45 protein-coding genes and 5 tRNA genes (1 of these 50 running past the window's edge) are annotated in these 57,671 nt (G+C 44.2%); 41 read left to right on the top strand and 9 right to left on the bottom strand.

All coding sequences use genetic code 11. The annotated features are described in order from the left end of the window. From gcvP to H8K33_RS04575, 3 genes are all read left to right on the top strand, one after another. Positions 1 to 1,689 carry the 3' portion of an aminomethyl-transferring glycine dehydrogenase gene (gene gcvP, locus H8K33_RS04585; protein ID WP_186889834.1) on the top strand. The gene continues 1,191 nt to the left of window position 1, outside the view, so 1,689 of the gene's 2,880 nt are visible here — the last part of the coding sequence; its start codon lies off the left edge, out of view; its stop codon occupies positions 1,687 to 1,689. Positions 1,690 to 2,340: 651 nt separating this feature from the next. Then, on the top strand, positions 2,341 to 4,611 hold the full coding sequence (locus H8K33_RS04580) for a M9 family metallopeptidase (RefSeq protein ID WP_186889833.1): 2,271 nt from the start codon (positions 2,341 to 2,343) through the stop codon (positions 4,609 to 4,611). Between the two features lie 271 nt (positions 4,612 to 4,882). After that, entirely contained in the window at positions 4,883 to 5,215 is a 333-nt protein-coding gene (locus H8K33_RS04575) for an energy transducer TonB (RefSeq protein WP_186889832.1), read from the top strand. Positions 5,216 to 5,331: 116 nt separating this feature from the next. Here H8K33_RS04575 and H8K33_RS04570 read toward each other — a convergent pair whose 3' ends face one another. The 4 genes from H8K33_RS04570 to H8K33_RS04555 form a co-directional block, all read right to left on the bottom strand. Further along, entirely contained in the window at positions 5,332 to 5,796 is a 465-nt protein-coding gene (locus H8K33_RS04570; protein WP_186889831.1) for an Mpo1 family 2-hydroxy fatty acid dioxygenase, read from the bottom strand. A 99-nt stretch (positions 5,797 to 5,895) separates the two neighbouring features. Next, positions 5,896 to 7,230: a cyanophycinase gene (locus H8K33_RS04565; protein WP_246443337.1), complete on the bottom strand. Its 1,335-nt coding sequence runs from the start codon at positions 7,228 to 7,230 to the stop codon at positions 5,896 to 5,898. Positions 7,231 to 7,400: 170 nt separating this feature from the next. Beyond that, on the bottom strand, positions 7,401 to 10,094 hold the full coding sequence (locus tag H8K33_RS04560; RefSeq protein ID WP_186889829.1) for a TonB-dependent receptor plug domain-containing protein: 2,694 nt from the start codon (positions 10,092 to 10,094) through the stop codon (positions 7,401 to 7,403). Between the two features lie 114 nt (positions 10,095 to 10,208). Beyond that, positions 10,209 to 11,162, bottom strand: a complete 954-nt coding sequence (locus H8K33_RS04555) for a MurR/RpiR family transcriptional regulator (protein ID WP_186889828.1) — start codon at positions 11,160 to 11,162, stop codon at positions 10,209 to 10,211. Between the two features lie 353 nt (positions 11,163 to 11,515). On the opposite strand from H8K33_RS04555, the gene H8K33_RS04550 reads away from it, so the two are divergent. Together H8K33_RS04550 and H8K33_RS04545 are read left to right on the top strand one after the other, a co-directional pair. Then, entirely contained in the window at positions 11,516 to 12,643 is a 1,128-nt protein-coding gene (locus tag H8K33_RS04550) for a succinylglutamate desuccinylase/aspartoacylase family protein (protein WP_186889827.1), read from the top strand. Positions 12,644 to 12,686: 43 nt separating this feature from the next. Continuing rightward, positions 12,687 to 14,078 carry a YfcC family protein gene (locus tag H8K33_RS04545; protein ID WP_186889826.1) on the top strand — a complete coding sequence of 464 codons (1,392 nt, stop codon included), beginning with the start codon at positions 12,687 to 12,689 and terminating at the stop codon, positions 14,076 to 14,078. A 250-nt stretch (positions 14,079 to 14,328) separates the two neighbouring features. Here H8K33_RS04545 and lexA read toward each other — a convergent pair whose 3' ends face one another. After that, positions 14,329 to 14,982, bottom strand: a complete 654-nt coding sequence (gene lexA, locus H8K33_RS04540) for a transcriptional repressor LexA (RefSeq protein WP_186889825.1) — start codon at positions 14,980 to 14,982, stop codon at positions 14,329 to 14,331. A gap of 291 nt (positions 14,983 to 15,273) precedes the next feature. Here lexA and rpsF point away from each other — a divergent pair, with 291 nt between their 5' ends. From rpsF to H8K33_RS04505, 7 genes are all read left to right on the top strand, one after another. Beyond that, positions 15,274 to 15,642: a 30S ribosomal protein S6 gene (rpsF, locus tag H8K33_RS04535; protein WP_186889824.1), complete on the top strand. Its 369-nt coding sequence runs from the start codon at positions 15,274 to 15,276 to the stop codon at positions 15,640 to 15,642. A gap of 44 nt (positions 15,643 to 15,686) precedes the next feature. Continuing rightward, entirely contained in the window at positions 15,687 to 16,013 is a 327-nt protein-coding gene (priB, locus tag H8K33_RS04530) for a primosomal replication protein N (protein WP_186889823.1), read from the top strand. 9 nt (positions 16,014 to 16,022) lie between these two features. After that, positions 16,023 to 16,307, top strand: a complete 285-nt coding sequence (gene rpsR / locus H8K33_RS04525) for a 30S ribosomal protein S18 (RefSeq protein WP_186889822.1) — start codon at positions 16,023 to 16,025, stop codon at positions 16,305 to 16,307. Between the two features lie 37 nt (positions 16,308 to 16,344). Beyond that, positions 16,345 to 16,797 (top strand): 50S ribosomal protein L9, encoded by a 453-nt coding sequence (gene rplI / locus H8K33_RS04520; RefSeq protein WP_186889821.1) that lies wholly within the window; start codon positions 16,345 to 16,347, stop codon positions 16,795 to 16,797. A gap of 180 nt (positions 16,798 to 16,977) precedes the next feature. Then, positions 16,978 to 18,366: a replicative DNA helicase gene (locus tag H8K33_RS04515; RefSeq protein ID WP_315467255.1), complete on the top strand. Its 1,389-nt coding sequence runs from the start codon at positions 16,978 to 16,980 to the stop codon at positions 18,364 to 18,366. 112 nt (positions 18,367 to 18,478) lie between these two features. Continuing rightward, a complete protein-coding gene (locus H8K33_RS04510; protein WP_186889819.1) occupies positions 18,479 to 19,105 on the top strand; it encodes a DUF47 domain-containing protein in 627 nt (208 codons plus the stop codon). 72 nt (positions 19,106 to 19,177) lie between these two features. After that, complete coding sequence (locus H8K33_RS04505) at positions 19,178 to 20,188, top strand: inorganic phosphate transporter (protein WP_186889818.1); 1,011 nt, start codon at positions 19,178 to 19,180, stop codon at positions 20,186 to 20,188. Between the two features lie 67 nt (positions 20,189 to 20,255). Here the strand turns inward: H8K33_RS04505 and H8K33_RS04500 are convergent, their stop codons facing one another. The 4 genes from H8K33_RS04500 to H8K33_RS04485 all read right to left on the bottom strand — a co-directional run bounded on the left by H8K33_RS04500 (position 20,256) and on the right by H8K33_RS04485 (position 25,627). Next, a complete protein-coding gene (locus H8K33_RS04500) occupies positions 20,256 to 20,954 on the bottom strand; it encodes a hypothetical protein (protein ID WP_186889817.1) in 699 nt (232 codons plus the stop codon). 47 nt (positions 20,955 to 21,001) lie between these two features. After that, positions 21,002 to 21,760 (bottom strand): LytR/AlgR family response regulator transcription factor, encoded by a 759-nt coding sequence (locus H8K33_RS04495; RefSeq protein WP_186889816.1) that lies wholly within the window; start codon positions 21,758 to 21,760, stop codon positions 21,002 to 21,004. 36 nt (positions 21,761 to 21,796) lie between these two features. Continuing rightward, positions 21,797 to 23,119 carry a sensor histidine kinase gene (locus H8K33_RS04490; protein ID WP_186889815.1) on the bottom strand — a complete coding sequence of 441 codons (1,323 nt, stop codon included), beginning with the start codon at positions 23,117 to 23,119 and terminating at the stop codon, positions 21,797 to 21,799. 279 nt (positions 23,120 to 23,398) lie between these two features. Further along, on the bottom strand, positions 23,399 to 25,627 hold the full coding sequence (locus H8K33_RS04485) for a bifunctional diguanylate cyclase/phosphodiesterase (RefSeq protein WP_246443335.1): 2,229 nt from the start codon (positions 25,625 to 25,627) through the stop codon (positions 23,399 to 23,401). Between the two features lie 250 nt (positions 25,628 to 25,877). Here H8K33_RS04485 and aroC point away from each other — a divergent pair, with 250 nt between their 5' ends. From aroC to nadC, 29 genes are all read left to right on the top strand, one after another. After that, entirely contained in the window at positions 25,878 to 26,960 is a 1,083-nt protein-coding gene (aroC, locus tag H8K33_RS04480) for a chorismate synthase (protein WP_186889814.1), read from the top strand. Between the two features lie 271 nt (positions 26,961 to 27,231). Then, positions 27,232 to 28,635 carry a 3-isopropylmalate dehydratase large subunit gene (gene leuC / locus H8K33_RS04475; RefSeq protein WP_186889813.1) on the top strand — a complete coding sequence of 468 codons (1,404 nt, stop codon included), beginning with the start codon at positions 27,232 to 27,234 and terminating at the stop codon, positions 28,633 to 28,635. Between the two features lie 21 nt (positions 28,636 to 28,656). Further along, on the top strand, positions 28,657 to 28,785 hold the full coding sequence (locus H8K33_RS04470) for an entericidin A/B family lipoprotein (RefSeq protein WP_186889812.1): 129 nt from the start codon (positions 28,657 to 28,659) through the stop codon (positions 28,783 to 28,785). A gap of 2 nt (positions 28,786 to 28,787) precedes the next feature. Continuing rightward, positions 28,788 to 29,435 (top strand): 3-isopropylmalate dehydratase small subunit, encoded by a 648-nt coding sequence (gene leuD / locus H8K33_RS04465; protein ID WP_186889811.1) that lies wholly within the window; start codon positions 28,788 to 28,790, stop codon positions 29,433 to 29,435. A gap of 44 nt (positions 29,436 to 29,479) precedes the next feature. Then, positions 29,480 to 30,550, top strand: a complete 1,071-nt coding sequence (gene leuB / locus H8K33_RS04460) for a 3-isopropylmalate dehydrogenase (RefSeq protein WP_186889810.1) — start codon at positions 29,480 to 29,482, stop codon at positions 30,548 to 30,550. A 44-nt stretch (positions 30,551 to 30,594) separates the two neighbouring features. Then, entirely contained in the window at positions 30,595 to 31,722 is a 1,128-nt protein-coding gene (gene asd / locus H8K33_RS04455; protein ID WP_186889809.1) for an aspartate-semialdehyde dehydrogenase, read from the top strand. Positions 31,723 to 32,007: 285 nt separating this feature from the next. Continuing rightward, positions 32,008 to 34,719, top strand: coding sequence for a motility hub landmark protein FimV (locus H8K33_RS04450; RefSeq protein ID WP_186889808.1), 2,712 nt, complete (start codon positions 32,008 to 32,010; stop codon positions 34,717 to 34,719). A gap of 73 nt (positions 34,720 to 34,792) precedes the next feature. After that, entirely contained in the window at positions 34,793 to 35,611 is an 819-nt protein-coding gene (gene truA / locus H8K33_RS04445; protein ID WP_186889807.1) for a tRNA pseudouridine(38-40) synthase TruA, read from the top strand. 203 nt (positions 35,612 to 35,814) lie between these two features. Beyond that, complete coding sequence (gene lepA / locus H8K33_RS04440; RefSeq protein WP_186889806.1) at positions 35,815 to 37,608, top strand: translation elongation factor 4; 1,794 nt, start codon at positions 35,815 to 35,817, stop codon at positions 37,606 to 37,608. Beyond that, positions 37,605 to 38,501 carry a signal peptidase I gene (lepB, locus tag H8K33_RS04435; RefSeq protein WP_186889805.1) on the top strand — a complete coding sequence of 299 codons (897 nt, stop codon included), beginning with the start codon at positions 37,605 to 37,607 and terminating at the stop codon, positions 38,499 to 38,501. The genes lepA and lepB overlap by 4 nt, the downstream gene beginning before the upstream one ends. A 15-nt stretch (positions 38,502 to 38,516) precedes the next feature. Further along, positions 38,517 to 38,909, top strand: a complete 393-nt coding sequence (locus tag H8K33_RS04430; RefSeq protein WP_186889804.1) for a DUF4845 domain-containing protein — start codon at positions 38,517 to 38,519, stop codon at positions 38,907 to 38,909. Between the two features lie 15 nt (positions 38,910 to 38,924). Beyond that, the gene (gene rnc, locus H8K33_RS04425; protein ID WP_186889803.1) at positions 38,925 to 39,785 is read left to right on the top strand and encodes a ribonuclease III; all 861 of its coding nucleotides are present in this window, start codon (positions 38,925 to 38,927) and stop codon (positions 39,783 to 39,785) included. A gap of 2 nt (positions 39,786 to 39,787) precedes the next feature. Continuing rightward, the gene (era, locus tag H8K33_RS04420; protein WP_186889802.1) at positions 39,788 to 40,690 is read left to right on the top strand and encodes a GTPase Era; all 903 of its coding nucleotides are present in this window, start codon (positions 39,788 to 39,790) and stop codon (positions 40,688 to 40,690) included. A 52-nt stretch (positions 40,691 to 40,742) separates the two neighbouring features. Further along, complete coding sequence (gene recO / locus H8K33_RS04415; protein ID WP_390320602.1) at positions 40,743 to 41,537, top strand: DNA repair protein RecO; 795 nt, start codon at positions 40,743 to 40,745, stop codon at positions 41,535 to 41,537. Continuing rightward, positions 41,534 to 42,292, top strand: a complete 759-nt coding sequence (gene pdxJ, locus H8K33_RS04410; RefSeq protein ID WP_186889800.1) for a pyridoxine 5'-phosphate synthase — start codon at positions 41,534 to 41,536, stop codon at positions 42,290 to 42,292. The genes recO and pdxJ overlap by 4 nt, the downstream gene beginning before the upstream one ends. Next, the gene (gene acpS / locus H8K33_RS04405; protein ID WP_186889799.1) at positions 42,289 to 42,741 is read left to right on the top strand and encodes a holo-ACP synthase; all 453 of its coding nucleotides are present in this window, start codon (positions 42,289 to 42,291) and stop codon (positions 42,739 to 42,741) included. The genes pdxJ and acpS overlap by 4 nt, the downstream gene beginning before the upstream one ends. Further along, a complete protein-coding gene (gene uvrC, locus H8K33_RS04400; protein WP_186889798.1) occupies positions 42,734 to 44,608 on the top strand; it encodes an excinuclease ABC subunit UvrC in 1,875 nt (624 codons plus the stop codon). The genes acpS and uvrC overlap by 8 nt, the downstream gene beginning before the upstream one ends. A 257-nt stretch (positions 44,609 to 44,865) precedes the next feature. Beyond that, positions 44,866 to 45,462, top strand: coding sequence for a CDP-diacylglycerol--glycerol-3-phosphate 3-phosphatidyltransferase (gene pgsA / locus H8K33_RS04395; protein ID WP_186889797.1), 597 nt, complete (start codon positions 44,866 to 44,868; stop codon positions 45,460 to 45,462). A gap of 43 nt (positions 45,463 to 45,505) precedes the next feature. Continuing rightward, positions 45,506 to 45,581, top strand: a tRNA-Gly gene (locus tag H8K33_RS04390). Between the two features lie 41 nt (positions 45,582 to 45,622). Beyond that, a tRNA-Gly gene (locus H8K33_RS04385) sits at positions 45,623 to 45,698 on the top strand. Positions 45,699 to 45,738: 40 nt separating this feature from the next. Further along, positions 45,739 to 45,814 (top strand) — tRNA-Gly (locus tag H8K33_RS04380). Positions 45,815 to 45,912: 98 nt separating this feature from the next. Beyond that, a tRNA-Cys gene (locus tag H8K33_RS04375) sits at positions 45,913 to 45,986 on the top strand. 71 nt (positions 45,987 to 46,057) lie between these two features. Further along, positions 46,058 to 46,150, top strand: a tRNA-Leu gene (locus H8K33_RS04370). A 227-nt stretch (positions 46,151 to 46,377) separates the two neighbouring features. Further along, complete coding sequence (locus tag H8K33_RS04365) at positions 46,378 to 47,646, top strand: tyrosine-type recombinase/integrase (RefSeq protein ID WP_186889796.1); 1,269 nt, start codon at positions 46,378 to 46,380, stop codon at positions 47,644 to 47,646. A 581-nt stretch (positions 47,647 to 48,227) separates the two neighbouring features. Then, positions 48,228 to 49,712: a hypothetical protein gene (locus tag H8K33_RS04360; protein WP_186889795.1), complete on the top strand. Its 1,485-nt coding sequence runs from the start codon at positions 48,228 to 48,230 to the stop codon at positions 49,710 to 49,712. Between the two features lie 83 nt (positions 49,713 to 49,795). Continuing rightward, on the top strand, positions 49,796 to 52,804 hold the full coding sequence (locus H8K33_RS04355; protein ID WP_186889794.1) for a hypothetical protein: 3,009 nt from the start codon (positions 49,796 to 49,798) through the stop codon (positions 52,802 to 52,804). Continuing rightward, a complete protein-coding gene (locus tag H8K33_RS04350; RefSeq protein ID WP_186889793.1) occupies positions 52,801 to 54,312 on the top strand; it encodes a metallophosphoesterase family protein in 1,512 nt (503 codons plus the stop codon). Before H8K33_RS04355 ends, H8K33_RS04350 begins: the two co-directional genes overlap by 4 nt. Before the next feature lie 657 nt (positions 54,313 to 54,969). Next, positions 54,970 to 56,103: a quinolinate synthase NadA gene (gene nadA / locus H8K33_RS04345; protein WP_186889792.1), complete on the top strand. Its 1,134-nt coding sequence runs from the start codon at positions 54,970 to 54,972 to the stop codon at positions 56,101 to 56,103. An 8-nt stretch (positions 56,104 to 56,111) separates the two neighbouring features. Next, the gene (gene nadC / locus H8K33_RS04340) at positions 56,112 to 57,002 is read left to right on the top strand and encodes a carboxylating nicotinate-nucleotide diphosphorylase (RefSeq protein ID WP_390320589.1); all 891 of its coding nucleotides are present in this window, start codon (positions 56,112 to 56,114) and stop codon (positions 57,000 to 57,002) included. Positions 57,003 to 57,671 lie beyond the last annotated feature (669 nt).

The following is a 57,671-nucleotide window of genomic DNA, read 5'->3' as shown; positions in this document are numbered from 1 at the left end:
ACTGATGCATCCGCGGTTCACGCGGTAGCACAGGCAGCGGGTTTTAACTTGCGCCAAATCAGTGCGACTCAAGTAGGTGTTTCTTTGGATGAAACAGCGACACGTGCCGATATCGAAGCTTTGTGGGCTGTATTTGCTCAAGGTAAAGCAACGCCAAATTTCGACGCAACTGAAGCGACAGTAGCGGATGCTTTCCCAGCAGCTTTGGCACGTACTACAGCGTACTTGGCGCATCCAACCTTCAATCGCTATCACGCTGAACATGAAATGCTGCGTTATTTGCGTAGTTTGGCGGACAAAGATTTGGCTTTGGATCGCACCATGATCCCGCTGGGTTCTTGCACGATGAAGTTGAATGCAACGTCCGAAATGATTCCAGTGACATGGCCAGAATTTTCTAATATCCATCCATTCGCACCGAATGACCAAACTATTGGCTACCGCGAAATGATTGATCAGTTAGAAGCGATGTTGTGCGCAGCGACTGGTTACGATGCCGTCTCCTTGCAACCGAACGCCGGCTCTCAAGGTGAGTACGCAGGTTTGTTAGTGATTCAGGCTTACCACCAATCTCGCGGTGAAGCGCATCGTAATATTTGTCTGATTCCATCTTCAGCACACGGTACGAATCCAGCTTCTGCTTCTATGGTCGGCATGGAAGTTGTGGTTGTTGCATGTGATGACAACGGTAACGTTGATTTGGTCGACTTGAAAGCCAAAGCAGAAAAACATAGCGCCAATCTGGCAGCGGCGATGGTGACTTATCCATCCACGCATGGTGTGTTTGAAGAGGGCATTCAAACTCTGTGCGAAATCGTTCATGCACACGGCGGTCAGGTGTACGTTGACGGCGCGAATATGAATGCACTGGTTGGTGTTGCTGCACCGGGTAAATTCGGTGGTGACGTCAGTCATTTGAACTTGCACAAAACTTTCTGTATCCCTCACGGTGGCGGCGGCCCAGGTGTTGGTCCAGTTGCAGTGGGTGCGCATTTGGCAAAATTCTTGCCGAACCAAAAGTCCACTGGCTACGTACGTGGTGAAGATGGTATCTCCGCAGTGAGCGCAGCACCATTCGGTTCAGCTTCAATCTTGCCAATCTCTTGGATGTACATCGCAATGATGGGTTCTGAGGGCTTGAAAGCGGCTACCGAAACAGCAATTCTGGCAGCAAACTACATCGCTAAGCGTCTGGCACCTCATTACCCAGTGCTTTACTCAGGTCATGATGGCTTGGTCGCGCATGAATGTATTTTGGACTTGCGCCCATTGACGGATGCGACAGGTATTTCGAATGAAGACGTTGCCAAACGTTTGATCGACTTTGGTTTCCACGCACCAACCATGAGCTTCCCAGTTCCTGGTACCTTGATGATAGAACCGACAGAAAGCGAATCACAAGCGGAGTTGGATCGTTTCATCGATGCGATGATCGTTATCCGTGAAGAAATCGCCAAAGTCGCCAGCGGTGAATTTGACGCTAAAGACAATCCACTCAAAAACGCACCACATACGGCAGAAGTATTGGTTGCGAATGAATGGAGTCATGCCTATGGTCGTGAAGTTGCAGCCTATCCAGTACCCGCTTTACGCAAGCAGAAATACTGGGCACCAGTAGGCCGTGCGGACAACGTTTACGGCGATCGTAACTTGTTCTGTGCTTGTGTACCGATGAGCGATTACGAGTAATAAAACTTTTAAACGAGTACTCTCGCATGACGCAAAACGCCATGCGAGTTTGCAAAAAACGGACATGCAAATCGCATGTCCGTTTTTTTATATCTACGCTGGTTGTAAATGACTGAGTCCGGAAACGCTTGACCGGTAAGGGTTTCCGGGAACCACATCTGCATCACCTTGTAATTCAAGCCTCAACACAGTATGCGACGCAATGTTGCTTTAAACAGTTATTTACCTAATCAAAATTGCTGTTTGGAATTAATTCATTTTTACACCACACAATTCAAAACTAAATTCACCGCGTAAATTTTAGATATATCTAAAATTTGGCTTTTCGCTAAGACATTTGAATTTTCTTTTCTTTTTCATCAGGCCTCTTAAATCTACGGCTATTTTCCAAGTATATGATTGATATTTATTAAATATATTTATAATATGGGTTGGCCTTAGGGACATTTTGTTGATTTCTTCGGGAGGGGAGATTGGTTTGATGTTCTGCAGTATGAGTAAGTTTCTTGAAGTTACGCATACGAAAAAAGGCAGGCTTTTAAATTCGATGCATGCAAAAGCATGCACAGTATTAGGAGTCGAAAGTTGGGTTTGATGGTATGCCTTACTTGCCATTGAACCACCCATAATTAAAAAATGAAGGAGTCAATCATGTCTTTTCCACGAGTATCTTTTCTTGTCGCCGGCCTACTTGCTGTTGGCTTTAATAGTGCTAGCTATGCCACTGCTCAAGACCATCAACACGATCATAAACCGCGAAAGCAAGCCCCTAGACCAGCGCAACAATCTGAGTTGCCGCCAAGCGCTGAGCAAACGAAGTTTAATTTGCCTATCAGTAAAAGTGATAAGCAAAAATTGCTAACGAACACAAACCGTCAAACTAGATTGCAGGCGCGATCTGATGGTGTCGCGATGGCTTTGGCGACACCTGATTGCAAAGATATGAATAAGCTGGCGACTTATAGTGGTACGGCGTTGGCAGATTATGTCGCGAATCTGCCAGATTATGAATGTACTTATGGCCTGTTTTCATTGACCGCCACGCAAGCTACAACGGTGTATTCCGCTTCGAATATGAACGCGATCCTTAGCCGTTTTGCGCAAGAGGCAAGTGCGTATAACGCGACGAATATTCGCTTGGTGAACTTGGCGCTATATCTGCGTGCAGGTTTCTATTTGGCAAGCGGCAACGTCATGCCAAAACCTGCAAGTACAGTGGCGACAAGTTTGCGCGCGCCGATTCAGCAATTGGTAAATGGTAGTGTGCTATATCAGAATAATACTGCTGGTTCCACCACTGCAGGCGAGGTCATGAAGCTAATTACCAATTTGAATGACGAAGTCTTCTATTTGCCAAGTATGAAGAATGTGCTTGAACGATTTACAAACTCCCCATCCAATCCAAATGCTGCTAACGCTTTATTACAAGACTCTGCGGCAGGAGCATTGACAGGCGCACTGACCGTTTTCTTCTATGCCCATTCACGTCCGGATGTTGGGACAGCGATGTTGAATCTTGCTTATCCAAGTGCATTGAATAATTTTGTTGTGAATAATAAATCTGTCTTATTGAATTCTTCTGCGGCTTATCAGTTAAAGGATACGGAAAATGAAGCGTTCCGCTTTATGCAGTATCCCTCGCTGTTGCCGAGTATTAAGCCGATGGTGAAATATCAATTATCGACTTCGTCAATGACTGGGGTTGATAGTGATCTATGGCTGAATGCTGCGACAGCGGTTGATTTTTACGATAGCGCGAATTGTGCCGAATATAGCACTTGTGGCTACAAGACTCAGTTGGCTAATACAGTGCTAAAAACTAGTCATACCTGTAGCCCAACGATCAAGATTCGAGCACAGGATATGACAACGACACAGTTACAAGACTCTTGCAACATCTTGGCAGCTGAGGAAACTTACTTCCACAATATGTTGGTGACTAATCGTACGCCAGTAGCAAACGACAATAATAAAGTCTTGGAGTTAGTGGTATTTGATGATTACGCCAGTTACAACAAGTATGCAGGTGCGATTTATGACATTGCTACCGATAACGGCGGTATGTACTTGGAGGGCGATCCATCTGATATCAATAATCAAGCACGATTTATAGCGCACGAGGCATCTTGGCTGCGTCCAACTTTCACTGTGTGGAATCTCGAACATGAATATGTGCATTATCTCGATGGACGATTTAATTTGTACGGTGATTTTGGTGAGAGTATTGCTAAACCAACAGTCTGGTGGTTAGAGGGATTGGGAGAATATCTCTCTTACAAGAACAACTATCAGGCTGCCATTGACGCAGCAAAAACCGGTAGCTATAAGTTGAGTACCATTTTGGGCAATACTTATTCTATGTCCGATTACGTGACGCGCGCTTACCGCTGGGGTTATATGGCGGTGCGTTTTATGAATGAGCGACATCGTAGTGATATCGATGCCATTTTGCCGAAATTCCGTAGCGGTGATTATGTCGGCTATCAGAACTATATTAATGCGATAGGCACTCGTTATGACGCTGAATTCGCTGCATGGGTGCAAACAGCAACCGTGAATGGTGAGCCACCAATGCCAATTCCACCGGTTGTGACCTTGCCTGTGTGTTCCTCAAGTTCTCAATTGGGTAAGAACTGTTCTATCAGAAATCTGTCTTCCAGTACGCAAGCTTACATTTACATCATGTTGCCTGCTGGCGCTAAAAACTTAAAACTATTCACCAATGGCGGCACGGGAGATGTTGATTTGTACGTGAAAAAAGCTGCGTATCCGACGACAAGTTCCTATGATGCAGCCTCGTTAAAAGCGGGGAATAACGAGAGCGTATTTCTAGCGACTCCAAGTTCAGGGACCTGGTATTACATTGTGCTGAAGGCAAAGCAAGCTTTTACGGGTGTGAATATTAATGCCAGTTACGAATAATGGTTTAATCTACTCATCGCTACGCTTCCCTAGTGCGTGATGATTTTGCCGGACTGGTTGAATGACTTGTCCGGTTTTTTTATTAGTGTTAAGACATTGAACAAGAGAATATATTTACAGAACACCCTAAAAACTGATGAAATTTTGTGCAAGGCTATTGCTCTGTGGAAAAACTTTCTTTAAAATGACGTCTGTTTCCATGTGGCAATCATTCTGATTTCTTGATTCAGTCTTCATGGGTTTATCTCAATCTCTTTCCGGTGATCCGACTATGAAAAAAATCGTATTGGCAGTTGCTTTGTTCAGTTCTGTATTCGCGGTAAATGCTGCAGAAGTTCCTATGGTAGAAAAACAGACTTGTGAAAAAGCTGTTTACCCTAAATCTTCTTTGATGAATGAAGAAACTGGTACGGTGATGTTGTCTGTGTTGGTTGGTACAGATGGCAACGTAGTCGACTCTAAAGTAGATCAGTCCAGCGGTTCCAAGACTTTGGATAAAGCAGCGGTAAAAATCTATGCTTCTTGCAAATTCAAGCCAGCGACAAAAGACGGAAAAGCACAACAAGCTTGGGCAAAGTTAGAGCACGTTTGGAGCTTGTCTTAATTAAACTTGAACTAGCGTAGCAATTGCAAAAGCTAGATTCGCTTAATTTCTAGATTCAAAAAAAAACCGCATTAATTTTAATGCGGTTTTTTTTCGCCTATTTGATTTTCTGATGCCTAATAAGGAAGTTTCCAACGTCGATAGAGAAAGCTGATGACAAACAAGGGGCCGATTAACAGAAAGCGTAGATCTTCAAAAAAAGATGGTTTTTTCCCTTCAATTTTGTGGCCGATAAATTGAAAAACCCATGCAATAACAAAAGCAATTAGCGCTACTTGCAGAATCATATGCTGCGGCAAAGCCCACAAAATTACCAGCATGGCGGCGGCCATCAAACTCATGCCGATCGCAAATCCGATTGACAGGCTAAAGTAGTACAGCAGTGCGATGACAGTCATCGCTAAAGCGAGCGTTGGATGTACGCTCCACAATAAGGCTAGGACTGTCCACATAATGACTGGCACACAAATGAAATGAATCATCTCATTTTTTGGATGGCGATGACTTTCTGCATAGCGCGTAAGCATTTGATCGACTTTTCTCTGCGTCTCATTTGTTTGTGTTGCTTGTTTTGATCCCATGATTTTCCCCATGAACAAATGAAGTTAGCGTAAATCAAATTTACAAAGAACGATATTTTCATTCGCTGCAATTTCATGAAAAACAACAGAGTGATGACTCTAATTTTTATCCATTTTATGCGTATTCTTTTGTATGTCTAAGGCGTGGTAAAGTGGCTTTGCCATTTGTACCGGTTGGATATCTAAACCTAGATTGATTAAAGTAAGCGCTTCAGCACCAGAGCTGCTAGAGAAGTAAGCGCGACTGTCTGCCTTTTTTGTCAATACGAATTCGTAGCCGAGTTGTCCCTTGTCGCCGCCAGGATCGCCAAATGCTAATCCTTTCGCATAGCTTTGTCTGCTTTCCATGAGTTGTGACATAGCTTCCACAATAGCCGTGTTAGCTAACATATTTGGATGAAATGCTGGTGCTTGATCTGCATCATCTGACTGCGGTGTCGTGATTAATTGCTTATCGCTCGCTGGAGATATTTTTTTTGTTGCGATATTAAATTGATCGCCGTGGGATAAGTAGGAGATCCGCGCATCTTGCAGATTAAATTCTACCTGGCTCGAATCAGTTTTTGCAGAACTTAAATCCCAAAGAATCGCCCCTTTATACCCGACGACCTCGACTGTATTTTGTTGCGTGACGAGGAGAGCGGTGTTTTCATCAATTCCAAGCCCGAGCACATAAGACTTCTTCAGCATAGCTGGTAACATGCGAGCAAATCGCCCACGAATAATTAAGTGCTGGTCGATGAAAACTTGGTTGCCGATAAAGCCCAAGCCATTCGCAATTTCATTTTCCTCCGTAACGCCTTGTTTTAAAGTACTGAGTACACTTTTTGCATTACTGAACATCGTCGTACTCATAATCGCCGCACCAGCACTAGTCCCAGCGATTACGCCACCTTGACGATAAATCGACCAGATTGCTTCTAACATAGGGCTCGGCTTGCCATTTGTATCTAGTAATGCCTTTGTTATTTTCGCTTGGTCACCACCGGTAAAATACACAGCCTGAGCTTGCTGGATTTGCGCTACCCAATAGGGATTTTTTTGAATTTGATCGGGCGTATTGCTTGCGTCTGTTTCAGCATAGCGTGTCGAGAGTGGCACAATGAAGCTAACGGCACCGTGTGAATTGAGTGCAGATGCGGCGAATTCTGCTGCACGCTGCGGGTTGCCAGATGCCGCAGGAATAATCGCAATTCGGCCGTCTTTGCCACCAGCTTGTTTGACAATGGTTTCCCAAACGACAGCATTATCTGCGCGTAATGCCCCACCAATAATGACGAGGGAACCTTTTACGTCTCGTGCTGAAGAACTCGTGTGTTGAGTGTTGCTCGCATGGGTTGGGCTGGCAAAAAGAAGTGCATGGATAACAAACGCATACACAGTGAGTGTAACGTGAGAGAAATGAGTTCGCTTAGATAGTTTGAGCATTGTCATAAATTAGAAAGGAGTGATGCTGCTTCTTGCTATAGGTGGAAAAGTCGATAAAAAAAGGGGTAGCGATCCTAAAATGCTACCCCAAATGCGGGAGAATTGCCGCACAAGAAATCAATGTTTTTTCCTCATTGAAAGACCGATGAGAATGGGTCTTTCATTTGAACGGAAATTTACTTAAACGCGTAATTTAAACGGATGTAGTAAGCCCGACCGCGTGGATCGACATAGGTAGAATCAAAGCCGGCAAAATATGTCAGAGTCTGGTTAGAAAATGGTGGTTTAGTATTCAAGACATTCAAAATACCACCTGTAATTTTCAAATCTTTGAAACCGTAGTAAGCAGTTTGCAAATCCCACAAACTATAGGATGCAACAGTTGGGCGTTGACCATTCGGATCTAATTGTTGATCTTCATGATGTAACTGGAAGCTGTTGGCAACAGTGAAGCCCCAATTGCCGATATCCCAGTCGGCGCTCAAACGATGACGCCATTTTGGTGTCACATATTCAAAGCCCCATTTACCCAAGTTATCAAACACTTTGGAGTTGGCGGAGAATTGTTGTTCGCTCTTTGTCATCAAGGTGCCAGACAAACGTGTCGTCAATTTACCCATGCCGTCGAACTTGGTGCGATATGCAAAATTCAAATCGATACCGCTCTTGGTTTCTTTACCTTGATTTTGTGCCGTCAACGCCCAGTTCGTGATGTAGCCATCGCTATCGCGCGTGATGGATTTTTCGACGAATTCCGGATCGGTATCAATTAAAGTTTCAGGAGCAAACTTGATGACATCCGTTGTACGTACGCTCCAGAAATCGACAGCAGCAGAGAAGGCGGCCAATGGTTCCCAGACAAAACCCATAGAGAATTGCTCGGATTTTTCTGGTTTGAGATTAGGATTGCCAGCCTCTGTGGTTGGAATCTGATCGCTAAAACATTGCGAGTTGTACTTTGCGCAGCCTATGCTGTCGAAGTACAAACCACCGGTGGAAGTTTCGACTGCGGATGGATCTAAGTCCTTCATCGTTGGTGCACGGAAGCCAGTACCGAAAGAAACACGGAATAAGAAATCTTTACTCGGCTGGTAACGCAAAGCCAATTTTGGATTGGTTGAACTACCAATATTGCCGCCGTAAGAATCATGACGCACAGCCAACTGCGCATTTAAGTCTTTGGTTAGTGGAACATCGAATTCTGCGAAGATCGCCTTTACATCGCGTGATTCAGAAACGCGACGTGATTTAGATGTGGAATAAATTGTTCCGGCCAGAATTTCATCAGAAGAATTGTCTTCCAGCTTCTCGCGGCGGAATTCGATACCAGTCGCCATGCCAACTGCGCCAGCTTCAAGTTGTGCGATTTCACGTGTGAAGCGTGCATCAAACACATCTGTAGTTGATTTGCCTTTGCGCCCATCGATGTTACGTTCTGCTGAATCTAATAACGCCTGCCCCTCTGCACTTTGTGCGCCAAACGGATTGATCTTGCCGGTTTTGAATGCAGCTAACAGCAGTGCTCTATCGTAGTAACCGTTGGTGAGTGTTTGTGTATTTTCTGAAAGAGATTGGGCGTAAGCTGTGTTGTAATCCCAACCTGCGATGACGCCTTCTGCGCCTAATAATAAACGTTGTTGTTCTGATTCTTGACCATTCGTGCGTGCACCACCTGGTGTCAAGCGTATGCGGACATTGAAAGGCTTGCCGTCAGTCGCCACGGTTTGTCCTGCAGAGTTGACGTAGGTCTTCGGATAGAATGGGCCGCCAGCAGGATAAGTCCACGCGCTGCTGCGGGTTCCTTGAGCGCCATTAACGCCAGTTGGAGACAAGCGATATTTGGCATCGTTTTTGGAGGCAGTAAATTCGGCGATCAGGGTGTGGTCCGCATTAATTGCGAAAGTTCCACGTGTGATTAAATTCGTTTTCTGTGATTCAGGATAAACGTCAGCCGCCGCTTGATAATCGAAACGGCAAGCGCCAGCAATCAAGATGCTTGATGGTGCTGCGCAATCTGGCGCACTTGGATTGCCCAAATAACGGCTAGGGGATACTGAGTAGATGCCAGCTGGGAATGTATTTGCTGAAGTGAAGTTGTCAGGATAGCCGCGAGCTTCTAATGGTCGCCAGGCGCTGACCGCGAAGTCGCGTTGTGAGGTGTGCAATTGATCATTTTTTTTATGCTGCAAACTAGCGAAGATGTTGTAACCGTCATTCGCAAGATTGCCGAAGCCGCCGAGCAAGCTAACTGATTTATCGCCACCACCGCCTTCATGCGTGCGCATGCCGCTGACACTCGCTTCCAAACCTGTGAAATCTTTACGAGTGATGAAGTTGATTACACCACCGACTGCATCCGCTCCATACACCGCAGACGCACCATCTTTCAAGACTTCGACGCGGTCGATCGCTGACAAGGGAATCGAATTTAAATCTGTTCCTTCACCACCGAAAGCAAAAGCGGCCATGCGACGACCATTGAGTAAGACCAAGGTCGAAGAAACGCCAAGTCCACGCAAATTCGCGCCAGATAAACCGCTCGATCCTGGTTTGTCGCTGATACTCGCGGACTCTTGCGTATAGCCAGTATTGGCAGTGAGCGTACTGAGTAATTGCTCTGCCGTAGTGGCGCCCGTTTTGGCAATCTCTAAGCGGCTAATGACCTGCACTGGCAAGGCAGTTTCTGCGTTGATGCGTTTGATTGAAGAACCAGTGATTTCCACCTTTTGTACGGCGACTTCTGTCGTCTGATTTTGCGCCATCGCGCTGCCATTCGCCACACTCAAGATCGCCATGACACCTAATGCTGACCAAGTTGCAGCGGTGAGTTTTTTGGGTACGGCATGCCAGTTTTGCTGTTGATGTTTCATTTCTTTGTACTCCTCAGTTTTTTAAAAAAGTGTGCCTAAAAAATTGGCGAAAAAGTGCCCCCTATCGAGCACTGTTTCAAATGCTCGTTAGCTGTTGAAGTTAGGGGAGGGGAGCTACTTTTTCGTCTTGCGACTTTCCAGTTGCGTGGTTCTTGAGGTGTTATCGTTATTGTGTAAATAGCCTGAGAGCGCTTCTGTTAAACGGATCGCTTTCTCGACATTTTTCTTGTTGGATACCATCATGCTGCTAACCAATGCTTCGATGACGGCGGTTGCTGCGCTGGAACTACTTGCCAACACAGCGTGGTTACTAGGTGCTAATAATAAATAGTCGCCAAGTTGCGCGATTGGTGATGCAGATGAATCGGTGATTGCGACAATACAAGTAGAATGTTTACGTGCGAATTCGGTGAGACGTATCACATCTAAGGCATAGCGTGGAAATGAAATGACGATCAAAACATCTTTGTCGGTAATGTTTGCCAAATTGCCTGCGGCGACTTCGGTTCCACCATAGGCGACGACTTCAACGACACGGTTGCAATAAGGCTGCAGATGCAATGCTAAGATGCCAGCCAAATGAGAGCTGATACCAAAACCCATAATGTAGACGGTAGCTGCTTTGGCTAAGCGTGTGATGACCTGATCAATTTGCTCGTCGTTGATGCCTTGACTCGCCGCATTAATATTCGCCAGTGCCGATTGCAAACTGGCTGCCATCGGTGACGATGCGTTCTTTCGACCTTCTATGGTGTTACGCAGTTTTTCTACCGGTGAGAAGATTTCTTGCACAGTCTCAGCGATCTTATTTTTGAGCGCCGCATAGTTGGCAAAATTAAGATCGCGAGCAAAACGACTGATGGTCGCGGTCGAGACTTCGCATTGTTCGGCCATGTCTTCAATACCCAGCGCAGTCACTTTAACTTGGTTACGTAATAGGTAGTCAGCAATCCGTTTATATGAAGACGAGCCTTCTTTTAACTGCGCCATCAACGCTTCACCCAGACTTGATTTCGCAAAAGCCAGATCGGGTGAGTTTGATTCGGTTGGTGTAAGGTTTTTTTTCATTTTCTTAATTTTGAAAAATTCTGAACAATCTCGATGACGAACTTTAGAACGAATCAAAATAAATTTCAATAGTTATTGTCAGATTTTTTTCATAAAGATAGAATGTGTAAAAAATCAGACATAAAATTGTTGTTTAGTTTATTTGGCGTTTGATTTGTTGCAGATGCCTGCTTTGAAAAACCTTGCGGATTACATTTTCATCAAGCGACGAGGAATTTAGGATAATAGTGCGAGCGATGTGGCAGGGGAGGCGTGAAATTGGGCAAGTGCATGCGATTAAATCAGCATCGCAGTTAGCATGAGCGTCATCATCAGAATTTTGTAGTGATTGAAAAAAGAGAGAGTACCGAACTATGCGAATAGAAAACCATCCCTTGCCAGCGATTAGTGCAGGCACTACGCGGCAAATTACGAGCCTGCATTTTGGTCGTGCCAGCAACAATCAGGATGCTAAGAAAGTGTATATCCAGTCTTCCTTGCATGCGGACGAAATTCCAGGCATGTTGGTCAGTCATTATTTGCGACAGCGCTTGCAGGCTTTAGAACAAGCGGATGCGATTGTGGGGGAAATTGTATTGGTTCCAGTTGCGAATCCGATAGGCTTGGCACAAGACATACAGGGAAGCGCATTTGGACGATTTGATCTGGCAACGGGAATTAATTTTAATCGTGGATATCAGTATTTGACTCCAGCACTAGTAGAGAAATTAACTAGTCGCTTGGGTGCGGATGCGGCTGAAAATATTGCGTTAATCCGCCACGAAGCTCTCGCCATATTGGCGCAGTGGCAGCCAGCAAATGAAGCCGCAGCGCTCAAAAAGACGCTACAAACTTTAGCTATTGATGCCGACATTGTGCTCGATCTGCATTGCGACAATCAAGCAGTGATGCATCTTTACACTGGCACGCCCTTGGCCGATGCCACCATCCCTTTAGCGCGCTATTTGGGCGCGCAAGCCCTGTTGGTGTCGGTACTTTCTGGTGATGATCCCTTTGATGAATCTTGCTCGCGTCATTGGTGGGAATTGGCGCAGCATTTTGGTGTGGAAACACCAATTGCTTTGGGCTGTCAGGCTGTCACCATTGAACTGCGTGGTGAGAGTGATTTGGCACATAGTTTCGCCCAGCAAGATGCCGATGCCATTCTCCAATTTTTGATACAAGCAGGTCACATCAAAGGTGTAGCCGCACCGATGCCAGCAGCGATTTGCCAAGCAACGCCACTGGAAGGTTCAGAACCTATTGCCGCACCTCACGCGGGAGCTTTGGTGTTCACCAAAAACACTGGTGACATGATTGCCGCTGGCGAATCAATTGGTGACGTGATTGATCCGATTAGTGGCACTGTAACGCCTATGATTTCTAGCGTCGCGGGCGTTCTGTATGCGAGAGTCGCCCGACGTTATGCGCAACATGGGATGCGTGTGGCGAAAGTTGCCGGCGCGTTTGCCTATCGCAGCGGCAATTTGCTGTCGATGTAAATTGCTAGAAACCAAGCTTCAAAACGAAATTCGGAGACTTAGTATGTTAAAAAAAATCAGAATGCCCAATACCTTCGTGCTGCTGTTTGCACTGTTGGCGATACTCGCAATTTCCACTTGGTTTGTACCCGGCGGCAAATATGAAACCCAAGTGATCAACGGCAAAACTGTTATTGATCCAAGTTCATTTCACTATGTCGCCAGTAATCCGCAAGGATTTGTTGATTTGATGATGTCGCCAATTAAAGGCTTTGTAGAAGCCGCTTTAATTATCGGCTTTGTCTTGATTGTTGGCGGTGCTTTTGCTGTTTTGCAGAAAACGCAGGCGATCGATTCTATGATCAAATCAGTAGCGCAAGCACATACGCGCTCAGCTCTGGTGAGAGTCATGATTATTCCGGTATTTGTGACTTTGTTTTCACTGGGCGGCGCCAGTTTTGGTATGGCTGAGGAGGCGATTCCTTTCGTGATGATTTTTATTCCCTTAGCTTTGGCTTTAGGGTATGACTCCATCGTCGGTGTATCGATCCCATTTGTCGGCTCCCAAGTTGGGTTTGCCGCTGCATTTTTAAATCCATTTAATGTGGGTATTGCACAGGGTATCGCTGGAGTGCCCGTATTTTCCGGTATTGGCTTTCGTCTGATCGTGTGGGCTTTGGCGACTGCGTTGACGATTGTATTTTTGATGTGGTACGCAGCAAGAATTAAAAAAAATCCACAATTATCACCGACCTATGCGATTGATCAAGAGCGTCGTTCGCAAAAGCAAGACGATGAACTAACCACCTTTGAAGGTGTGACTGTCACTCATAAAGCTGTGTTGTTGATGTTTGTTGCGACTTTGGGTGTAATGGTTTTCGGCGTGGTGAAATATGAGTGGTTCATCAATGAAATTGCTGCTTTATTTTTGGTGATGGCCATCTTGGTTGGCATTGTCGGGCGTTTGAGCACGGATGAATTTGTCGATGCTTTTATTCAGGGTGCCAAAGATTTAATTACAACCGCCTTGGTGATCGCATTGGCGCGTGGCACCATGATTTTGGCGCGTGATGCGCATATTATCGACACTATGTTGTTTCATTTGACGCCCTTAGTGCAATCTGCGAATCCCGTGTTTGCGGCTCACAAAATGTTTGTGATTCAGTCCGTGATTAACTTTTTTATTCATTCTGGTAGCGGGCAGGCGGCCTTGACGATGCCTATCATGGCACCCTTGTCGGACCTGGTTGGTGTCTCACGTCAAACTGCGGTGTTGGCTTTTCAATTCGGAGAATTCACCACGCCTATGATTCCCACTTCAGGCATTACCGTTGGTGTTCTGGCTTTAGCGCGTATCCCTTGGGTGACTTGGGCAAAGTGGATGATTCCTTTGCAGGTAATTTACTTTATATTGGCTTTAATTATGCTGACAATTGCCTGTCAATTAAATTGGTGAGTAGAGTTCTGAAATGATTGCCGTTCTGATGCTGTGGGTTTGATTTATTAACGCAGCTCGATTCAGCGCAATAAGCGAACTCAAGAAATGATTTTTAACGATAATGGATTATGTACAAGTGCCGAATTTCAAACTATTTTGAAATTCGGCACTTGCTATTTTCTGCTGGTGAGAAAAGTTACTTTGACGAGCGGCAATTGAACGCAATTGCCGCTGACAGAAAAGAATGAATCAAAACGATCTTTAGCGATTACCAACTACGCATTAAACCAACAGCCAAACCTTCAAGAGCGAAGTCTTGTTCGCTTTCATTGACGATAATCGGTGAGAATTCTGAATTCTCTGGATGTAATTCTATTCCTGTCGCTGTTTTAACGTATCGCTTTACAGTGACATCATCTCCAATGCGTGCTACAACGATTTGTCCATTACGCGCACTATCTGTTTTCTTTACTGCTAGTAAATCACCATCCATGATTCCAATGTCACGCATGGATAAGCCGCGAACTCTGAGGAGAAAATCTGGCTTTGCGGAGAATAAAGATGGATCAACATGGTAAGTTGATTCAACGTGCTCGGTCGCCAATATTGGTGAGCCTGCAGCAACTCGACCAACCAAGGGCAAACTTAATTGCATTAAGGCGGGGTGCGGCAGAGCCATTTGCTGGCTTGGCATCGTTCCAGATAACTCCGAGTCAAGTAGTCGTATGCCGCGTGATGTCCCTGCCGCGATTTCGATTACACCTTTACGAGCAAGAGCCTGTAAGTGTTCTTCCGCAGCGTTCGTTGAGCGAAATCCTAATTCGTTGGCAATTTCCGCACGAGTAGGGGGGAAGCCTGTGTTTTGAATGGCATCTTTAATCAAATTCAGAATTTGTTCTTGGCGTGCAGTCAGTTTGAGCATATGAATTCCAATTCAGCTGTATATATAAGCAGACTGTATTTTTATACAGTAAATGATTGAATGCAAGTTATTTTGTACTTATTTAGAGTTAAATATGCGAATTGAAAGCGAGATTGTGAAATTTCGATAGAGATAAAGGCTTGATGAGTGTGTTTTGAGGTGGTTTGTAATATACAAGATGTGCTAGGCGCTTGATTGTGGATGAAAAGTGCGTTATCATCGTGGGCTGTCCTCTTCCTGCACTCGTCTTGACGCCGAGGCAGGCTTTATTTTTGTCCACAAGGAGAAATTATGCGTCATTATGAAATCGTATTTATCGTACATCCCGATCAAAGCGAGCAAGTTCCTGCAATGATCGAACGCTACAAAGCTAGCGTAACTACACGCGGCGGTCAAGTGCACCGCGTTGAAGATTGGGGCCGTCGTCAATTGGCTTACATGATTCAAAAATTAGCTAAAGCTCACTATGTTTGCATGAACATTGAGTGCGACGCTGAAACTTTGCTTGAGTTGGAAACAGCATTCAAATTTAATGATGCCGTTTTGCGTCACCTCACAGTGAAAATGAAAAAAGCAGAAACAGCGCCTTCTCCAATGATGAAGTCTGTGCAGAAAGAAGATTCTGCTAAGGCACAACGCGTTGAAGCGCCAGCAGCTTAATAGTTTTGACTAAGAGCGTGTAAGAACTGTAAAAAAACAAATTTGTGAATCAACTTAAAGTCGTCGCCACAGTTGTAGAAAAATCGGTGTTGCGTTATACCCCAGCGGGAATACCCATCGCCACTGCAACTTTGATGCACGATTCTAAGCAAGAGCAAGCAGGTAGCCAGCGCCAAGTTGAATTTGAAGTTCCTGCAATTGCTGCAGGCGAAATTTCAAAACGATTCTTGGATATTGAACTGGGTGTCGCTATGATTTTTACAGGTTTCTTAGCACGCAAGAACCGCAACAGCAAAAGTCTCGTTTTTCATGTTACTGACTTTCAGAAATCTGAAATCAACATAGAAAACGACACAAATTTACTAGATTAGGAGCCAAAAATGGCATTCGGTAAAAAATTTGATAAAAGCAAATTAAAACAAAAGCGTCAGCAACAAAATCCTTTGTTCAAGCGTAAAAAATTCTGCCGCTTCTCAGCGGGTCATGTAGCTGCAGTTGACTACAAAGACATCGATACATTGAAAGATTTCATCCAAGAAAACGGCAAAATTATGCCTGCACGTTTGACTGGTACTAAAGCTTTGTATCAACGTCAAGTTGACACAGCAGTTAAGCGCGCACGCTACTTAGCGTTGTTGCCTTACACTGATCTGCACACAGCGTAATTCATTGAATAACGCAGACCGTAATTAGGAGAAAAATATGCAAGTTATTTTGATGGATAAAGTCGTTAATCTCGGCAACTTGGGTGATGTAGTTCGTGTTAAAGATGGTTACGCTCGTAACTTCTTAATCCCACAACGTATCGCTCGTCGTGCAACAGCAGCTGCAATCGCTGAATTCGAAGCGAAACGCGCTGAGTTAGAAAAAGCAGCAGCAGCAAAATTGGCGCAAGCGCAAGCGCAAGGCGAAAAATTGAACGGTTTGACAGTTCAAATTTCCCAAAAAGCAGGTGTTGATGGTCGTTTGTTCGGTTCAGTAACAAACTTCGACATCGCTGAAGCGTTGACAAAGCAAGGTTTTGCAGTTGAGAAGGCGCAAGTGCGTCTGCCAGCTGGTCCTTTGAAATCAACAGGCGATCACTCTGTTTCAGTGGCTTTGCACACTGATGTAGTCGTTGACGTTATCGTTGCAGTATTGGGCGAGCAAGCGTAAGTTTTAGTTCTTTCGAGAGCAAAAAGAAGCCGGGTTTTCCCGGCTTTTTTTATGGGTGAAATGATGTTGCAAAAATAACTTATGTAAGCGTTATCAGCCTAAAAAATTCGTAACTTTGAATGTGCTGATTGCCACACTTCTTCTTTTTTTGGATTCGAATAAAAAGGTATAATGCGCACCATGAAACATGCACCTGATCCTCAGTTAGATTCACTCCGCGTTCCTCCACATTCCATCGAAGCAGAACAATCGGTTCTGGGTGGTTTGCTGTTGGATAACGCAGCATGGGATAGGATTGCTGACTTTATTGGGGAAGAAGATTTTTATCGCTTTGACCATCGTGTGATTTTTCAAGCGATTGTCAAACTGATTAACTCATCACGACCAGCGGACGTAATCACTGTATTTGATTATTTGAATGCGGCGGGTAAGGCAGACGATGTTGGTGGCCTGACATATTTGAATGCTTTGGCGCAAAATACGCCGTCAGCTGCCAATATCCGTCGATATGCAGAAATTGTTCGAGATCGTGGCGTACTACGAAAACTGATAACTGCTGCTGATGAGATCGCTGGACAAGCACTTAATCCGCAAGGCAAAGAAGTTAAGCAAATGCTGGACGAGGCAGAGGCGAAGATTTTTGCCATTGCGGAAGAGGGCTCTCGTGGCGCGCAAGGCTTTCAGGCGATTCAACCTCTTCTTACGCAAGTTGTTGAGCGCATTGATGAATTGTATAACCGTGATCACACCAGCGATATTACCGGTGTTCCGACCGGTTTTGTCGATTTAGATCGTATGACATCGGGCTTGCAACCTGGCGATTTGATTATTGTTGCTGGCCGCCCATCTATGGGTAAAACTGCGTTCTCTATTAACATTGGTGAGAATGTGGCGATTGATAGTGGTCTGCCAGTTGCGGTTTTCTCTATGGAGATGGGTGGGGCGCAGTTGGCGATGCGTATGCTTGGTTCTGTAGGCAAGTTAGATCAGCATCGTTTGCGTACAGGTCGATTGATTGATGAAGATTGGCCACGTTTAACCTATGCCATTCAAAAGATGAACGAAGCGCAGTTTTATATTGATGAAACGCCAGCTTTGAGTTCAATTGAATTACGTGCGCGTTCACGTCGTCTATCGCGCCAGTGCGGTAAATTAGGCTTGATTATTATCGATTACTTACAACTTATGTCAGGGAATTCTGGTGGTGAAAATCGTGCCACCGAGATTTCTGAAATCTCTCGAAGTATGAAAGGTCTGGCGAAGGAGTTGGGATGTCCGGTGATTGCTTTGTCTCAGTTAAATCGTTCACTTGAACAGCGTCCGAATAAGCGTCCTGTGATGTCCGATTTGCGTGAATCGGGCGCGATTGAGCAGGATGCGGACGTTATTTTGTTTATTTATCGCGATCAGGTTTATAACCCTGATTCGCCGGATAAAGGTACGGCTGAAATCATTATCGGTAAACAACGTAACGGACCAATTGGTAGTGTTCGTTTGAGTTTCTTAGGTGAATACACGAAGTTTGATAATTATATTGGTTCATTGTCGATTTACAGTGACAACGAATAATTGTTTTTGTAGTTCTTTTTTGCAGTAACCACTAAGTCAGATGATCTCCGCAATCCGGCACACGGCAAGCAGAGACTTATTATAAAAATTTTCTATTTTCAGGGAAATAAAAATGTTTGGACGATTAATGCCCACGGAGGGCAAATTTTTTGATCTCTTCAATCAACACGCGGAATTGTGCGTAAAAGGTTCGAAAGAGATGGTCGCATTGATGACCAATTTTGATGATTTGGAAATTCGCGTTCATGCGATCGAGAGTATCGAAAAGCAAGCGGATACAGTGACTTATACAGCGATTGAGTTGCTGCATAAAACTTTTATCACGCCAATTGATCGTGATGACATCCATAAATTAATTACCAAAATGGATGATATTTTGGATTTGTTGGAAGATGCGGCACAAACAATTTCCTTATACGATATTCGTGAAATTACACCAGAGGCGAAGCGCTTGGCCGAGTTGTGCTTAGCATGTGCGTTGAAGGTCAAAGAAGCCGTAGCGCTGTTGCACAACATGGATAATTCTCGTCAAATTCTGACAATTTGCGAAGAAATTGACCGTCTTGAATCTGATGCAGATCACGTGATGCGTGCTGCGATGTCGAAGTTGTTCCGTGACGAACCAGACGTACGTAATTTGATTAAGCTGAAAGCGATCTACGAAATATTAGAGACCGTGACAGATCGTTGTGAAGATGTGGCGAACATTATTGAAGGCATTATTGTTGAAAACGCATAAATTGCTTGCCCTTTAATTTGTTTGTCTTTTGCATTGTCTGCATGACGATGCATGAAAAGAAAGTTCACATCTATGGAAACTTTATCTCCAATTCTTACGGTCATTATTCTTTTAGTGATCTTAGCTTTACTTTTTGATTTTATGAATGGTTTTCATGACGCGGCAAATGCGATTGCCACGGTCGTGTCTACCGGTGTATTAAAACCAGGTCAAGCAGTCGCGATGGCTGCTTTGTTTAATGTTTTAGCATTCTTCGTATTTAGTTTGTCTGTTGCAAAAACGATCGGCAAAGGAACGATCGAGCCATCGGTCATTGATCACTATGTGATTTTTGGTGCATTAATCGGTGCTTTGTTTTGGAACTTGGTGACTTGGTATTTTGGTATACCATCATCGTCGTCACATGCTTTGATCGGTGGTTTGATTGGTGCCGCAGTAGCGAAAGGTGGCACTGACACACTGATTGCAGGTGGTTTGTATAAAATCATCTCATTTATTGTGTTATCTCCTTTAATAGGATTTTTACTTGGCTCGCTCATGATGTTGATTGTGTCATGGCTGTTTGTAAAATCTACGCCAAGTAAAGTCGATAAATGGTTTAGGCGATTGCAGTTGGTTTCTGCCTCTGTGTTTAGTTTGGGGCATGGCGGTAACGACGCGCAAAAAACGATGGCGATTATCTGGATGTTATTGATCGCTACTGGTTATTCAAAAGCATCAGATGCTGCGCCACCAATGTGGGTCGTCTACTCATGTTATGCCGCAATAGGCTTTGGAACACTGTTTGGTGGCTGGCGTATTGTTAAGACCATGGGACAGAAAATCACTAAATTGAAGCCTGTGGGTGGATTTTGTGCAGAAACGGGTGGTGCTGCTACTTTGATTTTTGCAACCATTTTCGGGATTCCTGTCTCCACCACGCACACAATTACCGGTGCTATTGTTGGTGTCGGTTCATCTCAGAAAATGTCTGCTGTTCGCTGGGGTGTTGCCGGTAACATTGTCTGGGCATGGGTCTTGACGATCCCAGCTTCGGCTTTCGTTGCGGCGATTGCTTGGTGGGTAGGGACGAAAGTGCTGTAGTTGAATATTTAAGTGCTTGACATAAAAAACCGGAGTATGAACTCCGGTTTTTTTATTGGTGAACATATTATCGAAAGCGAGATCCAAATTCACTTTGAATTGCACCTAGGCAGGCCCAAGACAGCTTGTCGAGATTCTCGTCAGAATCTAGTTCATTTTGTTGAATTTGTACTTTCGCAAATTCGGATTTGATCAATGGTCGCCATATCTCGTCAATTTCATTATCAAGTGCGCGCTTTGACGAATTTTTTGCTGCGTAAATTGGTTTACCTGCGAATCGTTTTTCCATTAAGTCTTTTACTATGTTTTCGATCTTAAGCAAACTTTCTCTGTATATGTTCACATGCTGCATTTCATGCTCGAGTATCGTATTGTAAATGCAGCTTCCTTCAGTGAATTCACTCCCTATATAAACTTTGATTGGTTGATAGATTAACCGAATTCGTATTTTTGCTGCAAAACATTCACCTTCTTTCGATTTATCTTGCCACGTTGGGCCTTCAATATCGATTGTAGTCTTTGATTCTAATGAGGTTAGACCCGCTACAAAGTCGCCTGAAAATGAATTTAAACTTTTTGTATTTAAGTTTTTTGTTGTGTATTGATTGCTTACTTTAAAGCCTTGATCAGTCGATTTGATGGATATTTCGGTTTTCTCACCTGTTGCATCACAACGGTTCAATGTCGTTTTCGTATTTTCCGCATGTGCAGAAGAAACTGACAAATAAAGAAAGATCGCGCTACAGATTAATATTCTGATTAACATCAACTAACACCCCCATTTTGGTTGCATTATGATCGCAATATGTTTGATTACATTTGCTTAAATAAATGAACAAAGCTACGGCTAACTTCAAGTTTTTCAGTTAAGCCTTTAATCTGCACTAGATGCCGACCACGCATATCGCGAACCACACCAGAGATTGCTTTTGAGTTGACTAGGGTGGAGCGGTGAATCTGCCAAAATAAATGAGGGTCCAGTTCATCCGCTAAATCTCGTACTGGCTTTCGTATTAGTGCTTCGTAACTGGCCGTTTGCACGCGTGTGTATTTTTCATCGGATTGAAAAAATAAAATATCTTCAACCGGTATCAAACGTAGTTCTTGCCCAATCGATGCCTGTATCCATTGCAGATAATTTGGTTTGGGGGCGATGCCGAGTTGCTTTGCTAGCTGCGCAAGCATATTACTCATATCATTTGGTTCTGTTGCGGTGTTTAATCGAGCTTTCAGGCGCTCCACGGTCTTGCTCAGACGTTCGGCATCGGCTGGTTTCAAAACGTAATCCACTGCGCCTTGATCAAATGCTTCCACCGCATATTGATCGTATGCTGTAATAAAAACGATATGGGCTTTTGTGCCGATTTCTTTTGCGGCTTCTAAGCCAGTTTTTGCTGGCATGCGGATATCTAAAAAGGCGAGGTCTGGCTTAAGTGTTTCAACTAACTGGATTGCTTCTTCACCATTTTTCGCCTCATCTAAAATTTCTAGTTCTGGCCAAACTTGCTGCAGGCGTAGACGTAATTGATCACGCATGAGTCTTTCGTCATCGGCAATAATTGCGGTAGGCATACTTTACTCTTCCTTAGTTTGTCGTCTTGTAGTCAGTTATTTTGCAACTTCGTACGGAATCTCTATGGTAACGCAGACACCGCTTGGCTTGTTAGGAGAAATAATCATTTGTGCTTTATCTTTATAAATGAGTTTGAGTCGTTCTCGAATATTTTGTAACCCCAGCCCAGTGCCATTACTTGGAACGGCGCCAAATCCTAAGCCATCATCGCTAACTGTCACACGTAATTTGTCTTGATGTAATTCTGCACGGAACTGTAAGGTTCCTCCTTCTGCTTTAACTTCTAATCCATGCTTGATTGAATTTTCTACCAAGGACTGTAGCATCATTGGTGGGAAGCTCGATTTGCGTAAATTTTCTGGCATGATGAAGTCGATGTTAAGGCGTTCTTCCATTCGCATCTTGAGCAATTCTAGATAAGATTTCACCATGTCGGCTTCGCGACCCAAATTCGTTTTTGCAGCGTTTTCCCGCATTTGGGGAAGTACGGCGCGCAAGTAAGCAATCAAGCTTCGTTGCATTTTTGCTGCACGAGGCGGATCGGTTTCGATTAAAAATTCTACCGATGCGAGCGTATTAAACAGGAAATGTGGTTCCACCTGCGCTTGCATCATTTGCATTTGTGCCTCACTTACTTGGCGCAATAATGATTCTCTTTCTGCGGTCGCATTTGCTTCTTTGGCTTTTTCTTCGGCGCGGACTTTGCCCCCGAGCAGTGCTTTCATCCCGAATAAGCCAAAAACAAGAAGTAGTACAAAATTTTGAAACCAACGCGAAGATTTGGTTTTTTCTTCATCGGTTGCTTCCGCAGCGGCATCGGCTGCGGCGCGTTCCATTTCGGCACGAATTTCACGCGCTAACTCTTTTGGTAGTTTGATGTGAACGTCATCTTTGCCAAAGGTAATGCCCGGCAACTCCGAATTTTTGCTTGTTTCAGGTAAGCTACTGACAGCGGATTCGAGTTTTGAAGCCGCTTTCTCCTGATTTTCATCAATGATTTGCCAACCAGATCCATCAATTTCGACGCGTTTACTTTGACCAGCTTTTTCTGGCGCTTTTATCCGGATACCTGTGTTGTCTATCTCAATCTTTTTGTCGTCAATGACTATGCTATTGGATGCTGCAGGATTATTTTTCTTGGTATTTTTCTGTACCTGTTTGACTTGTTTTGTTTCTTCTGTCGAGAAAAAAGTATTCTGAATAATATCGGCCGAGGCCAATAATAAAACGGCGAAAAGAAAAAACTTCCACCACGATAATTTACTAACCCAAGTTGCAGTTTTGTCGAAGGCAATATTGAGCCAAGTCAAGGTGTTGCGTATGACTAACTTGATGGTTTCTAGTGTTCTGGGATCCATATTGGCTAACGATATTTGATTGATCACGGCAAAGTGCGCGTGCTTAGTGGTAAGCGCACTTTGCTCCATAGTTTTACTGTAAAGGAATCCGCAATTTTTGTGGGGCTAATTGCGATGATCCGACAATTTGCAGGTATAGACTGAAAATTCGGATCGCTTTGATAGAAATATCTTATGACTCTTTGCTCATGCCTTCGCATTGATGAGATATCGATGAAGCCTTCAAAATGCAACATTCTGCGCGACACATAAGGGTAGACCTTTAGATGATTTTTACCCTTATTTTTTTGCCAGCCAAGAACGTAAATCTTCTTTAGTCAGCGGGCGCGCATATAAGTAGCCCTGCGCTAAATGGCAGCCAAATGACATTAAAGTGTCAGCTTGATGTTCAGTTTCAACACCTTCCGCAATTACCTTGATGTTTAAACTTTGACTAAGCTGGACGATCATTTTCGCGATACTGCCTTCTCCTGATTTATCACTGATTTCATTGACAAAAGCGCGATCAATTTTGAGTTTGTCGACATTGAGTTTTTGCAAATGGCTAAGAGAGGAAAATCCTGTACCAAAGTCGTCAATCGATACTTGCGCACCAAGCTGTTTGATCTGAAATAAAGTTTGAATCAAGAGTTCTGGATCGGTCATCGCCATCGATTCAGTGATTTCTAACTCGACACAATGTGCGGGTGCTTTGGTGTCATGTAAAGCACGTTTTAAGCTCTCAAGGAATAGTGGGTGAGAGAATTGTGCCTGCGAGACATTGACTGCCATCTTAAAGTCAGTGAAACCAAGTTGATGTAACTCTATTAATTCAAAGCAGGCACTGCGCAGCACCCATTCGCCGATGTCTACGATCAAACCAGAATATTCGGCAATTGGAATAAACTGATCCGGCGGGACAAATTGCCCATCTTCGGTTTTCCAACGTAGCAAGGCCTCAGCGCCGACCGCACGTTCAGTACGCATATCGATTTGAGGTTGGTAGACGACGAATAATCTTTCATTTTCAAACGCTGCACGTAATGCATGCATCATGCGTACTCGCTCGCGAATCTCGACACCCATATCTACAGTGAAGTAGCTAAACGATGAGCGTTGATGCGATTTTGCACGTTTTAAAGCGATATTCGTGTCTTTAAGCGCATCTGAACTGCCGCCCTCGTAGTTCCCAAGGCGCACTAAACCAATTGTTGAAGATAACTGAACTTCTTGTTTGTCAACATTGAACGGCAGTTGAAATACGTTAGAAATATGTTCTGGACAGACTAGGTTCTCGTGCCCGAGTAAGGCAAAAGTATCACCACCGACTCGTGCTAAGTGGCATGCTGCTCCAAAATGATCAAGAAGGCGCCTCGCTACCGCACACAACAGCATGTCGCCGAATTGATGCCCTAATGCGTCGTTGGTTTCGGCAAAATGATCAATATCGATCAAAGATAAAACGCTTTTTTCTTTGTTGCTTGCGCTGATAGTTTCGTTGAGTGTTTGTAGTAATTTGAGTCGATTGGCTAGGCCAGTGAGCGGATCAAAATAGGCAAATTTATGTAATCTGGATGTCAACATGACGTTGTTCAGACCCACTGTTACATTGCTGCAGAAAACATCTAGTAAGCGTTTTTCCTGTTCATTAATTGATGTTTGTAAGAAAACACAAATAGTACGTTGTCCAACGTTTTCAAAAAATAACACCGAGGCAAGCGTAGAGAAGACGTTTCTTTTCGAGTCGACACTTTCTTGAAGAAATTGTTTTACCTCCAAGTTGTCGGTTCGTTCTACTTTCTGCTCCACTTGATGAGTAAAACCGTGGCTACCCGCAATAATATCAAAGGAATTGACATCGTTTATGTTGTCATTTTCTTCTGAATTGCAGATAAATCCTTCAACTTTTCGACCAAATAAAATGTTAATTTGCTGCAAAACTCCAGCCGCGAAATTCTGCAAACCCTTTTGAGACATGAGTTCCGTACTTGCGTTGACGATCAGTTCAAGCCCGCGCTGATTTGCTGTGATTGCACAAATTTGTTCGTAAGAACGAATTGCTGAAGTAACGGTTGTGTAAAGTTTGGTTCTGGTTAGTTCAGATTTTGTCTTGTAATCATTAATATCATAATCGCGAATTGCATCGATTTCCGGTGCATAGCCAGGTTGGCCCGTACGCAATATGATACGAACGTCATGTAGTCCCAAAGTTTTGCGAACATAATTGACTAAGGTGAGTCCCGCATCTTCTTGTTCCATTACCACATCGAGCAAAATTACCGCGATATTGGATTCTCGTTCAAGAATTTGCCTCGCTTCCGTTGCGGAGTAGGCGTGTAAAAAACTTAAAGATCGATGTTGAATTTCAAGATTGCCAAGTGCGAACATGGTCGCAGAGTGAACATCTGGATCGTCGTCAATGATCATGACACGCCAACTTGGGAGTGGCGTGTTTGCGTCGGTTAAGTGTTCTCCACTTAATTCGTCCATGAAGACTAGCGCATCGTCATTAGCATGCATTTCGCTCATCTTTGTTTATGCTCCGTGGAGGTGGCAAATTGTTATTTTAATTTTGGGCTGCAATTTCATCGTTTAATCATGATGCGTGTTGCTCCAGTATAAAACAACTAGTAGGAAATAAACTGTTGGTTTGGTGCAAATGTTCAGTTTAAATAGGATTTTCTTTGTCCAGCTTTTGAATATGAGGGGCAGATCACTGAAGAATTGATTTAAGACTGCTAAAATGCGCTTAATTTCTACACTTTTATAGCGAAAAGATATGTCAGGAAATACCTTTGGTACCTTATTTACGGTGACCACTTTTGGAGAGTCCCACGGTCCAGCGATTGGTTGTGTTGTTGATGGATGTCCTCCAGGTTTGGAATTATCAGTGGCTGATATTCAGCCTGAATTGGATAGGCGGCGACCCGGTACATCGCGTCACGTGACACAACGTCAAGAACCAGACACCGTTGAGATTTTGTCTGGTGTATATGAAGGAAAAACGACGGGAACACCAATTGCTTTATTGATTCGTAATGAGGATCAGCGCAGTAAAGATTACGGCAATATTGTGGAAACATTTCGTCCTGGTCATGCAGATTTTACCTATTGGAATAAGTACGGTATTCGTGATCCTAGGGGGGGAGGACGGTCTTCTGCACGATTGACAGCACCTGTGGTCGGTGCCGCTGCGATTGCTAAAAAATGGTTGTTTCAGAAATTTGGCACGACATTTCACGGCGGGATGACACAATTAGGTGATATCACAATCCCGTTTGAATCTTGGTCATTTAGTTCCCAAAATCCTTTTTTTGCCCCGACGGGTAGTTCTGAAGTGATTGCTTCATTAGAAGAATTTATGGATCAGTTGCGTCGTGATGGTGATTCGATAGGCGCGCGGATTGATGTTGTCGCGAATAATGTTCCGGTTGGCTTGGGTGAGCCTATCTACGACAAATTAGATGCAGAAATTGCCTACGCAATGATGGGAATTAATGCGGTTAAAGGGGTGGAGATCGGTGCTGGATTTGCTTCAGTTTCTCAAAAGGGATCTGAGCATGGTGATGAAATTGGTGCTGCAGGATTTGCGACAAATAATTCAGGTGGCATTTTGGGCGGGATTTCGACCGGACAGGAAATTCGTGTATCCATGGCGATTAAGCCAACTTCTTCCATTCGTGTTCCAAAGCAATCAATCGACAAGCAGGGCAATCCCGTTACCGTTGAAACTTTTGGTCGGCATGATCCCTGCGTGGGAATACGAGCAACACCTATCGCAGAAGCAATGCTCGCTTTGGTCTTGATGGATCATGCGTTGCGGCACCGTGCTCAATGTGGCGATGTGGTCGTTGGTGGCTAGGTCAACACGCCCTAGTATTAGCATCAAGATAGTGAACTAAATTTACATAATTGCTCGTTGTTTGATACTTTTGTTTCAAAATAAAAATTGGTGATTTGTCTGGATTTTGGGAATTCTTGGATTTAAATTCTGAAATTAGATAAATCATCAAATTTTATTTTGATAAAAGTCCTGTTAAAAAGATCTTTTCATCGGTTTTGCATTGCACAATTGTGGCATAATCAAAAGCTGTTTTTTAGCTTTATGAATTCTTTAATTTCAGACACCGATTATGGCCAAGACGCTTTACGATAAACTTTGGGAATCTCACGTTGTTCATACTGAGGATGATGGAACATCGATACTCTATATTGATCGTCATCTACTACATGAAGTTACCAGCCCTCAAGCCTTTGATGGGCTAAAGCTAGCGGGTCGTCAACCGTGGCGCATATCCGCCAATCTGGTTGTTGCAGATCACAATGTGCCAACCACAAATCGTCAAGGTGGCATAGCCGATCCCATCTCTCGTTTGCAAGTCGAAACGCTCGATGCCAACGCCAAACAATATGGTTTAACTTATTTCGCGATGAACGATCTGCGTCAGGGGATTGTGCATGTGATCGGTCCTGAGCAAGGGGCGACCTTGCCGGGAATGACGGTTGTTTGTGGTGACTCACATACCTCCACGCATGGCGCTTTCGCTTGTTTGGCGCATGGTATTGGCACTTCGGAAGTCGAACATGTGCTTGCTACGCAAACCTTGCTAGCAAAAAAATCGAAATCGATGTTGATTCGGGTTGATGGTGATACGCCGTCAGGTATCACGGCAAAAGATATTGTATTGGCGATTATTGGCAAGATCGGCACTGCTGGCGGTACGGGTTATGCGATCGAATTTGCGGGTGCTGCCATTGAACGCCTGTCTATGGAAGGCCGTATGACCGTCTGTAATATGGCGATTGAAGCAGGTGCCCGGGCAGGTATGATTGCCGTCGATCAAACGACGATTGACTATGTAAAGGGAAGGCCGTTTAGTCCTGCTGCTAACGATTGGGATAATGCGGTCGCCTATTGGAATACTTTGCATTCAGATGATGGCGCACAGTTTGATACAGTTGTGACTTTGAATGTCGCGGATATCCAACCACAAGTTACTTGGGGTACTTCGCCAGAGATGGTGGTTTCTATCGACGGACAAACGCCTGATCCCCAAAATGAAACTGATGCAGTCAAGCGTGATGCTATTGAAAAGGCACTCGTTTACATGAATTTACGACCGAATATGGCGATCAGTTCAATTCAAATTGATAAAGTGTTTATCGGTTCTTGCACCAACTCCCGCATTGAGGATTTGCGAGCGGCAGCGAAAGTGGTTGCAGGTAAAACTCGCGCTGCTAATGTTAAATTGGCGATGGTAGTGCCGGGTTCTGGTCTAGTGAAAAAACAGGCTGAACAAGAAGGCTTGGATAAGATTTTTACTGCGGCTGGTTTTGAATGGCGCGAACCTGGTTGTTCTATGTGTTTAGCGATGAACGCTGACCGCCTAGAGCCAGGTGAACGTTGTGCTTCAACTTCGAATCGTAATTTCGAAGGTCGTCAAGGGCAGGGTGGGCGTACGCATTTGGTATCGCCAGAAATGGCCGCTGCTGCAGGTATTGCAGGTCACTTTGTTGATGTTCGTAATTTTGCTTAATTAATTGAAGGGAATCGAAAAATGAAAAAAATTACACTTCTTTTTACTTTGATGGCGATGATCAGTCTGCTTGGATGTAATACAGTACAAGGCTTTGGTAAAGACGTAAAAAAAGCGGGTGAAGTAGTCGAGAATGCAGGAAAAAAATAGTCATGGAAAAATTTACTTTGTTAGATGGATTGGTTGCGCCTTTGGATCGTGCTAACGTCGACACGGATGCCATCATTCCTAAACAATTCTTGAAGTCGATTCAGCGTACAGGTTTTGGTCCGAATCTATTTGATGAATGGCGTTATCTTGATCATGGCGAACCTGGTATGGATAACAGCCTGCGTCCTTTGAATCCCGATTTCGTATTGAATCAGGCGCGTTATCAGGGCGCTTCCATCTTGTTGACACGCAAAAATTTTGGTTGTGGTTCCTCGCGCGAACATGCACCTTGGGCGCTAGATCAGTTTGGTTTTCGTGTCGTGATCGCGCCAAGTTTTGCCGATATTTTCTTCAATAATTGCTTTAAGAATGGCTTGTTGCCTATCGTGCTAAGTGAAGATAATGTTGATTATTTGTTTAACCAAGTGCGTGATCATGAAGGCTTGCATTTGCAAGTTGATTTAAATTCGCAAACGCTTAGTTTAAAAACGACAGGTGAAACTTTTTCGTTCGAAGTCGATGCATTCCGTAAATATTGTTTGCTCAATGGCTTGGATGATATAGGTTTGACCTTGGTGCATGCAGAAAAAATTCGCGCATTTGAACAGAAGCATATTGCGGCTCGCCCCTGGTTGGCAGCGGTTATCTGATCGAACTAAATTTTTAATCCAACTATTCTCATTTACATATCAGCATGAAAATTGCCATTTTGCCGGGTGACGGCATTGGTCCTGAAATCGTTGATCAGGCCGTTAAAGTTTTAAAAGTTTTGGGTGAATCCTTTGAAATGGAATTTGCGCCTGTAGGTGGTGCGGGCTATGAAGCTGCAGGACATCCTCTGCCAGAAGCAACACTGAAACTAGCACAAGATGCGGATGCCGTATTGTTCGGCGCTGTCGGTGATTGGAAATACGATACGCTTGATCGACCACTTCGACCTGAGCAGGCAATTTTGGGCTTACGTAAAAACCTGAATTTATTTGCAAATTTGCGTCCTGCGATTTTGTATCCTGAGTTAGCTGGCGCGTCGACTTTGAAACCTGAAGTAGTTTCTGGTTTGGATATTTTGATTATCCGTGAATTAACTGGCGATATTTATTTTGGTCAACCACGTGGTGTGCGCGAATGTCCGGATGGGCCATTCAAAGGTCAGCGCGAAGGATTTGATACTATGCGCTATGCGGAAGGCGAGATTCGTCGCATCGCACATGTCGCATTTCAAGCGGCACGTAAACGTGACAAGCGTCTGACCAGTGTAGATAAAGCGAACGTGTTAGAGACTTTCCAGTTTTGGAAAGACATCATGATTGATGTGCATAAAGAATATCCTGACGTGGCTTTGGATCATATGTACGTGGACAATGCAGCGATGCAATTGGTGCGCGCACCAAAGAAATTTGATGTGATGGTGACGGGAAATATGTTTGGTGATATTTTATCGGATGCTGCCGCGATGTTGACTGGCTCTATCGGTATGTTGCCTTCGGCTTCGCTCGATGCCAACAACAAAGGTTTGTATGAGCCTTCACATGGATCGGCACCGGATATCGCTGGAAAAGGTATCGCGAATCCTCTGGCAACGATCTTGTCGGCCGCCATGATGCTGCGTTATTCCTTAGGAAAAGCGGAACATGCGGATCGTATTGAAGCAGCCGTAAAAGCAGTGTTAACACAAGGTTTGCGCACGCCAGATATTTTTGAAGATGGCTGCACCAAAGTTGGCACGTCTGAAATGGGTGATGCTGTGGTGAAGGCTTTAGTTTAGTTTTTTATGTAAACAGGGAGACCTGTAATTTTTAGGGAAAGATGATGAAACTAGTTGGTTTGGTCGGTTGGCGTGGAATGGTTGGTTCAGTCCTCATGCAGCGTATGCAGGAAGAGGGAGATTTTACTCATATAGAACCAGTGTTTTTTTCAACTTCTAACACCGGTGGCGCAGCGCCAACGATGGCAAAGAATGAAAAGACGTTGAAAGACGCAAATGATATTGATGCATTGAAGAAGTGCGACATTATTATTACCTGCCAAGGCGGCGACTATACCTCTGAAATTTTCCCTAAATTGCGTGCCGCAGGTTGGAATGGTTTTTGGATTGATGCAGCATCCACACTGCGTATGGAAAACGATGCAGTGATCGTGCTCGACCCGGTCAATTTAGATGTGATTAAGAGCGCATTAAGCCGTGGCGTGAAAAATTATGTCGGCGGTAATTGCACAGTTTCTTGTATGTTGATGGGCTTGGGAGGTTTGTTCCAGCATGGCTTGGTGGAGTGGATGTCTTCCATGACCTACCAAGCAGCATCTGGCGGCGGTGCGCAGCACATGCGTGAATTGCTAACCCAGTTTGGTTCGATTAATGCGGAAGTAAAAGCTTTGCTAGACGATCCGGCTGCAGCAATCTTGGAAATTGACCGTAAGGTTTTGGCGAAACAGCATAACTTCAGTGCCGACGAGACCAAACAATTTGGTGTGCCTTTGGCTGGCAATTTGATTCCTTGGATTGACAAGGATTTACACAATGGCGTTTCCAAAGAAGAATGGAAAGCTGGCGTGGAGACTAATAAGATACTTGGTCTGGGCGAGGCATTTGGTTCTAAAGCAATTCCAGTTGATGGCTTATGTGTGCGTATTGGCGCGATGCGTTGTCACTCACAGGCTTTGACAATCAAGCTGACCAAAGATGTGCCGCTAGATGAAATCACCGATATGCTTGCGCAAAATAATCCGTGGGCGAAAGTCGTTCCAAACACACGTGAAGATTCCATGCGTGATTTGACACCTGCTGCGGTTACTGGTGGTTTGACGATTCCGGTTGGGCGTTTGCGTAAGATGCAAATGGGCGGTGATTACTTGTCCGCTTTTACTGTGGGCGATCAATTGCTTTGGGGTGCAGCGGAGCCTCTTCGCCGCATGCTCCGGATTTTGATTGAGAAGTAATTTGAAGAATTTATAGTTTGAAGAATGAAAAAAGGAATGAATTTCATTCCTTTTTTTTATTTGTTTATTTCATTATCGATAAAAATTGTCTAGTGGTAACAACGAAATGTCTATGAAATTGGTATTTCAGCTCTTAATGTATTTACCATATCTAGAATTCACGTTAAGCTTGCGCGACAAGTTGGGTAATGTTATCTTGAGTTAATATACCTTTCGTTTGTGCAATTTTGCTTGTTTAAGTGGCAAATATTGTGTTGACTAAATTTCCCAGGAAATGTTCTAAAAATGCATAATTACAAACGCTTACCGATAAGTTTTTTGGGAAGTAAGGCGCTTAAAGCAGCGGCCTTAACTTCATTGCTTGTCTTCTCAAATGCATATGCCACTGGGTTAGGAAAGTTAACAGTGCTATCGTCTCTTGGTCAACCACTAAGAGCAGAAATTGAGTTGACCTCACCCAATAAAGAAGAAATCAATTCTTTGGTGCCGAAGATTGCATCAATTGAAGCATTCAGACAGGCAAATATCGAGTTTAATCCTGCATTGTTGTCATTAAGATTTGCAGTTGAGCAACGAGGTAATTCTTACATCATTCGTGTGACATCTACTCAGGCGATGAATGAACCTTGGGTTGATTTTTTGTTGGAAATGAATGCCAGTAACGGTAAGTTGGTTCGCGAGTACACCTTTTTGCTAGATCCTGCAGATTTAGCATCTGGACAGTCCGCTCAAGTGGTTAATCCTGCTGCGTCTGCTGTGAGATCGCCAGCGACAAGCCAAGTAGCTAACGCCGAACCTAAAGCAAAAGTTGCAAACGTTAACGAAGCGTCGGATAACATTAAGCGTACTCCAATAAAGAGTGTTCAGCCAAGTTCTTCAGTTAATTCTGACAGCCACCAATATCGTGTAAAGCAGGGCGATACTTTGATGCGAATTGCCTCATCAAATTTAAATGGTGTTTCGTTGGATCAAATGTTGGTGAGCATCTATCGTGCGAATCCACAAGCTTTTGTCGGCGATAATATGAATCGTCTCAAGGCAGGGCAAATTTTGACGATTCCAGACGCAGAAACCGTGCGCAGCAATTCAAATGCTGATGCTCGTTTGGTGGTGCAGACGCATTCGGCAAACTTTAATGCTTATAGAAATAAGCTGGCGGGACAAGTACTCGTCGCTCCTGCAGAATCTGTCGCCCAGAAAAAACAAGCTGCAAGTGGTGCAATCACTGCAAAAGTGAAGGAAGTGCCAACTGCTGCAAACGAGTCCTTGGATAAGTTGAAGTTGTCGAAAGTTGCAGATGCTAATGTAAAAAATGCTCCTGTAAAAGGAATGACTGAAGAGGATAGAATAGCAAAAGATAAGGCACTTGCTGAGGCTAATGCTAGAGTTAAAGAGTTGGAAAAGAATGTTGGAGAGCTAAATAAGTTACTGGCTGTACCATCAAAGTCGGCTGCACCTCAAGTTGCTAGTGCTGTAAGTTCTTCAAAGGCGGCTGAGGCCGCATCTGCATCTAAGCCAGCGATGAGTGCATCAGCTGCTTCTGTTGCCTCTGTCGCTTCAGTACCTGCCTCTGCTGCGGTGACAAAAACGGATGCAAGTCCCGCATCTAATGTTCAGGTGGCTAGTGCTGCTAGTGCGGCGAGTGTAGTTAAACCTAAACGTACACCTCCACCACCGCCTGCGCCAGTTGAAGAGGAATCTTCTTGGTTTGATTCAAAATACTTAATCGCTGCGGGTCTTCTTGCGGCACTCGGTGGGGCAATCGGCGTATATTCTTCTCGTAAGAAGAAAGTATCTCATCAGTTTGAAGATAGCATATTGACTGGTTCGAGTTTAAAAGCAAATTCCATGTTTGGCTCTACTGGTGGTCAAAGTGTTGATACCAATAACAGTGTATTTAATTCAAATTTTGCTCCGTCAGCAAGTCAGTTGGATGCGAATGAGGTGGATCCTGTGGCGGAAGCAGATGTCTATATTGCTTACGGTCGAGATTCTCAGGCGGAAGAGATATTGAAGGAAGCATTGAAAACTCAGCCTGATCGTCATGCAGTGCGCCTAAAGCTTCTTGAGATTTATTTTGGACGTAAGGATTTACGTTCGTTTGAATTGTTTGCTGGCGAGTTGTATGGAATGACAAGGGGCGAGGGGGAAGATTGGAGTCAAGCTGCGTCTATGGGAATTTCGCTTGATCCAAATAATCCACTATATGCTGGCGCTAGTGCGCAAGTTGAGGCCTACGCAGGTAGCAGTTTGGGGCAACCCACGCAGCCACTGGAAGATTTGGATCCGGAAGCTTTGCTAGAAAATTCATTGTCTGAAGATATGCTCGATTCGATCAGTATTATTGATACTGCTTCTGCACTGTCTGAAGAGCCATTCGGAAACGCTGGTAGAGACGAATTAGGGAAGATTGACAATGCAGACCTGCCCCTAGATCTTGACAGTGGTCTTGATTTTGATTTGGATATCTCTGAAAAGCAAGAGCAAGAAGAACAGGAAGAGTTTCTTGTAACACTTCCAGAAATTGAGGTGGTAGATCCTACCCCCGTGATTCAGGAAGAGATGCCGGTGATTGATTTTGGTTCTATCGACTTTGATCTTGGAAATGAGGAAGAAAAGTTAGAAGAGTCTAATGCTGTTAATGAAGACGAAAGTCAGATTCCTTCTGAAAATGAAGATCTAAGTATTGATTCTTTGGATTTTGAGGTCTCGAACGATGATATGTTGGTCGAAGAAACTCCTTTAATTGCAGAGGAAGAGATAAAGTTGGATTTTGGGTCTGAGCATATTAGTCTACATGATGAATCGTCTCAGGTAGATATTGAGTTAGATGAATCTCCATACAACGCAGAGATGGCAACCAAGCTTGATCTAGCGGTCGCCTATCAAGAAATTGGCGATAAAGAAGGTGCGCGTGAACTGCTCGATGAGGTCATTAAGGGCGGATCAAGTGAGCAGGTAGATAAAGCGCGTAAAATGTTGGATCAACTAAGCTAAGGTCTCTTTGTTTCCACTAAAACGGGCGCTGTCTTTTGTCAGCGCCCATTTTTATTTCTAAGTGTAGTGATTGATGACGTTGAATAGAATTATTTTGGGTGTGGAGTATCACGGCGGCGCTTATCAGGGATGGCAAACGCAGCCTAATGGCAATACGGTGCAAGATGTTTTGGAATCGGCATTGCAGAAGTTCTCAAAAAATACAATAAACACCATGTGCGCTGGACGAACGGATGCTGGAGTGCATGCGGTAGAGCAGGTTGTACATTTTGATACTGGACTTCAGCGCGAAATGTATTCTTGGGTCAACGGGGTGAATGCATTTTTGCCGCCGGATATTGCCGTACGTTGGGCAAGACAAATTCTTGTTGATGAGGGCGATCAGAGTGCATTTCATGCTCGCTTCAGTGCTTATTCGCGCACCTATCATTACCTATTGCATAACGCAAGTGTGCGATCTCCAATTTGGTCCGGTCGTGCTGGTTGGTTTTTTAGACCATTGGCATTGGAGTCTATGACGCGGGCAGCCAGTTATTTGATTGGAGAGCAAGATTTCACGGTATTTCGGGCATCTGGTTGTCAGGCGAAATCGCCAGTAAAACATATGTATGAGGTGAAGATTCGTCAGCAAGGTGATTTGATTGTGTTTAGTTTGCGGGCGAATGCATTCTTGCATCATATGGTCAGAAATATTGTTGGCTCATTGATTTTTGTTGGGATGGGGAAGCGAGAGCCAGAATGGATTCGTGAATTACTCGATTCAAAAGATAGAAGTCTGTCTGCTCCAACCTTTATGCCTGATGGGCTTTACCTTGCGAAAATTGATTATGATCAGATGTGGGATTTGCCGCCTGCAAGATCGGAAAATCTTCCTTATAGTTTGTCACTCTAAGCGTTTTTTTAACTTATGTTGGCGTTTTAAGTGCATCAATCAATTTGGATGTGTATGTTTTGATATTGCTTGAAGGAATTTGAGACAGGCATAGGTGAAATCCGGTAAAATGTCGTTTTTGCATAATCTAAACTTTAGGCGCTCGCCTGGGGACGCTACCCAGTTTTGGCGCCTTTTTTGTAATCGGTTTTTTTGTCTATCTAATGAATAATATTCGTAATTTTTCTATCATTGCCCATATTGACCATGGTAAGTCCACTTTGGCAGATCGGATTATCCAATTGTGTGGTGGTCTTTCAGATCGCGAAATGGAAGCACAAGTTCTTGATTCCATGGACATCGAACGGGAGCGTGGAATTACAATTAAAGCGCAAACTGCAGCGCTACACTACAAAGCCTTAGATGGTCAAATTTACAATTTGAATCTTATTGACACGCCTGGTCACGTGGATTTTAGTTATGAGGTTAGTCGTTCACTATCCGCATGTGAAGGTGCGTTACTTGTTGTGGATGCATCGCAAGGGGTTGAGGCACAGACCGTTGCGAACTGTTATACCGCGATTGAATTGGGTGTTGAGGTTGTTCCTGTTTTGAATAAAATTGATCTACCGTCTGCAGATCCAGACAATGCGATTAATGAAATTGAGGAAGTAATTGGAATTGATGCGAGTGATGCTGTGCATTGCTCTGCAAAAACAGGCTTGGGCGTGCGAGATATTTTAGAATCCTTGATTGTTAAGGTGCCAGCGCCAAAAGGCGATCCAGATGCACCTCTGCAGGCTTTGATTATTGATTCTTGGTTCGATAATTACGTTGGTGTTGTGATGTTGGTTCGTATCGTAAACGGTACCTTGCGCCCTAAAGATAAAATTCTTTTTATGGCAACTGAAGCACAGCACTTGGTGGAAAGTGTGGGTGTGTTCACGCCAAAATCATTAAGTCGACCTGAATTATCTGCTGGTCAGGTTGGTTTTATTATCGCCGGAATTAAAGAGTTGAAAGCCGCTAAAGTCGGTGACACGATTACGACAGTTGGCCGAGTGGCAGCAGAACCATTGCCGGGTTTTAAAGAAGTACAGCCGCAAGTGTTCGCTGGCTTGTTTCCTGTTGAGGCGAATCAATATGATGCATTGCGTGATTCATTAGAGAAGTTGAAGCTGAATGATGCTGCCTTGATGTATGAACCTGAAGTCTCTCAAGCCTTGGGCTTTGGCTTTCGCTGCGGTTTCCTTGGTTTGTTGCACATGGAAATTGTGCAGGAGCGATTAGAGCGCGAATTTGACATGGATCTCATTACGACTGCACCAACAGTTGTTTATGAAGTTGTGATGGGGGATGGAAGTATTTTGATGGTTGATAATCCATCAAAAATGCCAGAGCCGTCAAAGATTGAAGAGATTCGTGAGCCTATCGTAACGGTCAATTTGTATATGCCGCAGGAGTATGTTGGTTCTGTGATTACCTTGTGTACCTCTAAGCGTGGCGTACAGATGGATATGAATTACCATGGGCGTCAAGTCAAGCTTACCTATGAAATGCCGATGGCCGAAATCGTCTTGGATTTCTTTGATCGATTAAAATCGACTTCGCGTGGGTATGCGTCGATGGACTATGAGTTCAAAGAATATCGGGCGTCTGATGTGGTTAAAGTTGATATGTTGATTAACAGTGAGAAGGTCGATGCATTGGCAATTATTGTGCATCGCGCTAACGCACATTATCGTGGCCGTGCAGTTGCCGCAAAAATGCGTGAGTTGATTCCTCGTCAAATGTTTGATGTCGCAATTCAAGCGGCAATTGGTGCCAATATTATTTCTCGCGAAAATGTAAAAGCTTTACGTAAGAATGTGTTAGCAAAGTGCTATGGTGGTGATATTAGCCGCAAACGTAAATTGCTTGAGAAACAAAAAGCTGGTAAGAAACGGATGAAGCAAGTTGGCTCTGTAGAAATTCCACAAGAGGCATTTTTGGCAATTTTACAAGTGGAAGAAAAATGAGTTTGCAATCTTTAATTGGCAACTTTGCCTTAATTCTTTTTGTTCTTTTAGTCGTTACGGGTTTTATTTGGGCTTTGGATAGATTTGTCCTTCTGCCAAAGCGCAAGGCGAAAGCTATTATTGCTTTGCAAGAGTTTGACCAGAAAGCGAATGCCGATCAAGCGACGAGATCTAGTTTTGAGGCTAGTTTATTGAAGCAGCCAGTCTGGGTAGAATATTCAGGAAGTTTTTTTCCCGTCATCGCGCTTGTTTTTGTGCTGCGTTCCTTTTTATTTGAGCCATTTAAAATCCCATCCGGATCGATGTTGCCAACTTTGTTCGTCGGTGATTTTATTCTGGTTAATAAATTCACCTATGGAATCAGACTTCCTGTTTTAGATAAAAAGATTATTTCCATCAATGAGCCTCAACGTGGCGATGTCATGGTTTTTAAATTTCCTAAAGATCCGACACAAAATTACATTAAACGAATTGTTGGATTGCCTGGTGATACTATCACCTATAAAAATAAGAAGTTAAGCGTTAATGGTGTCGTAAATCAATATGAAACTCAGCCAGATTTTTTACATGAAGGCACGCAATTAAGTTATTCCAAGCAGTTTAACGAAAAGTCTGGCAAGGCGATTCATAAGATTTTGAATGACGATGATCGTCCTGCTGGCATCGTGATGTTTGGTGAGGCGGACTTCCCTTATGCTGACCGTTGTATTTATGATGTCGAAGGCGTTACATGTACCGTGCCGCAGGGACATTATTTTATGATGGGCGATAATCGTGATAACAGTCAGGATAGTCGTTACTGGGGATTTGTTCCTGATCAGAATGTTGTAGGCAAAGCTTTTTTTATTTGGATGAACTTCGGCGATTTAAAGAGAATTGGTAGTTTTCAATAGAAATGGAGAGACACTATGCATCAATATCAATATTTAACTAAAACAAAAAATCGAGGAATGTCCTTGGTCGGCTTGATATTTGTTTTAGGTATTCTTGCTGTGTTAGTCGTTTTGGCGTCTAAAATTGCACCGACTGTTATTGAGTATATGTCAATTAAGCGTGCGATCAGTGCTGTGAAATTAACGAATGCAGGTTCAGCATCAGAGATCCAAATGGCATTTAATAAACAAGCTGATGTTGGATATATCACGTCGATTACTGGTCGAGACTTAATTATTGAAAAAACTGAGACTGGCTTGGAAATTGGTTTTTTCTATACAAAGAAAATTCCACTCGTTGGACCTGCAAGTTTATTGCTTGAATATGAAGGAACCACTGCAAAAAATGCAACGGTTCAAAAGAAATAGGATTAAGTTGTATTTATGAACGAACAGTTGCTGCAGAAGCGTTTGGGGCACCAATTTAATGATGTTGCACTTTTGCAGCAAGCATTGACGCACCGAAGTCATAGCGTCACACACAATGAGCGCCTAGAATTTCTTGGCGACTCAATACTTAATTGTGTCGTTGCATCGATACTTTTCGATACTTTTGCAAGTATTGATGAAGGTGATCTATCACGAGTACGTGCGAATTTGGTGAAGCAGCAGTCCTTGTTTGAAATCGCACAGAAAATGGAGCTCTCTCAGTTTTTACGATTGGGTGAGGGTGAGTTGAAGTCTGGCGGCTTTCGGCGGCCATCAATTCTGGCTGATACTTTGGAAGCCTTATTTGGTGCTATTTATCTTGATGCCGGTTTCGAGGCCGCGCGAAAAGTAATTCAATCCTTATATGAGCCTATTTTAAGTTCTGTTGACCCAACAACTTTAGGCAAAGATGCCAAAACTTTGTTGCAGGAGTTCTTGCAGAGTAAGAAGATTGCCTTACCTCAATATAATGTTGTCGCAACCCATGGTGCTGCACATAATCAAGAGTTCGAAATTGAATGTTTGGTTCCTAAATTAGAGGTTCAAGTATTTGGTACTGGTGGAAGTCGCCGTGCTGGCGAGCAAGCTGCTGCTAAACTGGCTTTAGAGACCGTTGTGAAATTATTGTCTAAGACGCCAAGCAATAAAAAGGCTAAACCACGCGCTTCTCAAATGAAGTTGGCGGGAATTGCGACTATCCAATCAACAGCCCAGACGAACAATGAAAAGAGTTCATCACCCGAGCTTAGCCTTGTTAATGAAGAGCAGCTTTCTTTGGATGTATCCGTTCCAGAGATTTCACAAAAAGTAAAATAAAGATGAGTGTCATGCTAGAAAATTCTGAGTATCGTTGTGGTTATATTGCCATCGTAGGCCGTCCGAATGTTGGTAAGTCGACTTTGATGAATGCCCTGATTGGCGCCAAAGTGAGTATCACTTCACGTAAGGCACAAACAACGAGGCATCGCATTACGGGCATCCAAACGAAGGAGCAGACGCAGTATATTTACGTTGATACGCCAGGATTTCAGACGCGTCATTCGAATCCGCTAAATCGTACTTTGAACCGTACGGTGACCAATACCTTGATGGCCTCAGACGTCATTTTGTACATTATTGAGGCAGGCACTTTTGGTCAGGCCGATCAGCAAGTGATTGATTTACTCCCTAAAAATGTGCCGTGTATTCTGGTGATTAACAAGTCTGATCGAGTGAAAGACAAAGCGATTTTAATGCCGTTTGCGCAAAAGGTGATGTCCCTGTTCCCGTTTGCTGCGGTGGTACCGGTGTCTGCAACATTGAGATTTCAACTCGATAGCTTGGAGCGCGAGACGCGTAAGTATTTACCTTTGAATCCTCCAGTTTTTGGTGAGGATGATATTACTGATCGTAGCGAAAAATTTCTCGCAACGGAAATTGTTCGTGAAAAATTATTCCGATTTGTCGGCGATGAACTACCTTATACCAGCACGGTGTTGATTGAAAAATTTGAGCAAGAAGGAAATTTGCGTCGTGTATTCGTTGTCATTCTGGTTGATCGTGATGGACATAAGTCTATGGTGATTGGGAATAAAGGTGCACGTCTCAAAGATATCTCAACTCAGTCACGCCAAGATATGGAGAAGTTGTTTGGCGGACCGGTGTATTTGGAAATTTGGGTGAAAGTGAAATCTGGTTGGGCCGATAACGAGGCTGGTCTGCGTGCCTATGGTTACGAGTAAAATCTGCACATCTGTGAGAATGTGATTGGATAAAGAATCAAATGCAGCGCTTGTGATTCCTAGACGTAGGGCACGCACTCATGAGCTCAGCGCAAGTTCCCCCCTTGCATTAACGTCTCCTAAAAGGGCGTCTAAAGAGATACGCATTCTGCATCAACCTGGTTTCGTACTTCATTCCTATCCATATAAAGAAACTAGCCTGATTGTTGACGTTTTTAGCCGAGATCACGGACGAGTGTCCTTGGTTGCGAAAGGTGCCAAACGCCCAACCTCCGCTCTGCGTAGCGTGCTGCAGACTTTTCAACCGCTAAATATTTCATGGACCGGTAAATCTGAGATCCGTACATTAACGACCGCCGAGTGGGTTGGTGGTATGCTTCCATTAGAGAAGTCGGCACTGTTGTGTGGCTTTTATTTAAATGAGTTGCTAGTTAAATTCTTGTTGCGGGACGAAGTAAATACGATACTTTTTGATGCGTATGTTTCCAGTTTGAATCAACTAGCACATAATGAATCTGCCGCGATAGTCCTGCGTAAATTTGAGCTTAAACTTTTGCAGCAAGCTGGTTTGATTGGTGACTTAACCTACTGCGTCAGTTCACGCACACGTATTTTTGCTGAAGAGCTGTATGTCTTGGAGCCAGGTGTTGGTGTGCGGCTTACAAGTTTAGCCGAAAATCTTCCGCAAGTTAGTGGTAAAACATTATTGGATATGTCAGTAGAGAATTATTCAGATCCGCTAACGCAAGTGCAAAGCAAGCAGTTGATGCGGTTTTTATTGAGTTTTCATTTGCATGGTACCCCATTAAATACTCGTCAAATTTTAATTGATTTACACAAGCTATGAACATACACGGACAAACACAAAGCATTGATTTGGGCATTAATATTGATCATGTAGCGACATTGAGAAATGCGCGCGGCACGATTTATCCCGAACCACTAAAAGCAGCTTTGTTGGCGGAAGAGGCGGGTGCTGATTGTATTACTTTGCATCTGCGTGAAGATCGTCGACACATTAAAGATAAAGATGTGGAAGAGATACGCCAGCGTTTATTAACGCGTATGAATCTGGAAGCCGCAGTGACGCAAGAGATGATTGATTTCGCTTGCCGTATTCGGCCTCAAGACGTGTGCTTGGTGCCTGAGCGTCGTGAAGAGGTCACCACAGAAGGTGGATTAGACGCCATCCGTTATTATAAACAAGTCGAGGCAGCGACCAAGCAATTGCAGCAAGAAGGTATTCGCGTCAGTTTATTTATTGATGCTGACCGTCAGCAAATTCAAGCCGCGCGTGATTTGGGTGCTCCGGTTATTGAGTTGCATACAGGTCGTTATGCCGATGCGCATGACGCACTTGATCAAGCAAAGGAATTGACCAGAATTGCGGAGGGTGTCGATTTTGCTCAGAGCCTAGGACTTAAGGTCAATGCAGGCCATGGTCTACACTATACCAATACGCAAGCGATTGCCGCAATTCGCGGCATTTCAGAGTTAAATATTGGACATGCGATTGTTGCACAGGCAGTCTTTGTTGGCTGGCAAAAAGCCATTGCCGATATGAAAGCGCTGATGGTGAAGGCGAGACTGGATGCCAAATGATTTTTGGTATTGGTACAGACATCATTAAAATCTCGCGTATTCAAGCGACAATGGAGCGCCATCCTCAGCGCTTCGTAGAGAAAATCTTAGGCAAAGACGAGCAATTGATTTATCACCAGCGTGCGGCGCAATCTCAACGCCGTGCGCTTCTGTTTTTGGCTACCCGATTTGCAGCAAAAGAGGCCTTTTCAAAAGCCATAGGATTGGGTGTTCGCCATCCGATGAACTGGCATTCGTTGCAAGTTCTAAGTGCTGATTTGGGACGCCCGCAATTGTATTGGTATGGTGAATTGGCAGCATGGATGTCGTCGAAAAATTTATCCGCGCATTTATCGGTGTCAGACGAAGATGAGTTCGCCATTGCCTATGTCGTCGTAGAACAGCATACATCTGTGAACGATGCATGCATGTCCTCAAGTGTTGGTAAATCAGGTGGTCATCATGAGTAAGGACACGGCCAACGCTCCTGAGGTCGTATTAGAGTTGGTTGCAGCGCTTCCGAATTTGCCTGGTGTCTATCGTTATTTTGATAGTAATGAGCAAGTGCTTTATGTCGGTAAAGCACGCGATTTGAAAAAACGTGTGTCCAGTTATTTTCAAAAAAATCTAAGTAGCCCGCGGATCGCCATGATGGTGGCAAAGATTGCTCGCCTCGAAACCACGGTCACACGCAGCGAAGCTGAAGCTTTGATCTTGGAAAATAATTTGATCAAGGCTCTAAAGCCGCGATATAACATTTTGTTTCGTGACGATAAGTCTTATCCCTATCTAAAAATTACCCAAGAAAAAACACCGCGCATGACTTACTTTCGCGGTGCGATCGATAAAAAACATCAATATTTTGGTCCTTTTCCATCAGCTTGGGCGGTGAAAGAATCGATGCAGTTATTGCAGAAGATTTTCTTATTGCGCAGTTGTGAAGACAGTGTTTTTGCCAATCGCACAAGACCATGTTTGCTGCATCAAATTCATCGTTGTAGTGCGCCTTGTGTCGATTTTATTTCCGCGCAGGATTATCAAGCCGATGTGGAAAATGCGGCAAATTTTTTGCGCGGGCGGCAGTCGGAAGTATTGGATAAGCTAGAACATAAAATGCTCAATTACGCACAAGAGTTAGCGTTTGAAAAAGCAGCAGTTGTGCGTAACCAAATGTCCGCACTGTCTAAAGTTTTGCATCAGCAAAGTATGGAACTGGCTGGTGATGCCGATATCGATATTATCGCCGTCGCGGTTGACGGTGGTCGTGCGTGTGTGAATTTAGCCATGGTGCGAGGTGGACGCCATCTCGGTGATCGCTCATATTTTCCTAGTCATCTTGAGTTGGCACAGGCCGCGTTGAATGAGACGATTGATGTTGAAGTGATGATTGCGTTTATTGCGCAGCACTATATTGATCAGTTCATACCGAGCCAAATTATTTTGAATGTGGAAATTGATGTTCCTGAATTGCTCCTGGCTTTGATGGAGCAGTGTGGACATCGCATTCACCTTAGCTTTCAACCGCAAGAACAAAAACGTGCTTGGTTGGAAATGGCTGAAAAAGGTGCGCGTTTAGCGTTAGCGCGCGCGTTATCCGAGCAGGGCGCGCAGCAATTGCGAACCAAGGCCTTGCTCGATGCGTTGGACATGGAAGTGCCTGACATCGATCAATTTCGTATCGAATGTTTTGATATTAGTCATACTCATGGAGAAGCCACGCAAGCCTCTTGTGTCGTGTTTCATCATCACGCCATGCAAAATGCCGAGTATCGACGATTTAATATTAAAGACATTACGCCAGGTGATGATTATGCGGCGATGCGTCAGGTGATTTATCGCCGTTTTGAAAAATTTGGAATTGCGAACGAGGATCTCGCTGACATTAGCGCAATCATGCCAGACATCGTTTTGATTGACGGTGGTAAAGGACAAGTAGAAGTCGCACGACAAGTGTTTGAAGAATTAGGCTTGGATACGAGCTTGATTGTCGGTGTTGCCAAAGGGGAAGGTCGTAAAGTTGGCCTTGAAACTTTGGTCTTTGTCGATGGCAGAGAATCGAAAGAGTTGGGTAAAGAATCTGCTGCTCTCATGTTGATTGCACAGGTGCGCGATGAAGCGCATCGTTTTGCGATCACGGGCATGCGAGCTAAACGGGCGAAGGCGAGACAAAGCTCTAAGCTTGAAGACATCGATGGTGTTGGCCCTAAGCGTCGTCAACGTTTATTGACACGCTTTGGCGGTATCAAAGGTGTAGAAGATGCCAGTGTTGAAGACCTGATGGCGGTAGAGGGTATTTCGCGAGCTTTAGCTGAAGAAATTTATCAGCGCTTGAGATAAATGGCATCTCTGGTAATCTCAAGCTTGAATTAAAACTTGCTGGTGACGTGTTGTGGCAAGAATCGATTTATTTTCTAGATAGCTTGTTTAGGCGGCGAATATACATTTTTCTCATAGCTGGTCTGATTTGGTATTTTTCATTTTTAGAGATTGCTTAAAGTATTTTTCGTTGCTTTCTTTCATGATCATTTAAATTAAATGACTTTATAAGCGTCAGGCAAAATATAATGTAATGAACTTCTATTCGATTTTAAAAAATGCCTTTTAATTTTCCTATCTTGTTGACCTGGTTGCGTGTAGCACTGATTCCTTTGGTGGTCGGAGTTTTTTATTTGCCAGACACCATGCTCAGTCCATTTGAAAAAAATCTTGCTGCGACTGTGATTTTTATCGTCGCTGCGGTGACAGATTGGTTGGATGGTTTTTTAGCGCGTCGTTGGGAACAAACTTCGGCATTCGGTGCTTTCTTAGATCCTGTCGCTGATAAGTTAATGGTTGCAGGTGCCTTGCTTGTTTTAGTGCAGTGGAATCGAGTCAATGCAGTCATTGCATTTATCATTATTGGTCGCGAAATTACGATTTCCGCGTTGCGTGAATGGATGGCACAGATTGGTGCTTCGAAGTCAGTTGCAGTCAGTTCTTTGGGGAAAATCAAAACGGTGGCGCAGATGGTCGCGATTCCCATGCTACTTTTTTATGGCGATTTGTTTGGTGTGATCGATACGATTTTGTGGGGGCAGATCTTGTTGTTGGTGGCAGCAGTGTTAACTGTCTGGTCGATGTTTTATTATTTGCAGAAGGCTTGGCCACTGATTAAAGAAAAAGCAGAGCAACTTATGGATCATAAATCTTGACAACTTTTTCTGGTGCTATATAATGCACGGCTGTTGTCGCAATGCGGGAGTAGCTCAGTTGGTAGAGCGCAACCTTGCCAAGGTTGAGGTCGAGAGTTCGAGACTCTTCTCCCGCTCCAAGTTTTTTTGGGGATGGCGATGTAGTATTAAGTAGTGATATGCGGGAGTAGCTCAGTTGGTAGAGCGCAACCTTGCCAAGGTTGAGGTCGAGAGTTCGAGACTCTTCTCCCGCTCCAAGTTTTTTTGGAATGGCGATGTAGTATTAAGTAGTGATATGCGGGAGTAGCTCAGTTGGTAGAGCGCAACCTTGCCAAGGTTGAGGTCGAGAGTTCGAGACTCTTCTCCCGCTCCAAATTCCGAAGGGGAGCACAGCTTCCCTTTTTTGTTCGATAGTTGTTCCGCGTTTTATTTGAGTTGTTTTGAAAATAGTTCAAATAAATAGCAGCCCTTGGCGGGGTAGCAAAGTGGTTATGCAGCGGCCTGCAAAGCCGTAGACGCCGGTTCGATCCCGACCCCCGCCTCCAAGAATTTTGATAGTTAAGTTTCGAATTATCATTAAGTAACAAGCTAGCAAATCGCTAGATGCAAGTTGAGTGCCCGAGTGGTGAAACTGGTAGACACATCGGACTTAAAATCCGCCGCTTTCCGTAAAAGGGGCGTGCCGGTTCAATTCCGGCCTCGGGCACCATTAGTACGTTTCAGGCAGTACCAAGAAGTATTCAAACCCGCGTTACTCACTATGAGAACGCGGGTTTTTTGTTTCAGGACGTGCCAAGCCGTTTCTTGACAGCCCAAGTTTTTGACGGTACTTTTGACGGTACTTCGGAAAAATACAGATACCGCCAAAAAAAAGTACCGTCAAAACTCCACATTTTTGACGGTATCTCAAGCATCTTCATAGAGAGATTGCCCACCATGCCTAAACTTGCTACTGCACTGACTGACACCACCCTAAGAAATGCCAAAGGCAAAGATAAGCCTTATAAATTATCCGATGGTGGTGGCTTGTTTCTTCTGGTGAATGAAAATGGTGCTAAGTATTGGCGCATGGATTATCGATTCAATGGCAAGCGGCTGCGTCTAGCTTTCGGTAAATACCCTGATGTATCGCTAGTAGTCGCTAGAAGCAAACGGGCAGATGCAAATGAATTGCTTGCTTCTGGTATTGACCCCAGCGAAACGAAGCGCACTGAACGCATAGAGCAAACCCAACATAAAGAAACCATTCAACGTGAGGCAAGCGGCCTGCCTTTGTCCGGTTCCTTTGAAGAGGTCGCGCTAGAGTGGTTTGAAACTAAGATTAAGCCGCTATCTGCAAGCCATAGCAACCGCACAATGGCGTATTTGAAAAACGACCTGATACCGTATCTGGGTAAGTTGCCTATGATTGACATAAAGGCACCTGCCTTACTGGAATGCTTGCGCCGTGTTGAGTCCAGAAAAAACAAACAAGGTAAATCCGTTACCGAGACCGCTAACCGAGTGCGTGAACAGATGGGGCAGCTATGGCGCTATGCAATCGCCACAGGCAGGGCTGAGCGTGACATAGCGACTGATTTGCGCGGTGCTCTTGAGGTGCATGTGCAAAAGAATTTCTCACACATCACAGACCCTAAGCTACTCGGTCAGCTCATGCGCGATGTCGAGACCTACAGCGGCGCACCTGTTACGGTGGCAGCCTTACGCATATTGCCTTTAGTCTTCACTCGACCAATGGAGCTAAGAACCGCACGATGGGCAGACATCAACCTTGAAACAAAAGAGTGGCGCTATTTCAGCACCAAGACCAAGATTGACCACATCGTACCGTTAGCCACGCAAGTCGTAGAATTGCTAAAAGCTTTGCAGCCGCTTACTGGCATGGGTGAGTATGTGTTCGGTGTCCGGTCAGGGCAAAGGCCACTATCAGAGATTACGATCAATCAGGCTTTGAAATCGTTGGGCTACGGTGGTGACGTGATTCATCCGCACGGCTTTAGGCACACGGCGGCGACCATGTTGGCAGAGCTTGGCTGGGACGAAAACACCATAGACCGTCAATTGTCGCACCTAGCGCAAGGTGTTAAAGGCGTATACCAGAAAGCCAAGTACATCGAGGACAGGCGCAAGATGATGCAAGCGTGGGCTGACTATTTGTGCAAGTTGAAAAATGGCGCTGCTATTATTCCAATTAAGGTCGCTTGAATTTGGCAGACCATGCTTGCGACTTAACTGAATAATTTAGCGGTCCATCAATGCACCTCAAATCAAGCGGGTGTGCAAGAACCACACAAGTTTGCAGTCTGCACCCCGAAACTTGATCGCTGTTAGCGCTGCTTCGTAAATAACTTTGCACTGCTGGTATCCTCGTCAATACTATCGACCCAAATTCGTAAATATAAAAAATTGAAAGCGTTTTACGAAGATTTCCTTTGCCCATATATGTTAGTTTAAGCTGCGTTAGAGTGAACATTAGCTCCATTTTTTAATCCATCGATAATTGCTCATGTCAATGCGACGGAGCCTGATTGATGTAATTAGGAAATAGTTGGCTGTCGTATTTAACTTGCAATTAATTGCACTTAAGATTACGTGACTAGGTTAGAATAATTCTTTCGGCAGGCTTGAATTTATGGTCCTTCTCAAGTCAGATGTGGACACACGCTGAATGTCCCTCCCGTCTCGAACTCAGGTTGCAGACTAGCTACAAGAAACATAAAATTCGCGGTTATAACTTGAAAGGCAGATTTTCAAGAAGTGTCGCATTTCGAGAAAGGTAGATGTAGATGCAGTCACTCGAATTACTTGAGACGGATGAAATCGAGCTTGATAGGCTCCCTAAGCTACTTTTTGATGATTGGGTTCGGGACTTTTTTCCCGCCTTTCAACGTCAGAATCGGGTGAACTTGAATGCAAAGGTGCGAATTAGTTTTGCGAATTGTGAATGGGTTTCACCATTGCCGATCCTAGCAATAGCAACAGAGCTAATGTCGTTTTCCGAGGTCGGCCGGATAGTTGAAATTGACTTGGGCGAGGGTGCTAGTACCCATGATGCTGCAATGCGGCGGAGGCGCACTTTGAAGTTTCTATCATTCCACGGTTTTTTGTCAGCTTTTTGTTGTCGCCAAGACCTTATTGTTCGGTTTCAATTTGACAAGGATGGCGATAAAGGAAATCTAGGCCTTTGGCATGTGGGTGCAGCAGGATTGAAAAGACTTCGGGAATCAATTAATCGTTCCCGTGTTGAAATGATTTACGGAGATGCCGTCGTATTGCCTGTGACTATTTGGAAGCTTCCAGTACCGTCTTCCCCAAATTTGACTTCTTTAGTAAGGGAAAAAGTTCGAGAATTGCTGAAGATGGCGGATACGTCACTGTTTAAGTTCAAAACCGATTCGCGTAAGTACCGGGATGTAACACTGCAACGACTAAATCAAATATTGCTTGAGCTGGTGGAAAACGCAGCAGAGCATGCATATTCCGAATCAATTCCAGGGTATGTTGGTCTTTATGCGAGGGTGCGACAGACTCAAAGCGATGAAGCGAGAGCTGCTCGAGTGTTGGAAATTTCCAAGTCACGTCTGCTTGGAAAAGTACTTTTGAACGAAAAGCAGCTACAAATTGAGATTTTTGTACTCGATGTTGGAAAGGGACTTTTTGCTGATCTCGATGCTTGGAAAAACGAAGATTTGCAATCTTTAAGGGCTAAGAATTCATCCCATCATCCCCTACAGTTAACAGCTTCTCTACTTTTTCAAAAACCACTTTCGAGACATGATAGAGGCGAACGTGAAGTCTCGCGCTTACGAGGTAGCTCAACCGGTTTGATGCATTTGCATAAAATCCTGAGTCATGGTGGCGGAAATGACCGGTCCATGATTATCACAGGTAGAGAGTGGCTGGCAGGTCCGCATCCAAGACCCCCAGGCTTTACTGATAATGTCGTCTCCTCGGGGGGGCACATACAAACCAGTGACGCTTTAACTGGTACGATCTTTCATTTAGGCATTAGCCCGGCGGTGATTCCTGATCTCAATAGTCAATGGTTTAGCTCAGATAAGCCTGCAAATTTTAAAATTCGTCAATCAATTATCAAGAAATTGGCTGACTCGAAGCCTCCGAGAATCTTGTCATCAAAGGTCATCGATATTCGAAGTGGTGAGGGTTTGGAAAGCGTTGAAAGGCGGGTGCGTGAGCATACGAGTCGGTCACTTGGCGCCACTGTTATAAGAGTTAATAGAGTTGCCGAAAAAATCTTGTTAATAAGATAATTGTATCCTGGCTAATTGGCACTTCGAATTCGCGACGTAAAAATTCATTGCTTTATCTGTGTGACTTGGGTCGATACCAAGCAGTGGACACCGTTTGGGTTATCGAAAATCTGTTCCCTAAGCGCGAACGTTTTGAGCTTGGTTTATGGACGGGAGATGCATCAATTTTTCTAGTCACTGAGGATCTTTGTTGTACAGAATTGAAATTAAATTTCAAACCACGTCATGACGGCATGACGCAGGTGAGCGTTGAGCGTGCTACCTCAAATATTTCGAAACTTGACAATCGTTTGGTATTTTTGCTTGAGGAATTAAGGGTATGTGATTCAGCCGCCGTGTGGCGGCGCGTTCATGAACTAAGTGATTCCGCAGTCCATAATCCGATTTTGCTTAGAGATGTCCTTTGGCCTACGGCAGGTGGCCAAGATATATTGCCATACTACTTAAATTTTGCACAGCTTATACAAGACGGCGAAGCCGCACGATGTATTCGTCGCTCCCTTAGACGCATTCTCGCTTTATTTCCACAGGCTAGTCACCATGCGCTTGATGGGCTAGTTGGTGCCTCTTTGCATGATGCAAAAAAATGGTTGATAGACCCACCGATCGATTCTACTGAAATTGTACTTGTTGGGAGCCTATCTGTTTCTGGTAGCACACTAAAGCGCTTTCGCTTGCCACCGAGGACGTCGTTGGAGGGGGTTGTTGATAGCATAAAAACACCGTATTTAAATATTACGCCTCGGGTTCTTAGTACATCGCATTTAGCTGCGTTGTTGTGGGATCCATCACTTTCAACAAAAAGGACTAACACAGCAAGTTTTCGTCGTGTCGGTCGCTCAGCTTATATAGAAAGAATTGGAGCTGAAAGTGCGGCAGTTGCATATGACGAGGAGCTTTACACTGAGCTTGAGTCAGCGCATTTGATAAAGGTCGGGCATTGGGCTCACGGGGATAGACATAGCTTACTTGAATTAAATGCTGAAATCGCCATAGATCAATCTGGGGCAAGTGAATCCGGCGCCATCCATTTTTTGGTCGAGCAACTTGTCGAGCTATGCAAAAAAAGTCAGGTTGTTCTAGCTTTTCCTATCGATAAGATTGCATATCGCTTGGCACATCACGTCAAGTCCAGGTTAAATGAAATGGATGCCGACGCAAGTCTGGCGCTAACGCTATTGCCGTTGTCCTTTATGCCTCGGTTTGCAGGAGGATTGACGCGATTTTCGCCACTGGTTGCTGATTCTGCACGTAGTCTTGCTGAAGTCAATGGTGAAGCACGGTCAATTGCAGTGTTTCTTGATTTTGGTTTCATAACAAATCGAACTGTTCGTCATGTCGCGCGACAGTTAACTGAACTTGGATTTAACGATATACGAGCTCTAGGCTTAATAAATCGTTCGTCGGCACCCGAGTTACCCTCAGAAATTGAGCGAACAGCGCCGAGCTCTAATATCTTTCCTCAAACCTTTTGGAGATGGAATGTTCCGGTCCTTGGCACGGGCGCTCACTGTCCTATGTGCAGTGCACTTCCGGCAATTGGACGTCTCCGAAGAATTGTCGATGATGCACACTCTGACTTGGTGCAGCCCTTAGAGGAACTAGAAAGAACTTGGCGAGCACGGGAAATTACTGACTTCTGGGAAGAGTTTGGATTGAATCCTTTACCTATTGTGGATTCCCTCCGCAACGATATCGAGGCAACGACAAGACAGATATCAAGTACCCCTGCGTATTCTTCAAGTACGTTGGCTGCCAGAGTAATTGAGTATTTGCGTGCGACCGGTGATGTTGAAACGCCACTTAGGCTTGCTCGGCTCTTGCTAGACCTTAAGGGCGCAGATTATGCTGCTGAACTACTTTGCGTTATGCTTTTGCTGGCTGGTGGAAGCATTGCGGCCACCGATCGAGACGATGCTATATCTCTATTGGCAGAAATCACTATAAGTTTAAATAGTTCATCGCATATGTCTTTGAGTGAAGTCGAGCGGAAAAATTGTCTGTTAGGTCTTACTGCAATTGTGTTTGCCGCTCAACCAGCATCTTGTAAATTTGCTGTCTTGTGCGACCTTGCAGACCAACTTGATACAGCTGATGTGACCAATTCGCCTTATGTTCGGCTTGCACTTATGGCATTGACCACCGACTCGGATGTGTCCGTAGGTGTTCAGGACGAGTTTGAAAAGCTCTGCAAGGACAAGCCTTCAAATGGATTGCTGTATCGCAACTACCATTCGCTTCGGCCAAGGAAAGGGACAATACCAGAGACTTGGTACATGTTGGACAAAGCTTTTGGGCGCTCAAGTAGTCATAGCCAGCAGTCTGAGCTTGGTAGTTTGAAAATGGAGTTGGCGAAGACTGCGGATTTCACCAGTACTTTGTCACGCTTAAATCGCTTGGCTAGTCTCTTGGCACGTTGTGATGCTCGATTTGTGGGTGATACGCTGGGTCGAACCACAAATGAAATTATTTTGAAGATTGAAGAATTAAGGAAATTTGCCGTGTCCGAAGAAGTTTCTGCTGGCACGTATTTGTTGAAAGTTAATGAAACGTTTGGCGCTTTTGTGGATTTATTACACAAGACGCTAGTTCGGTATGGGGACAGAGCTGATTCGCCTTTGGTGTATGACGCTTTTTTAGAAATTGTTCAAAAAGGAGTTGAAGACAATAAATTAGTCTTTTTGAAAGATGTAGTACCGACGATGATGGCTCGTACCCTTGTTTGGCCTGAAGGAGTGGGTGACTATTTTCCGCTAGGGGATCAATTGGCAAAATTGTTTAGCGAAGTCTTCTCAAACATTAAAGGGAAGAGCGTAGAGCGCTCTCCGCCAGATTGTCTCGAATTTAGAGGTTTAGTTGAAGTGGCTAAAGCTTGGATATGGTTTGATTTAAATGTCGAACCAGTCAGATTAGGAATTACTGTTGTTGTTGTTACTGGTTTAGCATCGAGTGAGGCAGTATCAGTATACAAGCCAAAGGTTGCAGGGTTGGACAGTTTTGGTGTTCAAGTGGAGTCAACTATATTCAAAGAAAATTATTTCGAAATTCGTATTCGTATTCCATCATTAGGTTCAATTCTGGAGATGACATGAAAGATAATCAGATCGGTACAGTACTTGTAATGGTCGTTGACGACCAATTGGACGGTGAACGTAAAGATGACGGACGTAAAGAAATATATAAGAAGTGGTTCGCCCAGGTTTCGGAATTTCACCTCGGTAAGTGGGCGTTCGATGTTCAATATTGCTCCACTCTTGATGCAGTGGCGAAGGTAGTAACTTCGGTTGGACAACCGTTTCTAGCTGTTGTCGATATGGTTCTTGATAGCGCAGTTTGGTCACCAAAATCTGTTAGTCAGCTTGATCAAAAATTGATTGATGAAAGGTGGCCTCTATTGTTGGTCAGCGCTCGGTTTGATTCCAATGAGGCTATTGAGCGTGCCAATCGATTAGTCGGAAAGGGCAGCGACCTTGCACCATTTCAATTTCTGACTTGGTCATCGATTAGTCGAGCCGTTGAAGGTGTTGAGCAATCGGAGGTTGCGTTTATTGTGGGTGCGTTGTTGGCTCGTGCACGTGGACAGGACCTACGCTTCGTGAAAAATTCTGATGATCCTATTGAGATTCTACATATCACAGACCCACATTTTGGCAAGGCCAGTTGGGATGTCGGCTCATTAATCTCTCTAAGGTTGGCTCGTCGAAGTTGTGGGCTACAGATGGCTGACTTCCTTGCCATTACCGGAGATATAGCTGATCGAGGAAATCCAAGCCAATATCAGTTGGCTAAGGAATACTTCGAGGCATTGTTCAACAATCGAGTAATAGAAGGTGTGGAAACGGGGATTGCAAGAGATCGTGTATTCGTTTGCCCAGGTAATCATGATTTCTCTCGCCCAGTTGCATTGGCTGCAAATATTTCAACTTCTGTTCCCTATAAAGTTGAATCAATTACGGTGAAAGAAAACGAGTGGATTCGAAACTTGGCTTGGAAACCTTATTATGATTTTGAGGCAGATGTCACAGAACACTCTGAAGATTGGATACTTAGTCCTGGCTATCGATTAAATACGCGTTTTTTAAGTTCTGGCATTGTGGTATTGGAGCTAAACGTAGAGCGCTATGCAATTGATGACCATCAAGCCGGGGTGGGCGAGGACGACTTGCGCAAAACAATAAATGCGGCGGTTACAGCCGTTTCTGCAGTGCGAAAAAATTCGGAGTGTCTACTTGTCTTGGCGCATAGGCACGAGTCCAATATTTGGGATGGGCTTTCGAAGATGGTTCAGAGCAATCTTCAGGGCTTGGCTGGCGAGGGGCCACTATTGTTTATGTGCGGCCATGAACACTCTCCGGACGTAGTACCAGGCCTCAAAGACAAAGCACTTTTTGTGAGAGGTGTGCCACCTAGTGTTGGACCTACATTACCGACACAGATTTTGCCTATGGTTAACTGCATTCGATTCAATCGAAGCGGAGGCGTCGTGATAGGTGTGGAGGTTCATCAATTTCACCAGCATGCAAACGGATGGCAAATTGATGTTGATGGACCTCGGGGCTACGAATATAACAATGGGAAGTGGAGAGCAAAGGCGGACTAGTGTGTGTATAAAGCTTTGCGATTATGTTTTAGCCTATAGCTCTGCGATCTTAAGGTAAGTTAATAATCGTCGCCATTGATTTGTCATTGGAGAGTCACCCGATCAATGAGGTCATTGGCTTGAAGTGTAGACTCCGCACAATGAATTGAAATTGACAACTGTTGTGTTTACTCCATTTCGGAGCCGGTGCACTATCTGAAGATTTGAAAGAAAGCATAAACCTCTTTAATTATTCTTTGTCGGTTGGAATCTCGGATTAACTTTTGATTATCAATGTACGGTATATTTATCGAGATAGACCAGTGTGGCTTTATTCGCATAAAGTTACTAAATATTTAGTCCCTGCCACACCAGTGAATTATCGTTATTTGGAATTTAAGGATGCAAGGATTCGACTTTTAATTGGTAGTCTGAGTTTTGATGTTGCTTATACTTGGCGTGTTGGCTAACCGCTAGCTTTGACTGTTTCAGTGACGATGCTTGCATTATGTGGAAAAACAGTATCGTTAATCCTTTAGCTTTTTTAGCCTATTTTGATTCGAGTGTCACCTCTAGTCGTGATTGTTTGAAAATAAGAAAATTGAAAACCTGTCCTGCATGCAAGACGCGGGTTTTTTTATTGCTGTTAAACTAGCGGTTTTCACTTTGAGACTTGAAATGGAAGCGACCAAAGTTATTGAATTTGAGCGTCCTCAGATGGATGTTGGTAGTAGTTGTACTGCGTCGGCGTGGGCGCGTGTGCCGGATGCGCCGAGCTTGGATGAAAAGATCCAGTTAAAAAAACGTATTGCTGATCTGCTAAAAGAAAAGCAAGCTGTGTTGGTAGCGCATTATTATGTTGATTCTGATTTGCAGGATTTGGCGGAAGAGACTGGTGGTTGCGTTTCTGATTCTTTAGAGATGGCGCGTTTTGGGCGCGATCATGCAGCGAAGACTTTGATTGTTGCTGGTGTTAAGTTTATGGGGGAGACTGCGAAAATACTCAGTCCTGAAAAGACGATCTTGATGCCAGATTTGGACGCGACTTGCTCTTTGGATCTTGGTTGTGATCCAGAAGAATTTGCGGCTTTTTGTGATGCTCATCCTGATCGTACTGTGGTCGTTTATGCGAATACTAGTGCGGCAGTGAAGGCACGTGCTGATTGGATGGTGACCTCTAGTGTGGGTTTGGATATCGTGGCGCATCTGCATGCGCAGGGCAAGAAAATTCTTTGGGCGCCGGATAAGCACTTAGGTGGCTATATTCAAAAACAAACTGGCGCTGACATGTTGTTGTGGCAGGGTTCGTGTCTTGTGCATGACGAATTTAAAGGAATTGAATTAGAAATTCTGAAAGAGTCTCATCCTGACGCTAAAATTTTGGTGCATCCAGAATCGCCTGCGGCGGTCGTGGCTTTGGCGGATGTAGTTGGGTCTACATCGCAATTGATTAATGCCGCGAAAACGATGGATGCGCAAGAATTCATTGTTGCGACCGATAACGGTATTCTGCATAAAATGCAAATTGCTGCGCCTAGCAAAAAATTTATTGTGGCACCAACGGCTGGTAATAGTGCAACTTGTAAGAGTTGTGCGCACTGTCCTTGGATGGCAATGAATGGTCTGCGTAATCTGTTGCATGTGCTTGAGACTGGTGAGAATCAAATTCAAGTTGACCCTGTTGTTGGGAGGGAGGCGAAGCGCTCAATCGATAGGATGCTTGATTTTGCTGCGGCTCGTAAGGCTAATGTAAAAGCGAGTGGCGATTTGGCGCAAGATGGAAAACTATTTTCTGGTGTTGGCCCAGCTTAAGGATGGCTATGAGTTTTCAAAATACGAATTTGCAAAATAATTTTGCTCCATTTGATTTGGATTTGTCGAATGCTTTGAATGCTAGCGTCAAACTTGCTTTGCTTGAGGATGTTGGTAGTGGTGACTTGACGGGCGAGTTGGTGCCATCTGATGCGAGGGTTATTGCGCATGTTGTGGTGCGTGAAGAAGCTGTGCTTTGTGGTGCGCCTTGGTTTGATGCTGTGATGTTTGCACTTGATAGCTCTATTGTGGTTGATTGGCAATATGCTGAAGGTGCTCTGATGAGTGTCGATACTGTTGTATGCAAAATCCAGGCGCCGGCGCGTAGCTTGTTAACTGCTGAACGTAGTGCGCTTAATTTTATGCAGCTTTTGTCGGGTGTTGCCACTGCGACGCGTCGTTATGTAGAGTTAATTGAAGGAACGCCTGCTTCGATTTTGGATACCCGCAAGACTTTGCCTGGAATGCGTTTGGCTCAAAAATATGCTGTGCGTGTTGGCGGTGGAAAAAATCAACGTTTGGCTTTGTATGACGGCATTCTGATTAAAGAGAATCATATTGCCGCCGCCGGTGGTGTCGTTCCAGCATTGAAGAATGCTAGTGAGGTTATTGCAAAATACGACCGGCAAATTAGTGTGCAAATTGAAGTTGAATCATTGGGTCAATTGCGGTTGGCATTGGATTCTGGTGCGAGTTCAATTTTATTGGATAACTTTAATACTTCTATGATGCGTGAAGCGGTAGTGATTAATAATGGCCGCGCTTTGCTGGAGGCTTCTGGTGGGGTGGACTTGAGCACGGTTCGTGCGATTGCTGAGACTGGCGTTGATCGAATTTCTATTGGTGCTCTCACTAAGGATGTTAGGGCAGTGGATTTTTCACTGCGGGTTCAAGGGTAATTTGTATTTTTTGGTAGATGTTAGAGCGCCCCACATTTGGGGCGTTTTTCTTTTGTGCTTAGACTTTCATTCATGTAAGTAAACACTGATAAGTAGTCATTGTTGGGCGATTTATATGATTTATTCAGTTTATCCAAATAAACCTTGCCAAAGGGGAGCGATGCTTGCTATAGTTCGCCTCCCGCAGAAATGCGGGTGTGAAATAAGTAAGTATGCAAGTAGCTGGTCGTTAAGTTCCTGATGTTTGAATTAAGTTGAAGAAACTCAAATTTAAACGGTAGTAAAAACAGGGGGTTGACGAAAATAAAGAAGTGCTGCATAATCTCATTTCTCTGCTGCTGACGAACACAACGCTTCGTAGCAAAAACAAAATCCTTCGGGTGAGTTTAAGTGGAAAAGAATAAGATCTTTAACAATTAACAGTCAATAAATGTGGGCACTTGATAAAGAGGCGATTAGTTACTTCGGTAGCTAAGAAACTTAAAAAATATCAAATGTTCACAAGAAGTAAAGATAAGACGCGATAGTGAGCAATCATTGTCGCAACTGTCAGTATTTTGAGTGAGCGACTCGTTCGAAAGAACGAATTCCAGAAATGGAAACAAGTAACAGAGATTAAACTGAAGAGTTTGATCCTGGCTCAGATTGAACGCTGGCGGCATGCCTTAC

Origin of the sequence: Affinundibacterium amnicola, from assembly GCF_014284275.1 — a bacterium.
In the GTDB taxonomy this organism is placed as follows: Bacteria; Pseudomonadota; Gammaproteobacteria; order Burkholderiales; family Burkholderiaceae_D; genus Undibacterium; species Undibacterium amnicola.
This window is presented reverse-complemented; position numbering and strand designations above follow the sequence as displayed.

Bases quoted from the DNA above. Each gene is read 5' to 3' on its own strand.
- H8K33_RS04580 (WP_186889833.1), top strand. From the start codon at position 2,341: ATGTCTTTTCCACGAGTATCTTTTCTTGTCGCCGGCCTACTTGCTGTT.
- H8K33_RS04575 (WP_186889832.1), top strand. From the start codon at position 4,883: ATGAAAAAAATCGTATTGGCAGTTGCTTTGTTCAGTTCTGTATTCGCG.
- H8K33_RS04570 (WP_186889831.1), bottom strand. From the start codon at position 5,796: ATGGGATCAAAACAAGCAACACAAACAAATGAGACGCAGAGAAAAGTC.
- H8K33_RS04565 (WP_246443337.1), bottom strand. From the start codon at position 7,230: ATGACAATGCTCAAACTATCTAAGCGAACTCATTTCTCTCACGTTACA.
- H8K33_RS04560 (WP_186889829.1), bottom strand. From the start codon at position 10,094: ATGAAACATCAACAGCAAAACTGGCATGCCGTACCCAAAAAACTCACC.
- H8K33_RS04555 (WP_186889828.1), bottom strand. From the start codon at position 11,162: ATGAAAAAAAACCTTACACCAACCGAATCAAACTCACCCGATCTGGCT.
- H8K33_RS04550 (WP_186889827.1), top strand. From the start codon at position 11,516: ATGCGAATAGAAAACCATCCCTTGCCAGCGATTAGTGCAGGCACTACG.
- H8K33_RS04545 (WP_186889826.1), top strand. From the start codon at position 12,687: ATGTTAAAAAAAATCAGAATGCCCAATACCTTCGTGCTGCTGTTTGCA.
- lexA (WP_186889825.1), bottom strand. From the start codon at position 14,982: ATGCTCAAACTGACTGCACGCCAAGAACAAATTCTGAATTTGATTAAA.
- rpsF (WP_186889824.1), top strand. From the start codon at position 15,274: ATGCGTCATTATGAAATCGTATTTATCGTACATCCCGATCAAAGCGAG.
- rpsR (WP_186889822.1), top strand. From the start codon at position 16,023: ATGGCATTCGGTAAAAAATTTGATAAAAGCAAATTAAAACAAAAGCGT.
- rplI (WP_186889821.1), top strand. From the start codon at position 16,345: ATGCAAGTTATTTTGATGGATAAAGTCGTTAATCTCGGCAACTTGGGT.
- H8K33_RS04515 (WP_315467255.1), top strand. From the start codon at position 16,978: ATGAAACATGCACCTGATCCTCAGTTAGATTCACTCCGCGTTCCTCCA.
- H8K33_RS04510 (WP_186889819.1), top strand. From the start codon at position 18,479: ATGTTTGGACGATTAATGCCCACGGAGGGCAAATTTTTTGATCTCTTC.
- H8K33_RS04505 (WP_186889818.1), top strand. From the start codon at position 19,178: ATGGAAACTTTATCTCCAATTCTTACGGTCATTATTCTTTTAGTGATC.
- H8K33_RS04500 (WP_186889817.1), bottom strand. From the start codon at position 20,954: ATGTTAATCAGAATATTAATCTGTAGCGCGATCTTTCTTTATTTGTCA.
- H8K33_RS04495 (WP_186889816.1), bottom strand. From the start codon at position 21,760: ATGCCTACCGCAATTATTGCCGATGACGAAAGACTCATGCGTGATCAA.
- H8K33_RS04490 (WP_186889815.1), bottom strand. From the start codon at position 23,119: ATGGATCCCAGAACACTAGAAACCATCAAGTTAGTCATACGCAACACC.
- H8K33_RS04485 (WP_246443335.1), bottom strand. From the start codon at position 25,627: ATGAGCGAAATGCATGCTAATGACGATGCGCTAGTCTTCATGGACGAA.
- aroC (WP_186889814.1), top strand. From the start codon at position 25,878: ATGTCAGGAAATACCTTTGGTACCTTATTTACGGTGACCACTTTTGGA.
- leuC (WP_186889813.1), top strand. From the start codon at position 27,232: ATGGCCAAGACGCTTTACGATAAACTTTGGGAATCTCACGTTGTTCAT.
- H8K33_RS04470 (WP_186889812.1), top strand. From the start codon at position 28,657: ATGAAAAAAATTACACTTCTTTTTACTTTGATGGCGATGATCAGTCTG.
- leuD (WP_186889811.1), top strand. From the start codon at position 28,788: ATGGAAAAATTTACTTTGTTAGATGGATTGGTTGCGCCTTTGGATCGT.
- leuB (WP_186889810.1), top strand. From the start codon at position 29,480: ATGAAAATTGCCATTTTGCCGGGTGACGGCATTGGTCCTGAAATCGTT.
- asd (WP_186889809.1), top strand. From the start codon at position 30,595: ATGAAACTAGTTGGTTTGGTCGGTTGGCGTGGAATGGTTGGTTCAGTC.
- H8K33_RS04450 (WP_186889808.1), top strand. From the start codon at position 32,008: ATGCATAATTACAAACGCTTACCGATAAGTTTTTTGGGAAGTAAGGCG.
- truA (WP_186889807.1), top strand. From the start codon at position 34,793: ATGACGTTGAATAGAATTATTTTGGGTGTGGAGTATCACGGCGGCGCT.
- lepA (WP_186889806.1), top strand. From the start codon at position 35,815: ATGAATAATATTCGTAATTTTTCTATCATTGCCCATATTGACCATGGT.
- lepB (WP_186889805.1), top strand. From the start codon at position 37,605: ATGAGTTTGCAATCTTTAATTGGCAACTTTGCCTTAATTCTTTTTGTT.
- H8K33_RS04430 (WP_186889804.1), top strand. From the start codon at position 38,517: ATGCATCAATATCAATATTTAACTAAAACAAAAAATCGAGGAATGTCC.
- rnc (WP_186889803.1), top strand. From the start codon at position 38,925: ATGAACGAACAGTTGCTGCAGAAGCGTTTGGGGCACCAATTTAATGAT.
- era (WP_186889802.1), top strand. From the start codon at position 39,788: ATGAGTGTCATGCTAGAAAATTCTGAGTATCGTTGTGGTTATATTGCC.
- pdxJ (WP_186889800.1), top strand. From the start codon at position 41,534: ATGAACATACACGGACAAACACAAAGCATTGATTTGGGCATTAATATT.
- acpS (WP_186889799.1), top strand. From the start codon at position 42,289: ATGATTTTTGGTATTGGTACAGACATCATTAAAATCTCGCGTATTCAA.
- uvrC (WP_186889798.1), top strand. From the start codon at position 42,734: ATGAGTAAGGACACGGCCAACGCTCCTGAGGTCGTATTAGAGTTGGTT.
- pgsA (WP_186889797.1), top strand. From the start codon at position 44,866: ATGCCTTTTAATTTTCCTATCTTGTTGACCTGGTTGCGTGTAGCACTG.
- H8K33_RS04365 (WP_186889796.1), top strand. From the start codon at position 46,378: ATGCCTAAACTTGCTACTGCACTGACTGACACCACCCTAAGAAATGCC.
- H8K33_RS04360 (WP_186889795.1), top strand. From the start codon at position 48,228: ATGCAGTCACTCGAATTACTTGAGACGGATGAAATCGAGCTTGATAGG.
- H8K33_RS04350 (WP_186889793.1), top strand. From the start codon at position 52,801: ATGAAAGATAATCAGATCGGTACAGTACTTGTAATGGTCGTTGACGAC.
- nadA (WP_186889792.1), top strand. From the start codon at position 54,970: ATGGAAGCGACCAAAGTTATTGAATTTGAGCGTCCTCAGATGGATGTT.
- nadC (WP_390320589.1), top strand. From the start codon at position 56,112: ATGAGTTTTCAAAATACGAATTTGCAAAATAATTTTGCTCCATTTGAT.